The 49814-nt window shown below is 49.5% G+C and carries 45 protein-coding genes; 18 read left to right on the forward strand and 27 right to left on the reverse strand.

Annotated elements, in window-relative coordinates; translation table 11 throughout:
- Positions 1–200 precede the first annotated feature (200 nt).
- From FC49_RS05170 to FC49_RS05180, 3 genes are all read right to left on the reverse strand, one after another.
- Entirely contained in the window at positions 201–659 is a 459-nt protein-coding gene (locus tag FC49_RS05170; protein ID WP_003712414.1) for a hypothetical protein, read from the reverse strand.
- Positions 656–1063, reverse strand: coding sequence for a hypothetical protein (locus tag FC49_RS05175; RefSeq protein WP_003712455.1), 408 nt, complete (start codon positions 1061–1063; stop codon positions 656–658). Before FC49_RS05175 ends, FC49_RS05170 begins: the two co-directional genes overlap by 4 nt.
- A 137-nt stretch (positions 1064–1200) precedes the next feature.
- The gene (locus FC49_RS05180; RefSeq protein WP_056984446.1) at positions 1201–2214 is read right to left on the reverse strand and encodes a lipoate--protein ligase; all 1014 of its coding nucleotides are present in this window, start codon (positions 2212–2214) and stop codon (positions 1201–1203) included.
- Positions 2215–2460: 246 nt separating this feature from the next.
- On the opposite strand from FC49_RS05180, the gene FC49_RS05185 reads away from it, so the two are divergent.
- Positions 2461–2931, forward strand: a complete 471-nt coding sequence (locus FC49_RS05185; RefSeq protein ID WP_003712411.1) for a universal stress protein — start codon at positions 2461–2463, stop codon at positions 2929–2931.
- A 4-nt stretch (positions 2932–2935) separates the two neighbouring features.
- Positions 2936–4876: an elongation factor G gene (locus FC49_RS05190; RefSeq protein WP_056984447.1), complete on the forward strand. Its 1941-nt coding sequence runs from the start codon at positions 2936–2938 to the stop codon at positions 4874–4876.
- 51 nt (positions 4877–4927) lie between these two features.
- Here the strand turns inward: FC49_RS05190 and FC49_RS05195 are convergent, their stop codons facing one another.
- The 3 genes from FC49_RS05195 to FC49_RS05205 form a co-directional block, all read right to left on the reverse strand.
- Positions 4928–5833, reverse strand: coding sequence for an ROK family protein (locus FC49_RS05195; protein ID WP_003712445.1), 906 nt, complete (start codon positions 5831–5833; stop codon positions 4928–4930).
- A gap of 20 nt (positions 5834–5853) precedes the next feature.
- On the reverse strand, positions 5854–7209 hold the full coding sequence (gene brnQ, locus FC49_RS05200) for a branched-chain amino acid transport system II carrier protein (protein ID WP_082603558.1): 1356 nt from the start codon (positions 7207–7209) through the stop codon (positions 5854–5856).
- A gap of 255 nt (positions 7210–7464) precedes the next feature.
- The gene (locus FC49_RS05205; RefSeq protein WP_003715565.1) at positions 7465–9876 is read right to left on the reverse strand and encodes a phosphoketolase family protein; all 2412 of its coding nucleotides are present in this window, start codon (positions 9874–9876) and stop codon (positions 7465–7467) included.
- Positions 9877–10166: 290 nt separating this feature from the next.
- Here FC49_RS05205 and FC49_RS05210 point away from each other — a divergent pair, with 290 nt between their 5' ends.
- Positions 10167–11282 (forward strand): acyltransferase family protein, encoded by a 1116-nt coding sequence (locus FC49_RS05210; RefSeq protein WP_056984449.1) that lies wholly within the window; start codon positions 10167–10169, stop codon positions 11280–11282.
- Between the two features lie 20 nt (positions 11283–11302).
- Here FC49_RS05210 and FC49_RS05215 read toward each other — a convergent pair whose 3' ends face one another.
- Entirely contained in the window at positions 11303–12034 is a 732-nt protein-coding gene (locus tag FC49_RS05215) for a GntR family transcriptional regulator (protein WP_003712470.1), read from the reverse strand.
- A gap of 128 nt (positions 12035–12162) precedes the next feature.
- Between FC49_RS05215 and ybaK the strand changes: the two genes are divergently transcribed.
- On the forward strand, positions 12163–12681 hold the full coding sequence (ybaK, locus tag FC49_RS05220; RefSeq protein ID WP_003712438.1) for a Cys-tRNA(Pro) deacylase: 519 nt from the start codon (positions 12163–12165) through the stop codon (positions 12679–12681).
- 100 nt (positions 12682–12781) lie between these two features.
- A complete protein-coding gene (locus FC49_RS05225) occupies positions 12782–14215 on the forward strand; it encodes a C69 family dipeptidase (protein ID WP_056984450.1) in 1434 nt (477 codons plus the stop codon).
- A gap of 54 nt (positions 14216–14269) precedes the next feature.
- Here the strand turns inward: FC49_RS05225 and FC49_RS05230 are convergent, their stop codons facing one another.
- Entirely contained in the window at positions 14270–15193 is a 924-nt protein-coding gene (locus tag FC49_RS05230) for a hypothetical protein (protein ID WP_056984451.1), read from the reverse strand.
- Positions 15190–16818, reverse strand: coding sequence for a bifunctional aspartate transaminase/aspartate 4-decarboxylase (locus FC49_RS05235; RefSeq protein ID WP_056984452.1), 1629 nt, complete (start codon positions 16816–16818; stop codon positions 15190–15192). The genes FC49_RS05230 and FC49_RS05235 overlap by 4 nt, the downstream gene beginning before the upstream one ends.
- A gap of 139 nt (positions 16819–16957) precedes the next feature.
- On the opposite strand from FC49_RS05235, the gene FC49_RS05240 reads away from it, so the two are divergent.
- A complete protein-coding gene (locus FC49_RS05240; protein WP_056984453.1) occupies positions 16958–17800 on the forward strand; it encodes a TIM barrel protein in 843 nt (280 codons plus the stop codon).
- Entirely contained in the window at positions 17800–18909 is a 1110-nt protein-coding gene (locus tag FC49_RS05245) for an AI-2E family transporter (RefSeq protein WP_056984454.1), read from the forward strand. Before FC49_RS05240 ends, FC49_RS05245 begins: the two co-directional genes overlap by 1 nt.
- A gap of 76 nt (positions 18910–18985) precedes the next feature.
- Here the strand turns inward: FC49_RS05245 and FC49_RS05250 are convergent, their stop codons facing one another.
- From FC49_RS05250 to FC49_RS05260, 3 genes are read right to left on the reverse strand one after another with little or no spacing between them, the layout of a single operon-like run.
- A complete protein-coding gene (locus FC49_RS05250; protein WP_056984455.1) occupies positions 18986–19501 on the reverse strand; it encodes a DUF1836 domain-containing protein in 516 nt (171 codons plus the stop codon).
- A 1-nt stretch (position 19502) separates the two neighbouring features.
- The gene (locus FC49_RS05255) at positions 19503–20039 is read right to left on the reverse strand and encodes an NAD(P)H-binding protein (protein WP_056984456.1); all 537 of its coding nucleotides are present in this window, start codon (positions 20037–20039) and stop codon (positions 19503–19505) included.
- A gap of 15 nt (positions 20040–20054) precedes the next feature.
- A complete protein-coding gene (locus FC49_RS05260; RefSeq protein WP_056984457.1) occupies positions 20055–20918 on the reverse strand; it encodes a hypothetical protein in 864 nt (287 codons plus the stop codon).
- A gap of 207 nt (positions 20919–21125) precedes the next feature.
- Here FC49_RS05260 and nrdI point away from each other — a divergent pair, with 207 nt between their 5' ends.
- Positions 21126–21602 carry a class Ib ribonucleoside-diphosphate reductase assembly flavoprotein NrdI gene (gene nrdI / locus FC49_RS05265; protein ID WP_003714148.1) on the forward strand — a complete coding sequence of 159 codons (477 nt, stop codon included), beginning with the start codon at positions 21126–21128 and terminating at the stop codon, positions 21600–21602.
- 302 nt (positions 21603–21904) lie between these two features.
- Here nrdI and FC49_RS05270 read toward each other — a convergent pair whose 3' ends face one another.
- On the reverse strand, positions 21905–22345 hold the full coding sequence (locus tag FC49_RS05270) for a VOC family protein (RefSeq protein ID WP_056984458.1): 441 nt from the start codon (positions 22343–22345) through the stop codon (positions 21905–21907).
- Positions 22346–22504: 159 nt separating this feature from the next.
- Here FC49_RS05270 and FC49_RS05275 point away from each other — a divergent pair, with 159 nt between their 5' ends.
- The gene (locus FC49_RS05275) at positions 22505–23671 is read left to right on the forward strand and encodes a CynX/NimT family MFS transporter (protein ID WP_003715491.1); all 1167 of its coding nucleotides are present in this window, start codon (positions 22505–22507) and stop codon (positions 23669–23671) included.
- Between the two features lie 52 nt (positions 23672–23723).
- On the opposite strand, the gene FC49_RS05280 is transcribed toward FC49_RS05275, so the two are convergent.
- Both FC49_RS05280 and FC49_RS05285 read right to left on the reverse strand, forming a co-directional pair.
- A complete protein-coding gene (locus FC49_RS05280; RefSeq protein WP_004564460.1) occupies positions 23724–24053 on the reverse strand; it encodes an ArsR/SmtB family transcription factor in 330 nt (109 codons plus the stop codon).
- A gap of 37 nt (positions 24054–24090) precedes the next feature.
- Positions 24091–24654 (reverse strand): cadmium resistance transporter, encoded by a 564-nt coding sequence (locus FC49_RS05285; protein ID WP_003715515.1) that lies wholly within the window; start codon positions 24652–24654, stop codon positions 24091–24093.
- A gap of 296 nt (positions 24655–24950) precedes the next feature.
- Between FC49_RS05285 and zwf the strand changes: the two genes are divergently transcribed.
- From zwf to FC49_RS05300, 3 genes are all read left to right on the forward strand, one after another.
- Positions 24951–26432, forward strand: coding sequence for a glucose-6-phosphate dehydrogenase (gene zwf, locus FC49_RS05290; protein ID WP_004564466.1), 1482 nt, complete (start codon positions 24951–24953; stop codon positions 26430–26432).
- 139 nt (positions 26433–26571) lie between these two features.
- The gene (gndA, locus tag FC49_RS05295) at positions 26572–28008 is read left to right on the forward strand and encodes an NADP-dependent phosphogluconate dehydrogenase (protein WP_004564456.1); all 1437 of its coding nucleotides are present in this window, start codon (positions 26572–26574) and stop codon (positions 28006–28008) included.
- Positions 28009–28426: 418 nt separating this feature from the next.
- The gene (locus FC49_RS05300; protein ID WP_056984459.1) at positions 28427–30382 is read left to right on the forward strand and encodes a sugar MFS transporter; all 1956 of its coding nucleotides are present in this window, start codon (positions 28427–28429) and stop codon (positions 30380–30382) included.
- Positions 30383–30503: 121 nt separating this feature from the next.
- Here FC49_RS05300 and FC49_RS05305 read toward each other — a convergent pair whose 3' ends face one another.
- Complete coding sequence (locus tag FC49_RS05305; protein WP_235804874.1) at positions 30504–31544, reverse strand: serine hydrolase domain-containing protein; 1041 nt, start codon at positions 31542–31544, stop codon at positions 30504–30506.
- Positions 31545–31774: 230 nt separating this feature from the next.
- Positions 31775–32233 (reverse strand): universal stress protein, encoded by a 459-nt coding sequence (locus FC49_RS05310; protein WP_003715540.1) that lies wholly within the window; start codon positions 32231–32233, stop codon positions 31775–31777.
- Positions 32234–32437: 204 nt separating this feature from the next.
- Here FC49_RS05310 and FC49_RS05315 point away from each other — a divergent pair, with 204 nt between their 5' ends.
- Positions 32438–32887, forward strand: coding sequence for an Lrp/AsnC family transcriptional regulator (locus FC49_RS05315; protein WP_056984460.1), 450 nt, complete (start codon positions 32438–32440; stop codon positions 32885–32887).
- Between the two features lie 65 nt (positions 32888–32952).
- Here the strand turns inward: FC49_RS05315 and FC49_RS05320 are convergent, their stop codons facing one another.
- The 4 genes from FC49_RS05320 to FC49_RS05330 form a co-directional block, all read right to left on the reverse strand.
- Positions 32953–34230 carry a dicarboxylate/amino acid:cation symporter gene (locus FC49_RS05320; RefSeq protein ID WP_003715508.1) on the reverse strand — a complete coding sequence of 426 codons (1278 nt, stop codon included), beginning with the start codon at positions 34228–34230 and terminating at the stop codon, positions 32953–32955.
- A gap of 417 nt (positions 34231–34647) precedes the next feature.
- Positions 34648–35067 (reverse strand): hypothetical protein, encoded by a 420-nt coding sequence (locus tag FC49_RS10160; RefSeq protein ID WP_235804875.1) that lies wholly within the window; start codon positions 35065–35067, stop codon positions 34648–34650.
- A 20-nt stretch (positions 35068–35087) separates the two neighbouring features.
- On the reverse strand, positions 35088–36755 hold the full coding sequence (locus FC49_RS05325; RefSeq protein ID WP_235804876.1) for an alpha-galactosidase: 1668 nt from the start codon (positions 36753–36755) through the stop codon (positions 35088–35090).
- A gap of 319 nt (positions 36756–37074) precedes the next feature.
- Positions 37075–38445 (reverse strand): MFS transporter, encoded by a 1371-nt coding sequence (locus FC49_RS05330; RefSeq protein WP_056984461.1) that lies wholly within the window; start codon positions 38443–38445, stop codon positions 37075–37077.
- Positions 38446–38613: 168 nt separating this feature from the next.
- Here FC49_RS05330 and FC49_RS05335 point away from each other — a divergent pair, with 168 nt between their 5' ends.
- Positions 38614–39534, forward strand: coding sequence for an AraC family transcriptional regulator (locus FC49_RS05335; RefSeq protein WP_056984462.1), 921 nt, complete (start codon positions 38614–38616; stop codon positions 39532–39534).
- 74 nt (positions 39535–39608) lie between these two features.
- On the opposite strand, the gene FC49_RS05340 is transcribed toward FC49_RS05335, so the two are convergent.
- The 4 genes from FC49_RS05340 to FC49_RS05355 all read right to left on the reverse strand — a co-directional run bounded on the left by FC49_RS05340 (position 39609) and on the right by FC49_RS05355 (position 44127).
- Entirely contained in the window at positions 39609–40223 is a 615-nt protein-coding gene (locus tag FC49_RS05340) for a helix-turn-helix domain-containing protein (protein WP_003715564.1), read from the reverse strand.
- 228 nt (positions 40224–40451) lie between these two features.
- Positions 40452–41444 (reverse strand): LacI family DNA-binding transcriptional regulator, encoded by a 993-nt coding sequence (locus FC49_RS05345; protein ID WP_056984463.1) that lies wholly within the window; start codon positions 41442–41444, stop codon positions 40452–40454.
- Positions 41445–41470: 26 nt separating this feature from the next.
- On the reverse strand, positions 41471–42919 hold the full coding sequence (locus FC49_RS05350) for a UDP-glucose--hexose-1-phosphate uridylyltransferase (protein ID WP_056984464.1): 1449 nt from the start codon (positions 42917–42919) through the stop codon (positions 41471–41473).
- 29 nt (positions 42920–42948) lie between these two features.
- Positions 42949–44127: a galactokinase gene (locus FC49_RS05355; protein ID WP_004564449.1), complete on the reverse strand. Its 1179-nt coding sequence runs from the start codon at positions 44125–44127 to the stop codon at positions 42949–42951.
- Between the two features lie 185 nt (positions 44128–44312).
- On the opposite strand from FC49_RS05355, the gene FC49_RS05360 reads away from it, so the two are divergent.
- Genes FC49_RS05360 through FC49_RS05375 form a run of 4 tightly spaced genes read left to right on the forward strand, consistent with a single transcriptional unit; the run spans position 44313 to position 46865 of the window.
- Positions 44313–45290 (forward strand): GDSL-type esterase/lipase family protein, encoded by a 978-nt coding sequence (locus FC49_RS05360; protein WP_003715572.1) that lies wholly within the window; start codon positions 44313–44315, stop codon positions 45288–45290.
- A complete protein-coding gene (locus tag FC49_RS05365; protein ID WP_003715499.1) occupies positions 45287–46081 on the forward strand; it encodes a tyrosine-protein phosphatase in 795 nt (264 codons plus the stop codon). The genes FC49_RS05360 and FC49_RS05365 overlap by 4 nt, the downstream gene beginning before the upstream one ends.
- A gap of 37 nt (positions 46082–46118) precedes the next feature.
- Positions 46119–46625, forward strand: coding sequence for a YbhB/YbcL family Raf kinase inhibitor-like protein (locus FC49_RS05370; RefSeq protein ID WP_003715521.1), 507 nt, complete (start codon positions 46119–46121; stop codon positions 46623–46625).
- A gap of 15 nt (positions 46626–46640) precedes the next feature.
- On the forward strand, positions 46641–46865 hold the full coding sequence (locus tag FC49_RS05375) for a hypothetical protein (RefSeq protein WP_003715514.1): 225 nt from the start codon (positions 46641–46643) through the stop codon (positions 46863–46865).
- 102 nt (positions 46866–46967) lie between these two features.
- On the opposite strand, the gene FC49_RS05380 is transcribed toward FC49_RS05375, so the two are convergent.
- Together FC49_RS05380 and ald are read right to left on the reverse strand one after the other, a co-directional pair.
- On the reverse strand, positions 46968–48335 hold the full coding sequence (locus FC49_RS05380) for an APC family permease (protein ID WP_056984465.1): 1368 nt from the start codon (positions 48333–48335) through the stop codon (positions 46968–46970).
- Positions 48328–49440 (reverse strand): alanine dehydrogenase, encoded by a 1113-nt coding sequence (gene ald, locus FC49_RS05385; RefSeq protein ID WP_056984466.1) that lies wholly within the window; start codon positions 49438–49440, stop codon positions 48328–48330. The genes FC49_RS05380 and ald overlap by 8 nt, the downstream gene beginning before the upstream one ends.
- Between the last annotated feature and the right edge of the window lie 374 nt (positions 49441–49814).

Below are 49814 nucleotides of genomic sequence, written 5' to 3' on the forward strand. Positions count from 1 at the left end.
CTCATCAGTACTTCTTGACGAAGAGCCATATTATCTCAGGTCAATTGCGATGTCCACTTCGCCATTAACCAGGCGCCTCACAATCCGGTGAGTTAACGCGCCCCACTGTCAAAATGTCAATGGTAGCCATTTGGGTTGCTACCAGACCTCTCGACTCATCGCAAAGTCCATTATACCAAATCAACCGGAATTAACAAGCACTATGCCCGATTCTCGGCAACGGCTGCCAGGTGCTCCGCCATCCATTCCTGTGCCCGTTCCACTAGGGCTGTAATGCTGCCGCCCTGGTCGGTATCATTTGCCAGCTCATCAATGCGCAGTCCTGATTTATTAACGTCGGCGCTTTCCATGACCATATACAAGTTGACCGGGTATTCCGGCTCCTGATCCAGTAGCTTCCCATCTAAACGCTCTGCTTCCCCCATTGGGACGTTGATGAGGTTCGCCTCTAAGCGGACACTTACTGGATCGCCCTTTTTCATCTTAACGTCGAGATTATACTGGCCGAGATACCCCTTATCAAACTGGTCAAGCATAAACTGGATGGCCGCCTTTAGCGTCGTTTTTTGCTGGGCCTGGGCCGCTGTCTTCGCAACCGTTTCCTTTACGACCCGGTCACCCGTTACCTGTCCTAAATAATCGGCTACCGTCATCTTCATTTTTTCGCTTGCTCCTCCATTTTCTTAATCCGTGCCTGCGTGTATTCCGCCCGCTGCTTAATGCCATAGTAAATTCCCGCACAGCCCAAGAGAATCCCAATAATGCTGAGCCCTTGTACCAGAACCCCCGTTACTGTCATCCGGGAATCAATCGTTTGAAAGGTGGCTAAACTGGCAATCGCAAAGTAGAGGTTCACGAGAATGGTCGCATAGCCGCAAAAGCGCATCTTCAATAGGGCCAGACCGTTAACGATAACTGCCAGGATAATGAATACTAGCAGCCGCCCCCAAACTTCCGGGTCAGCCAAGGATTGCCCGTGTTGGAGAAACATAATGGCATCCAGTACCAGGGCGAACACCGCTGCTACCGACGTCACAACTATCACTTTATCAGAATTCTTCATCTCATTACCAACCTTCATTTAAAAACAAAAAGGAGTGCTTGCTGCACCCCGTTACGCAAATTCCGCGGGGCTGGATGAGTTTCACATAACTCACCCGCTTACACTCCCATTCTACTAAATTAATTGGGAAAGCTCAATTAGGCCAGCAAATCAGCAATCTCTGCCGTTGGAATTCCCGTAATGTACTGGGCAGTCCCGGCCTTTTCTAGCGCCGCCGCGATTGCATCCCGGTCATACTTGACCCCCTTGAGCTGGTCGGCCAGCTGCGTAACGTCCTGCGGGCCGAAGAAGTCACCGAAGAATTTCACGTTCTTGATGACGCCATCCTTAACATCCAGCCGGGCATCAATCGTTCCCATGTCAAAGTGCTTCCGGCGTTTCGTTGTAAATTCAGGATTCTTGCCATAAACCCAGTCCCAGTTGTTGTAGTATTGCTCGTAGATCTTATCAATTTCCTTTTGATCCTCAGGAGTAACTACATACTGCTTATCCTTGATTTCTTCAAGGCTGTCGACATTAAACAGCCCCTTTAGGAGGTCGTCACGGAACGTTGGCACATCAATATCCTGATATTCCTTTGCCAGGTACGGACGAAGGTTCGTTACCCGAGACCGCACCGACTTGATTCCCTTGGAGGCAATCTTATCCTGGGCTACGTGAAGGGCATCCGCAACAACGCTCAGGTCCACGTTCAACATCAGTGTCCCATGCGAGAAGATCTTGCCGTTCTTGGAGTACATTGCGTTACCAGAAAACTTCTTCCCATCAACCAAAATGTCGTTCCGGCCACTCACTTCGGCGGTCGTTGCCCCCATCTTGTGCAAGACATCCACGATTGGCTGGGTAAAGGATTTAAAGTCACCAAACTCTTCACTATCGCTCGGCACCACAAAACTAAAGCAGAGGTTTCCCAAATCCTGGTAAACGGCCCCGCCACCAGATAGCCGCCGGGTCACCCGAATATTGTGCTCCTTAACGTAGTCCTGGTTGATCTCTTCCGCCGTGTTCTGGTTACGGCCGACGATAATGCACGGTTCTTCATAGTAAAAAAGTACCAGTGGTTCCTGACCAAAATCCTTCTCGTTCATCAGATACTGTTCAGTCGCCAAGTTCATCCCGATATTGTGGGAAGTCATTGAAACATAACGCATTGTCCTACTCCTAACTTGTGAAAATCATAACAAAATTAGACTAAAACCTAAAATATGTCTTTTAAGTTTCTATGATTAGTTTATTCCTATCTGCAAGCGTTTTCAAATAATAAGTAAGAATAAGCTGAAAAAAAGCGGCGAAAAACCGTATAATAAGGGTAAAGCAAGAGCATGACGCTGCTTTCGCAACCCGCGGTGCTCTTCATCACGCTAACCACTTCCCACTGCAGTAAAGGAGTTTTTAATATGGCAGACAATTCGCAATACCAGAATATCCTGGTCGCTGTCGACGGTTCGAAGGCAACTGCCGGGGTCCTAGAGGCTGGCATCAAGGCCGCCCTCCGTAATAACGCCCACCTAGATATTTTAACGATCACCCAGGTCGACCAGCTCACTGATGGTTACAGTGATGCTGGTCCTTCTGATGACCAAACTTATAGCGCGGTTCACGCCACCCGCGGGCGGATGGATGACCTCAAGCAGAAGGCGCAAAACGCCGGGGTGACCGACGTCAGCATCCATATCCGGTTCGGCAATCCCAAGCGGGTCATCGCACGGGAATTCCCCGCCGATCACCATTCCGATTTGATTGTAATTGGCGCCTCGGGGCTTTCTGGCGTAGAACGGTTGATGATTGGTTCCGTCACCAATTACGTTAGCCGGACGGCCCACTGCGATGTCCTCGTCGTCCGGGCCACGGAAGGCTTCCAAAAGTAGAACGATGACTAAGCAGATTATTGGGGGCCTGGTTGCCCACGTAGATGCGGGAAAAACTACCCTGACAGAGGCATTACTCTACCAGGCTGGTCAGCTGCGGCAGCTCGGGCGCGTGGACAAGGGAAGTTCCTTCCTCGATCCCGACCAGCTGGAAAAGCAACGCGGGATCACGATTTTTACCCACCAGACCGCCCTCGACTACCAGAAGCTCCACCTAACCCTCCTCGATACCCCGGGCCATATCGACTTTGCGGCCCAGACAGAGCAGGTCCTGCAGGTGCTTGATTATGCAGTCCTCGTTATTTCCGCCACCGACGGACTTCAAGGCTCCACGCGCACCCTCTGGGACCTGTTAGCGCAATACCACGTGCCAACCTTTATTTTTATTAATAAGACCGATAGTGTCGGCGCCGATGTCCCAGCAGTTATCAAACAGCTACAAAGCTCATTGTCAGCAGCCTGTGTTGACTTTACAGGTAAAACACCAACTACCGGCGCTACCGCCGAAGCAATCGCCATGCAAGATGATGCAGTCCTCGAAAGCTACCTGGCTAACGATTGCCTGACGGAGCAGCAGGTGCAAAGCCTGATCCAGCAGCGCAAACTTTTTCCGTGTTATGCCGGCTCCGCGTTAAAACTTACCGGCATCCAAGAACTGCTCGACGGTTTAGCACAGTGGACGGTCGAAACTCCTTCTACTGGTGACCAATTTGCTGCCCGGGTATTCAAAATTTCTCATGATGACCGCGGTAACAGGCTCAGTTGGGTGCGTGTCCTCAGCGGACAGCTGGTTGCCAAAAGGGAAGTCCTCCCCGGTGAGAAAGCCGACCAACTGCGGGTTTACAACGGCAGTAAGTTTTCTATCCAGCAATCGATTCCGGCCGGCGGCGTCTGTGCCATTACCGGCCTAACTTCCTCGTATCCCGGCCAGGGACTGGGTCAGGCCACAACCGCACCTCAGCCCCGGCTGCAACCTGTACTCTCCTACGCGATCAAAATCGACAATGATAATCCGCGGCCATACCTCGCGGCCCTGCGCGAACTAGCCGACGAGGAGCCCCAACTCAAGGTCGAGTGGCTGAGCGAGCTCCAAGAGGCACGTGTTCAGCTGATGGGAACCGTTCAAAAAGAGGTTCTTGAACAGCTGCTAGCCCAACGGTACGGTCTCCAAGTTCAGTTTACTAACGGGCAGATTCTCCATCGCGAAACGATTGATCGCCCTGTGGAAGGAGTCGGACACTTTGAGCCGCTCCGGCACTATGCCGAAGTCCACCTGCGCTTAGAGCCTGCTCCCCGCGGAAGCGGGCTCACCTTCACCAGCCACTGCCGCGAAGAGGTCCTAAGTCACAACTGGCAGCAACAGGTCATGGCCAGCCTGGGCGCCAAGGAACACCGCGGCGTCCTCATTGGGGCTCCCCTCACCGACGTTCAAATCACTCTGGTCGGCGGTAAGGGGAGCATCGTCCACTCCGTCGGCGGCGACTTTCGCGAGGCCACCTGGCGGGCTGTCCGCCAGGGTTTGATGGAGTTACGAGCTCAGAAGTGGTGCGTCCTCTTAGAACCCTGGTACCACTATCGTTTAACCGTCCCCCAGGAGGAAGTTGGGCGCGCAATCAATGACCTGCAGCAGATGGGCGCTGATTTTAAGCTTACGGAGAGTGGTGCCGGTCCGCTGACTACCATCACCGGCAGTGGCCCCGTCGCCACAATGCGTGATTACGCCATTACCGTTCGTAATTATAACCGTGGTCAAGGTCAGCTGGAGTGTGTCGTTGACGGCTACCGTCCGTGCCACAACGCTGCCGAGGTTATTACCGACCACCAATATGATCCGGTAGCGGACCTCCCCAATACACCAGATTCGGTTTTCTGCGCTCACGGTGCCGGCTACCCGGTCAAATGGGATCAGGTTCCTGCCATGGCCCACTTCCCATACCAAAAATAAAGGCGCTTAGTCCAGTGGAAATTGCCACAGGGCTAAGCGCCTTACTCTATTCTACTTTTCCTCAAGTTGGAGGAGCAGGCCATATAGAGCCCCTAACAAGTTGGCCTCGTTGCCAAACTTGGCAGCTTGAATATCGGGCATCGCAATGTCGTCTTGCAAACGACGGTCACTCTCCTGGAGCAGCTTAAACTGGTGACGGATCTCACTGACAACTACCGGCTGAGCACTGATTCCACCACCAATTAAAATCCGCTCAAGGTCAACAACGGCTTGAACATTGATTAGCAGAACTGCCACCCGCCGGCAAAAGGCAGTAAAAATCTCCCAGGCTGCCGGAGTATGCCGGTTAATTTCTACAAATGCCCGGCGGCCATCCCTGGAATCTGGCAAGCCACAAGCTGCCGCCACCGCTGCAATCATTTTGACCGCCGACGTACTGGCCCCAACCGTCGCCTCGTGGGGGTCCAAGTGGTCATGGTTGTTGACAATTGCACTGATTTCCCCTGCCCGAAAATGAGGCCCGGCCAGGAGCTGACCATTAATCATCAGACCCCCGCCAACCGAAGTCCCCAGGGTGACAACCGCTCCGTTAGCCACCGTCGTCAGGTTGCCTAGCCACATCTCCGCTAGGGTGGCGCAGTTGGCATCGTTGCCAACGTAGACCGGCAGTCCGGTTAACCGGCGCACATACTCTGCCAGGTTAAATTCGCCCATAAAACCAAGCGCCCCCGTAAACTCCACCTGCCCCGTAGTCGGGTTGACGATTCCAGGGACACTCACGCACACAGCATGAACATCCTGACTAGCGTGAATAAGCTGGGCAAGCGCCGCTAAAAAATCGTCCGCTCGCTGGGGCGTTGGCAACTGGTCCGTCGCAATAATATTGCCGGAATGATCGATCCGGGCACTTTTGATGGCCGTTCCTCCAATATCGATACTTAAATAGTAACGTTGCACTTGCTCACTCTCCCCTCGCGTTATTTACCTGCATTATACCGCTGGTACTGCCGGACGGCCAAACCAATAGCTGTCCCGACAAGCGCAAAGGGCAGCCAGGCAAAACCCGTAGCAAAAAGTGGCAGGTGCTGCTCTGCCCAACCGGTCAGTAGGCGGCTAACCGTCCATCCCTTCAAGGCTGGCGGTACATTAGCAACCAGGGCAAATAAAGCGGGAATTATCGTCAGTCCCAGTGCCCACCGGTACACCACCGGAGCCCGGCCAAATAATGGCGAAGCAAGGGCTACGCAAATCAAAACGATTGCTAAGGGGTACAGGAACATCAGTACCGGCGTCGACCAGGTTACAATCTGGTCCAAGCCAAGGTTGGCGATTAAAAAGGATAGCAGACAATTCAAGCGCAAAAAAGTCTTATATGAAATCTGGGGGAAGCGCTGGTGGAAGTCCTGGGAGAAAGCAATTACCAGCCCCATCGCCGTCGTCAGACAGGTCACTGTGGCCAGCGTCAGCAGAAGCACGTTGCCGAACGTCCCCAGGTAGTAATGAGCCACCTGGTTAAGGGTCGTCCCCCCGTTGGTCGCTAATGCAAACTGGTTCCTGCTGGTGGTCCCGAGATAAATCAGCCCCAAGTAGAGGACGCCAATCCCCAGAATGCCGATAAAGCCCCCCTTGGCCGTTGCTAGCGAGCGGGCCCGGTTGTCGAAGCCCATTTGCTGGACGGCCGCGACGACGGTTACCCCAAAGATCAGCATCGCCAGAGCGTCCATGGTGTTATAGCCCTGTAAAAAGCCATTCGCAAGGGGTTGCGTTAAATAGTCGCTTGTGGGGTGCGGAGTGGATAGTTTACCCATTGGCCGGGAAAAGGCCAGGAGGAACACCACCAGGAGCATCACCAGAAAGGCCGGGTTCAGGACCTTGCCAATAATCTCCGTCACCCTTCCGGACTTTACCGAAAAAAAGTAGGCCACCAGAAAAAAGGCTCCGGTAAACAAGGCTAAACCCAGCGACTGCATCTTCGCCGGCAGTGCCGGAGCAATACCAATCGCGTAGGGAACGGTAGCCGTCCGGGGGGTGGCACAAAGCGGACCAATGGTGGCGTGAACCATTATCAGGAAGACCAGAGCAAACCAGTCACCGACCGGCCGGGCAAGGTCAAACAAGCCCCGGCTCCGGGTTACACTAAGCGCCAGGAGTGCTAGTAATGGCAGGAGGACCCCGGAACTAATAAAACCGGCCGCTGCCGGCCCCCAGTTGGCTCCCGCCAGTTGGCCCAGGTGAACCGGAAAGACCAGGTTTCCAGCCCCGAACAACATTCCAAAAACGAGTGAGCCAATCACCAGGTAGGTCCGGCCCCGTTGCCAGCGTATGTTCATCATCAATTCTCTCCTCGTCAATAATCCTATAAATTATACCGGGAATGCGAAAAAAGAGAGTGAGACAGAACTAGCTTAACTAGTTCGTCGTCCCACCTCCGTAAGGATGGCTAGGTTGGTCAAATGCTGATAAATCAGCGTTTGAACTGCCAGCCATCTACTGCGCTGTTGCATTTTTAACTTTAAAACAGTAAAGAGACTGAGTTAATTCCCAGTCTCCTTTATTTATTAAGTGTTTAATTAGCAATCAGGAGTTGATTACTTGAGACCCTTCCAAGTCCAGTTAGTAACTTCTGGCAAGTCCTTACCTTCTGAACGAATGTAGTGGTTGTGCTTGTTGATCATGTTGTCCATCTTGGCAACGAAAGCAGCAGCCTTTTGTTCGTAGCCAGGTACGTTTTGGATAGCGTCCTTAGCCAAGTGGAACCGGTCCAGTTCGTTCAATACACGCATGTCGAATGGAGTGGTGATGTCACCATTTTCTTCGTATGAGTGGATGTGAACGTTGCGGTTAGCACGGTCGAAGAACAGGGCTTGGATCATGTCACGGAAACCGTGCCATGCGAAGATTACTGGCTTGTCAGTAGTGAAGTATTGGTTGAATTCTGCATCAGTCAATCCTTCAGGGTTCTTGTCAGTGTTCATCAGCTTCATGATTTCCACGATGTTGATGTAACGAATCTTCAATTCTGGGAAGTTGTCGTGCAGAATGTCGATTGCGGCAAGAGCTTCTTCAGTAGGTTCAGTACCAGCTGAAGCAAAAACAACGTCAGGTTCGCTACCTTGGTCAGTAGAAGCCCAGTCGATGTAGCCAAGACCGTTGTCAACCAATTCAGTAGCTTCGTCAATGGAGAACCATTGTGCACGTGGGTGCTTGGAAGTTACGAAGATGTTGATGCATTCTTGGTCGTTGAATGCCTTGTTGGATACAGCCATCAGGGAGTTAGTATCTGCTGGCAGGTATTCCTTAACAAGGTCTGGACGTTCCTTTTCGAACATGTGAGTCAACAGACCTGGATCTTGGTGAGTGTAACCGTTGTGGTCTTGTTGGAAGACAGTTGAAGTATCAACGAAGTTCAATGCTGGGTATTGCTTACGCCAGTAAAGATCCTTAGCCTTCCGTAACCACTTCATGTGTTGAGTCAGCATGGAGTCAACAACCCGACCGAATGCTTCGTAAGTTGCGAAGAATCCGTGACGACCAGTCAGAGTGTAACCTTCAAGGAAACCTTCTGCTTGGTGTTCGGACAGTTGAGAATCAATCATCCGACCTTGTGGTGCAACGTCTTCATCGTTTGGTTCGTGAACTTCTTCCATCCATTGACGCTTTTGGTTGTCAAGGATAGCGTACAGACGGTTAGACTTAGATTCGTCAGGACCGAAGCCACGGAAAGTATCTGGGTTCAGTTCTGCCATCTTGCTGAGGTACTTACCCCATTCCAGCATGTCCTGCTTAACAACAGTACCGTGGTTTTGAACGTCAACGGCAAAGTCACGGTAGTTAGGCAAGATCAGCGGCTTAGGATCCTTACCACCGTTAGTGATTGGGTTCATTGCCATCCGCTTGTCACCGTCAGGAGTGTTTTGTTCAACTAAGTCAACTGGGTGACCATTTTCGTCGAACAGTTCTTCTGGCTTGTATGACTTCATCCAGTCAACCAGCATGTCCTTGTGTTCCATATCATCTTGTGATACCGGAATAGGAATCTGGTGAGCACGGAATGAGTTTTCGATTGGGTTACCGTCAAGATCCTTCTTCGGACCAGTCCAACCCTTAGGTGCACGGAAGATGATCATTGGCCATTGTGGCAGTGATTCATCGTTGTTTTCACGAGCGTTCTTTTGGATAGCCTTGATGTCTTCGATGGCCTTGTCCATCGTCTTAGCCATTTGTTCGTGAACATCCATGTGGTCCTTGTAACCGTCGAATTCACCTTCACGGTCAGCTTCCTTGTAAGCGGAAACGAAGTATGGCTTCCAGCCCATACCTTCGAAGTACTTAGTCAGTTCTTCGTCGCTCATCCGGGAAAGGATAGTAGGGTTAGAAATCTTGAAACCGTTAACCTGGATGATTGGCAATACCGCACCATCCTTGATTGGGTTGATGAACTTGTCTGAGAACCATGATGCCATCAATGGACCAGTTTCAGCTTCACCATCACCGATTTCAACAGCAGCGATAACGTCTGGGTTATCTAAGATTGCACCAACACCGTGGGAAAGTGAGTAACCAAGTTCCCCACCTTCGTGGATTGAACCTGGAGTTTCAGGTGCGGCGTGTGATGCAGTACCACCTGGGAATGAGAAGTGCTTGAACAGCTTAGCCATTCCCTTAGTGTCCTGAGTAAATTCAGGGTAAATTTCAGTGTATGAACCATCCAAGTATGAGTTGTTAACCATAACTTGGCCACCGTGACCGGAACCTTCGATGTAGAACATGTCAAGGTCGTACTTCTTGATAACCCGGTTCAAGTGGGCGTAAATGAAGTTTTGTGGAACAATCGTACCCCAGTGACCAATTGGCTTTGGCTTAACGTCTTCTGGCTTCAATGGTTGACGTAACAGTGGGTCACCCATTAAGAACAAAGTACCTACTGAAAGGTAGTTTGCAGCACGCCAGTAAGCATCAACACTTTCCAAGTATTGCTTGGAATCGTAATCTACTGCCATTCTAATAAACACTCCTTCTGAATAAATCAAATACGTTCGTGCTTCTAACAACTAACGTAAATCATTCAATTTACATCCTTAATGATAAACGCTTTTTATTTAAAGTCAACCTTTTTGAAAATTGATACGGTCCAATTATCAAATTTTAATCTTTTTTAGCCGTTCTTTAACTTCTGCTTATTGATAACAACCGGCTAAAAGCGCACCATAGCAGTCCCTAAACCCTACACTGCGGTCAGGGGTGTATACTAAAAAATGTAATATTAGCTAAAGATGGGAGCAAGGAGCAATTGGTAGAGTTAAATAGCCTGAACCGCGCGGATATCGGTGATTTTGAAAAACTTATGGCGGTAACGACGGTGATGACCCAGTCCGTCATCACCTTCCTCCTGCCGGCCACTCACGCAATCGGTCAGCAGTTCTTCCTAGGCGGAATCTATGAACTCATTAAGTTCAGCGCCCCCGCTTTCATCTTTGGAATCGTGTACTCAACCGTCCGCACCCATCCGGATACCCACCTCCGCGATTACCCGCGCTTTATGCTCAACCGCTGGCACATCCTATTTATACCGTCAATTTTATGGACGACTGTTTACCTGCTGGTGCTGCCACAGTTGCAGCAGCACCAGCACTACCACAACTGGGCGAGCTTTGCCTGGCAGTTCATTAACGGAAACGCGGCACCCCACCTGTGGTACAACGTGATGATGCTGCAATTTATCATCATCATGCCCCTCTTTTGGTGGCTCGCCCGCCTAGTTCGCCACCGGCCGGCCCGTGGCTGCTTGCTCTTTTTGCTGGCCCTGCTCTTTGAAATCTGCTGGCACCTACTATATGAGCGGGTCGTTTTTCATGGCTATCAGGCCCAGCACTGGTACCTGCTTGACCGGGTCTTCCCAAGCTTCATCATTTTTGCCGTTTGTGGAGTTCTCACGCACGTATTTGCAACAGAGCTACGCCCATTTATGGCTCGGCACTGGCTGGCCCAACTGGTCCTCTGGCTACTCTTCTTATATATCGTTACTGCCAACTTCTTTCGTTACGGCTATCCGGTTCGCTTGACTAACGCCCCCTATTACCTGCCGTCAATGATTTTTTATAATCTCTCCACAATCGGCCTGATTGCCACCCTGCTCGGCCACCTGCAAAAGTTCCGCAACCAGTGGCTGCCCTTCATCCATTGGGTTGCGCTCTATGCCCACCGCGCCTTTCTTGGTCATCTTTTCTGGCTATACTGGCTCTGGCAAGCCAGCCGGCGGTTCTTGCCGTGGCTGCCGCTTGAGTTGACCCTCCCCCTGCTGGTCGTTCTTACCATAACCTGTTCCTTCGCCTTTGCCTACGGTGCCCACCGGACCTGGTCGGAAATCAAGCGCGCCTGTGGACACCGCCAAATCAAAAACGGCTGAGAGCACGCTCCCAACCGCTGTTAGCCTTCCTGGTCCAGGTTGATAAAAGTACTATACCGCATATAACGGTAGTGAATCCGCATACTAGAAACCTCAAATGGGGTTCCGTCGTCAAGGAAAAAGACCCCATCCATTACCGCAACCGGCTCCGTTGGTTTCAACTCCAACAGTTTTTGGTCGTCGGCCGTCGATGGTGACACGCTGATGGTCGTAAAGGACTTGGTAACCCGTTTGCCCTTGGTATCCTCTAAGTAGTTGAAAATCGAACTATTAACCACGGCTGGGGAAAGGGTCGGCACAATCTTAATCGGGATAAAGCCGGTCTCAATCATAAAGGGCTGGTCGTCAATCAAGCGCAGTCGTTTAATCTGGTAAACAAAGTCGGTATTGCTGAGAAAAAGCTCTTCCTGGATGTCCGCGTTGGCCGGGACAACCTGGTAGTCAAGCAGCTGGATGCTCTGCTTCTTACCGTCCAGCTGGAAACTGTCGGTAATCCCGAGATTACTGCCTTCATAGTGGAAGAGGGATTGGTTTTTGAGGTAGAGGGGGTTAATGAAGGTCCCCGACCCCCGTTTTTTGAAGATAATCCCCTGCTGGGCCAGGATGCCGAGCGCGCGTTTGATGGAGCTCCGGCTTACCCCATAGGTTTCACTCAGGCTCCGTTCGTCAGGCAGGCGCATCCCCGCATACTGATTTTTCAAGATTTTTTGTTTTATATCGCGCATTACAGAGCGGTATACTAAATCTGCCATGTTTTTATTAGCTCCTCAGATTTATTTCCTGTGCTGTTATATTCATTACTAGTATAACAGACCTATTTTTAATTGGGACCTTTTTATAAAAGATTGGTCCGTTCCATTATTTTGAAAGGAATCTTATTATGAGTAAAAAGAACAAAAAAAGCAAATTAAAAAAGACCCAGGTCGAACAAATCCTCGATAAAAACAAGATTGCCTACCAGCAAGCTGAGTTCCCTACCCACCAGGATGGGGACGTTCGCACAATGACGGTGGATCACACCGGGATTGATGAACATACCATCTATAAGACCCTGGTCCTGACTGGGAACGCCACCGGCCCGCTCGTCGGAGTCATCCCCGTTGATACCCACCTCGATGAAAAAAAGCTGGCGAAGGTTTCCGGCAACAAAAAGGTCAGCATGGTCCCGTTGAAGAACCTGCTCAAGACCACCGGTTACGTCCACGGGGCCAACACCCCGGTCGGAATTTACGAAAAGTTCCAATACCCGATCTTTATTGACCAGTCAGCCCGGGAGCAGGGGACCATCTACGTTTCATCCGGCAAAATCGGCCGGTCAGTACAGCTCAATGCTGAAGACCTTGCCCAGCTTGTCCACGCAGAATTCGCCGACTTGCAGCAGGCCCATTTCAACGGTTAGTTACGGGGAGTAATGTTTGACCAGCTCATTGGTAAACCTTAAAATAATAGTATAGGAAACGCTTTTGTTCATCAGGTTTGTAGAAAGGTCTGAATACGTAATGAAGAAAAACTTATCTGCTTGTACTACCGTTCTTGTTGGTAAAAATGCCAGCATCGACGGGTCGACGATGGCTGCCCGTAATGACGACACCTTTGGCCCACTGAACCCAATGCGGCTGGTTGTCTACCCGGCCTACCGCAACCACCCTAACCAGGTCAAGGCTTACCTCAACCACTGTGTCGTCGACCGTCCAGCTGATGGCTACAGCTACCAGGGGACGCCGAACGTCGATTACAAGAACCAGGGGATTTTTGACGAAAGCGGCTTTAACTCCCAAAATGTCGGCATGAGCGCAACTGAAAGTGTTTATGCCAACGAGCGGGTCCTTTCGTTTGACCCCCTGAACACCGAATCCGGAATTAACGAAGACCTCATCGTTGCCACCACCCTTCCCTTCATCAACAGTGCTAAAGAAGGGGTTAGCTACCTGGGCGGTCTGATCAAAAAGTACGGTTCTGCTGAGGGAAATGGGGTCATCTTCAGTGACAAAAACGATATTTGGTACATGGAAATCGTCACCGGGCACCACTGGGTTGCCCAGCGGATTCCAGATGATGCCTACGCCGTCACCGGAAACCGGGTTGCCATCCAGCAGGTCGACTTTAGCGACCCTGACAACTTTATGTGGTCGGAGGGAATTCAGGAGTTCGTCGAACAGCACCACCTGAACCCGGACAAGCACGGCTGGAATTTCCGCCATATTTTCGGTACCGCTAACTTCTTCGACCAGCACTACAACACTCCCCGTCAGTGGTACGGGCACAAAATTCTGAACCCGACAGTTGAGATGGACCCACTGGACTTTGACCTGCCGTTCATCATGCGGAGCGACCGGAAGCTGACCCTGGAAGACGTCGAACAGGTATTGAGCAGCCACTACCAAGGCACCCCTTACGACCCACTGGGCAAGGGGACGGACGAAGAAAAGCACCTCTTCCGGCCAATCTCGTTGAACCGGACCCAAAACTCCCACGTCCTGCAAGTTCGCAACGACCTGCCTGAAGCAGCCTCGACCATTATGTGGATGTGCTTCGGAGTACCAACCTTTACCCCATACGTTCCGTTCTTCGGTCAGGCCCAGGACATGGACAAAAGCTACCGGGAAACCCCAATGGAACTGAATATGGACCTCAAGAGCGCCTACTGGATGTACCGCGCCCTGTCGATGATCGTAGAGTCTCACCACGCTGAGTTTGCTCAACAGGATCTCGACTACCTCAAGGACTGCCGGGAATACCTTTATCGGTGGGTCAACACCGTCGCCCCACAAGTTGCTGGTAAGGACAACAGTGAGGTCAGCGCCTTCCTGAGTGCCGAAAGCCACAAGATGGTTGCAGAACTAGCCAAGCGGACCAAGGACCTGATGGCGAAGTTGATTATGCACGGCCTGGAGCTTTCCAAGCTGACCTTCATTATGGATAAGAACCTTTAATTTCATCCATATCCAAAAAAACTCCCCCTCGTTGAACAACGAGAGGGAGTTTTTTCATATCATCAATAGGCAACAACTGACTAATACCACGGCTAATAAAAGTGCACCCAAACACCGGTAACGCAACTGGTGCTTCCTGGCTAACCCGTACTGGTACTGCAGCCGGTACCGCTGCAGGGCGGCTAGTACGCCGGTAGTCAGCTCGGCGACGAGGATGCTAACGGCCACGCAGGCACCAACGGCTCCCGTCGATTCACCATTCCACCGCCAGACCAACAGCGGTACCCCTAAAACCAGGCAAAATAATCCTGCCGCAAGCTGACACCCTAGGATCATCTGGTAGCCAGCACTCAGCCGGGCCGGTACCGGAGCCAGTAAACGGTCGCGGTTACGCCACTGACAGTAAAGCAGGACGCCAAGGGCCACCGCATTTGCCAGCACGACCTGCCGCGCGGCGCTCCCGAACGGCTCCAAGACCGGTGGAAAGATAATTGCCGTCAGCAACAAGGCGGCTGGCATCAGCCATAGCGATAGGCGGTCACGGTTACTGGCGGGCGTTGTCCAGGACCAGCGTTGCCAGAGATAGATCCCCAGCCCCGCCTGACCACAGTTCAGGAGCAGAAAGACGGACTGCCAGCCAGCTAGTTTATCTGGTAGGAGAATCGCGCGCGGCTGGCCCCAGGCAAGAACGGTCGAACAGCTCAGCACCAATGCATAGGCAAGAATCGCCCAATTGTCACGCAGCTGATTAACGGTCGGCCGTTGGTATAAGATTACTAGATTATAAATATTGGCGAGGATCACAACCGCCGACAAGAGCAAGACGGACTCTTGAACATCATCCCCAGTTGCCAGCGGCCGGCCCAGTGCGTGGGCCACACTGACCATGACCAGCCAACTCACCGTCCAGGCTAACGGCAGCTGTGGCGCTAATATCAGCGGTCGCCTTGTACTTTGCTTTTCCAACTGCTTGCTCACTTCTTATTTTTCTTTTTAAATACCTGGTAGTACTCATCTACCAGGTCAAGGATGGCCCGCGCGAGTTTCCGATAGTCAGCCTTCTCAAGGTTCGCCAACGAAACCCGGACGTTTCCCTTTTCCGCGCCAAACGCCGTCGCATCCATTACCACGGCCCCAAATTCAGTTGCCAGCCGGTAAGTAAAGTCCAAGTAGTTGTAGTTGTCCTTGAAGTACTGGCAGAATTTCTTTCCGTGCCGTTGGCGCATGAGGTCAAAGATGTCGACCAGGGTGTAATAGCGGGTGTTTTCTGGTGTCTCATCGGGCTGGATGCCAAGGCCATGCCAAAATTCATGGTAACGGGCCGCGACAACTTCCCGTGACAATTGGACATACGGGCTTAGCCCCGCATTCTTGAGGTTCGAGAGGGCAAACATGTCCATCATTACCTGTTGGGGCGATGAGAGACCCGCAGTGTGGTAAAGGCCGATTGCCCAGCTATCAGCAACCATCCGGTCAATGAATTTCATCTTGTGGGGATCGGGCACCACGATTGAGTACCGGCGCTCATCTAATTCCTTTAGGCGGCAGTTTTGCAGGTTTTCTTGGATGATCCGGTCACAGACATTCTGGTGGTGCATGCAGACCACACCGAGTCGCTGCCCGGTCGCGCCATACAGTTTCGAGAATGAGTACACCAGGATGGTGTGGTGGGGCGCCACTGCGAAAATCGACTGGTAGCTTGGCGAAAAGGTTCCGTACACATCGTCAGTGATGATTACCAAGTCGGGGTTTGCCTTAATAACTTCCTTAAACTTTGCCAGCCGTTCCGGCGTGAATGCCCGGGCCGTCGGGTTGGTCGGGTTGACCGCGAAGAAGGCCTTGACCCGTGGATCCTTGAGCTGTTCAAATTGTTCATCAGTCATCTGCCAGTTATTCTCGCGTTTGGTCGTGACCGTCTTGATCCGCAGGTTGTATTCGCTCAGTTCCGGGATTTGCAGGTACGGGGTAAAGATGGACGAATTAACAACGACCGTATCGCCGGGATACAGTACGTGGGCGTAATGCAGTTCCTGGAAAATATAGACCATCGCTGCCGTGCCGCCCTCCGTTGGGAAAATATCAACATCCTGTGCCATTTGAACATCCTTGAAGCAGACCTTCTGCAGGTACTGTTGCAGGACCTTTTCAGTGTAGGTCAAGCAGCGGGGCGGGTAAGGATAGTGATCGCCAAGGGCACCGTCAACCAGTTCGTAGACGAAGGCATCCTTATCCTTAATTGCCAGCTGGCTGATTGCCGCGTCAATCACCGTCCGTAGGAAAATATCCCGCCGCGAGGATTTCAGAGCAATCATCAGGCGCTGGTAAATGCCCTCCTTTTGAACATCACCAGCCATCCCCCGCGGGTCAAAATAGGTCCGTTCCGCTTCGGTGACCCCAAACTCTAACAGGCGGGAATAGGCCAGCCGGGCTGTCGTGGCAATCCAGTTTGGGTTCCCCCGGCCGCCATTGACGACCTCGTTGCCCCGCAGGTTATGCTGAGCATACTTGTTAAAAATCGCTGCTACTTCAAAGTTAGAAAGCTGGTCGAGGTTGCTGACCTGCGAGTCGTCGACCTGGTTAAAAATATTTATATCTGCCGTCATTGTTCTATCCCTCCGCTCACAAACTATGATTCCCATCTCCAAACGCCTTCATTATAACAAAGCTCCCCGTTTTTTATCACCCCAGTTAAAATCTGCTATGATAGTAGCAGTAATCACAGTATGTAAAGGAGTCTTATCCATGTTTCAGCCCCAACTCGGTTTAAAAGGCAGCAGCAGCCGTGAACAGATTGACGACCGTCTGCGCTACCAGCCACAAGTCTACGAATTTTTCACCGCTGCAAATGACTTTACACCGGCGGGTTACCAGCACCTTCGGGAGGCAATCCAGTACGTCCAATCTCGGGGCGTCCGTCACATCGTCCTCCACCACCCAATGAGCTTTGGCGAGTACCATGCCGATGTCGTGGCGCCCGAAAAGGATTATCCAGAATTGTACCGTTTCATTGAGGAAACGACTACGCAGCTGCTCCGCCTCGCTGATGACTTGGACGTCCAAGTGCTGGTTCACGGTGGCTACGCTGGCCCAACCGTCGAATACATGGTGGCACTGTACCCGTCCGTCCAAGCAGCCCGGGACGCTGTTTACCAGCGGCTGGACCGCTTTGCCCGGGCAGGCGGTGACCACATTATGTTTGAAAACTCGATTGCACCAGTATTTGCGTACGGTGACCCCGCTCAGGAAGACGAAATCCTGGCCCACCATTACCGGCTGGCGTTTGATACTTCCCATTGCTTTATCGAGCTGCATGGGGACAATCAGGGCCTGCAAGCATCACTTAGTCACCTGGCACCCGCCGTTGTTCACTACCACCTCGTCGATTCTCTGGGGCAAACGCACGATAGCTTGACGCTGGGGACCGGCAAAATTGACTGGGCTGGCGTCCTCCCCCGGATGAATCCCCAGGCAAGCAGCATCTATGAAATCAACCTGCATGACCAGGGCGACTGCCAAGAACAGCTTGCCAGCCATGCCTACCTAAGCCGCCTAGCCGCCCAGCTGACCAAGCAGGAGGACTGCTAATGAAAAAGTACGTCAACCGTCAGCACGTTTCCCTAGCGCTGGCGCTCTTCGCCCTCTACCTGGCAATCGTGTTTTGGCCCCACTTTGCTAAATGGTGTACGACGATTTTTGCGGCCATGACACCCCTCCTCATTGGCGCCGTGATTGCCTACATTGTCAACCTGCTTTTACGCAAGTATGAACAGCTTTACCGCCGGCTATTCAAGGGCCCCCGGGCAAAGAAATTCCAGCGTCTCTGGGGAATCGTTCTCTCCTACCTATCGATTTTCTTGATTTTAGCCATCGTCATCCGGCTGGTCATCCCCGAGCTGATCAGCTGCGTTCAGCTACTAATTAACAACCACAGCAAGGTGATTACAAGGTTTATTACGGCCTTCGAACACAACAGCAACCTCCAGGAAGTCTTCAAGCAATTTGACGTCCGGCACCTGAGCTGGTCCAAAGCCGAGAAGGTCCTTTCCTACGGTTTCAGCGGCACCGTGAAAGCCCTTATGTCTACCGCCTCGTCAGTCGTTTCCGTGGCGACCACCTCCATCGTGGCCTTTTTCTTCTCCATTTACCTGCTGATTTATAAGGAAATGCTGGCCCGCCAGTGTACCCGCCTGATTGACGCTTACCTGGGCAAAATCAAACGGCCGCTGATGTACGTCATCAGGACTTTTGACAATTGTTACAGCAACTACATTGCCGGGCAGTGCAAGGACGCTGCTATCTTAGGAATCGCCTGTTTTATCGGTATGTCCATTCTCCAGATGCCATACGCGACAATGATTGGGGTCGTGACCGCCATCGGTGCACTTATTCCAATCATCGGGGCCATTTTAGGCGCCAGTATCGGGGTCGTGCTCATCTTTGCCGTCTCGCCACTGAAAGCCGGTATCTTTCTTATCTTTATCATCGTCCTGCAGCAGCTGGACAACCGGATAACCTATCCGCTGGTGGTCGGCAAGAGCATTGGCTTGCCAAGTGTCTGGGTCTTTGCCGCGGTCATTATCGGTGGCAGTATTTCCGGAATTCTTGGCATGATGCTGACGGTTCCCCTCTTCGCTGCCCTTTACCAAATCATCGCTACCGATGTCGGCAAGCGAGAGCGCCCCGGGCAAGAGTAGGCGATCAACTTTACTGCGTATAACAAACGGCTTCTGTAATGCGGAAAAGCGCATTGCAGAAGCCGTTATTTTATTCCTAATCAACCTGCGTAACGGATTGTTGCTGGTGCAGCTCCCGCAGCAGGTGAGTAGCCTTTAACTGGGTCAGCACTGCATCAATGGCGTAGATCTCCAGTTGCTGGCTCGGCTGGTAGTTAGCGAGCGGCTGCAGAGGCTCGCCAGCCAGCTTGGCGTTGAGGATATCGACAAATTGGTCGTACGCTTTTTGTGGATAGGCAGCGACCGTTACTTCGGCAATTCCCGCCCGAATCTCCTCAATTGAAAAGCTCGTCTTGAACAGCCCAATCAGTAAAAGGTCAACTAGTTGATTCACCGCGTACTTCTTCTTTACCGGTGCCTGAATCACTTTTTTCTTAACGTAATTATTGACCATTGACTTCGTCAGCGGTTCCACACCAATTGCTGACAACTGGTCATTGACAATCGTTACCACCTGATCGATGTACAGGCCAAGCGTCGGTAGTTCCTTCCAGCGGGGAAAACGCGTCTGGGCAAGTTTCCCCGTCCAATCCTGATAGCTTTGCTGAATCATCCTAGTCATCCTCCTTTGCGGAAATTCCAATCGACTGGTTGCGGTAGCGGTCGGTCAGCAGTGCCTGCTCAATCACGCCTGCTAAGGTCTCCTCACTGACGCCCTTACCAGTGACCGCCTGCCCCTCGGACGTGATTACCGCGGGACTAGCCGTAGCCGTCAGCGGCAGGGAGCGAATCACCGTATACGGCAGTTCTAGCTCGTCAATCATCTTAATTGCGTACTGGTGAGCCCAGAGGTATTCCTGCGCTCCCTTGTCATACCACCGCTGCACCTGTTCTGGCGTCGCATCATCTGCCGTGCCGACCATTGACAGCATAACAATCTTTTGGGGAGTAAACACCGCCCGGTCGATTTGCGCAGCCAGCGCTTGCACTTCCTCATCTACTGGAGCATTGATCTCTGGGAGCCAGCATAACTGGTCCCCCTGCTGAAAACTCACTTTGAGACTGCTTACCGCCACCGCATCGTACATCTTTTTCATGATCAGCTGGCTAAGCCGGTCATGCCGGCGACTGACAATTATCGTGCGCCCCATTTGACCACCCCTCTGCTAATAAGCCATTAGTTCATCGTCTACCGTGGCGTCCTCGATCCGGACGTCGGTGATGGTGTTTTGTTCCAGCAGTGGCAACAGGGCCTGGATATTACCGGTATACAGGAACCGGGTTTGGTTTTCTGCCTCGCCGAGCATATGGGCCCCCATCTTCATCGCCACGTCAATTGGCAGCCCCGTCCCCGTTACGGTTACCGTGCAGTCGACTCCATCACTCGGATTAATATCACGAGCAGACGTCAACCGACTGCCGCTGAAATAATAAATCGTCTGGGCAAACCGCATCATGGTCGAAACGTCATTGCTGGAAAAGAGCACTATGGAGTTGGTCTTCTGAGCATAGTCCCTCACCAGGTTGCCAATCGTCTGCCGTGCCGGCGCGGGCAGCTGATCGAGGGCATCACCAAGGAAGACGACCGGGCGCCGCAACGCTAACATAATGATCACCCGCAATTCGACCTGCTGGCTGGCCGTTAACGCCGCCACCTTATCGTCATGCTTGATTCCCAACGGTGATAGCATCGGCAGTGTTTGTTCAACCGGCAGGGCATCTTTCAGGTGGCGACTGGCATGATGGATGGCCCGCTCAACTGTTTTGCCCTTTAGGACCAACCGGGCAAACGAGACCACCGCTTGTTCGGGGTGGCGCTTTAGCTGTGACAGGTCGTTGCCGTTAATTTGGACGGATCCCTCAATCATTTTTCCTTGATTCATCAGCAGTTGTTCTAAGGCCGCTACCGGTGCCGTGCTATTGCTGCACAGCGCCACCATCTGCGGTGACATCAGGCCCAGTGATACTTCTTCCAGTTCGTCTCCCGACTTTGCTTCAAAGGTCAGGTTATTCAACACAACACTGCTCACTATCCATTCCCCCGTTAAAGATCTTATGATTTAGTATTAATTTTAGCATTTTACCCGGAAAGATGGTTTATTATTCAACTTATTTCATCCTAAAAAATAATAACTTCACGGAAAAATTGACATTCGCGCAAAAGAATATTACAAGTTACCGCTTTTTTAGCGTATAATTAAACCTGCGAGAATATCAAAGTAGAAAGAAGAGTTCTAATGGCCAAAATGAATATCCTATACATATCGCTTGAAGGGAATACGCGCTCCTTTGTAAAACGATTGACTGCCTTTGCCAAGCAGCAAAACATGATTAACCAGGCTAATCCTGAAATCAACGCCAAGGAAATCGGGCCTCAGGACGCCCCTGCCAGTGAGAGCAAACCATTTTTCGTCTTTGTTCCTACCTACCTAACCGGGGGCAACGGGATTGATTCCGGCTATACCGAAATCATGACCACGGCACTGGGTGAGTACATTGAGGACGGTAATAACGCTCGTTACTGCATCGGCGTGGTTGGTAGCGGCAATAAGAATTTCAACGAGCAATACTGCTTGACTGCACGTAAGTATGCCAAGATCTTTAACGCACCGTTCCTAGATAATTATGAATTACGGGGAACTGACGCGGACGTGGAACGGATTTACGGCACCCTTACCAAAGAATGGGCAAAAAACGGTATTAGCGAAGAATAGTCGCCACGTAAAGAGAGTGAGAAAAAACGCCCCAAATCGGCTAGCAAGCTGATTTGGGGCGTTTGTCTTCGAACCTCCACAAGGATGGCTATGACGCGCAGCTAGCCTATTTGGGGTTGGTCAAATGCTGATTTATCAGCGTTTGAACTGCCAGCCAGCTACTGCGCTGAGGCATTACTAACTTTAAAATATTAAAGAGGTTGAGTTAATCCCCAGCCTCTTGGCTATTTTAAACAGCAATGACGAAAATGGGACCACGAGCTAGCCAAGCTAGTTCATGGTCCCCTCTCTTTAATTCATAATTATTCCACACCAACCAGCTCATTGCCCGCGCAAATCAGCCAGGTAATCCCGTAGCGGTCCACCACCTGGCCCATCATACCGCCCAGCATCCAGTTGCCAAACGGAACCGTGACCCGTTGTTCGTCAGAATCTGCTAACTGCGTAAAGAGCTGCTGGGCGCCACCCTTATCGTCACCGAAATTCAGCACAATAGAAATCAGTGTCGAAGTCTGCGGGTTGCCCATCGTCGCGTCCGCGCAGATAATCCTTTGCCCCGCAATGGAAAACTCTCCGTAGAGGGTGGTTGCCGTCAAGTCGTCAGTGGTCAGGCCGATGTTTTCAGCCTGCTTTTCGCTCAGTGGCTGGTGGTGCACAATCTGTGCCCCAAAGTTCTGGACGTAATAGTCCATTGCCTCCTTGGCGTTTTCAAAAGTTAAGTACGGGTAGATTTTTGCCGTCATATTTTTCCTCCGTATAAATCTTCGCTATTGATTATATGGTTAGAAGCGGTTGCCGTCAAATTTTGCTCGGGATCACGGCCAAGATTGTCCTAGTTAGTAAAAGGTTTTAGTGTGGTATAATGATATTTAGCTATTTTAAATTACGAAAGGACGAATCTTGTGGAAAAAGTTAAAAAACATAGTCCGCTGCTCATCTTAGGCCTTCTCTTGCTTGGCGTTTGTATGCGGATGCCGATCACTTCTATCCCATCCGTCATCAAAGAAATTGCCCAGACCTTCAACGTGGCGCCAACCAGCCTCGGAATCCTAACAACCATCCCACTGCTCTGCTTTGGCTTGTTGTCATCCGTCGTTTCAGCGACCGCCCAGCGAATTGGGAACGAATTGACCATCGCCATCGCCATGGTCTTGATGTTTATCGGGTCCTATCTCCGGATCATCAGTTTCCCGCTGTTAATGGTTGGGACAATCCTGGTGGGGGTCGCCATTACGTGTATCAACGTTTTGCTGCCAGCAATCATCACGGATAAGTTTCCGGAACGAATCGGCAGTATTACAGGAATGTATAACACTGCGATGACCCTGTTTGCGGCTATCGGGGCTTACGCCATTACGCCAATCACCCACCAGAGCAGCTGGCAGACCGCGGTCATCCTTATTAGTTTGATTGCCTTAATTAGTGCGATTGTTTGGCTGCCAAACCTCAAGTACAACGAACACGCCACGGCTGGCCAGCAAGCCGACAAGGGAACCAACATGTGGAAAGAAGTCAACGCCTGGTGGCTACTGCTGTTCTTCGGCTTTCAGTGCTTCGTCTTTTACAGTGTTGTAGCCTGGCTGCCCACAATCGCGATGAGCGCGGGACTTAGCAGTGATCAGGCCAGTTTGATCGCCGGACTGCTTCAGTTGTTTGCCTTACCATTTGCCTTTGCGGTTCCCGTAATCGCGGCGAAAATGACCAACCGGCAACCAATTATGTTGGCAGCCGGGGTGTCCGCAATGGTCGGCACAGTCATGATGTTCTTCCCGGTCAACTCCTTTGCCTACTTCTGCGTTGTCGCCTTGCTGCTCGGTGCGGGCTCAACGACCACGTTTGTACTAGCAATGACCTTGTTTGGCCTCAAGACGAAGAGCTCTGCCGACACCCGGAACCTTTCCGGGATGGTTCAATCAATCGGCTACTTAATCGCAGCCCTCGGGCCAGTCATCGTCGGCAACCTAAATGCACAGACGCACAACTGGTTTGCTAGCGTCGCGGTCATCTTAGTGGCAGCATTTCTCTTCACCCTTTTTGGAATGCTCGCCGAACGTCACCAGTATATTTAACTGAAAACAGCGCAACGGTAACTTTGTAAACTACCGCTGCGCTGTTTTCAATTTAATAGAGGTTGCGGGGGTGGGGCTCCCCCTTAATCTCGTGCTTGACGTGGTTCAACATATCATCAACCATCTCGACCACGTGGGGGTCATCTAAAAAGTAGTAGACCTTGGTCCCCTCCCGGCGTCGCCCTACTAGCTGGTAACGATACAATATTCCGAGCTGCTTTGACACGACGGGCTGGGACATTGGCAGGCAGTCAACGATTGTTGAAACTGCTAGCTCCTGGTCCTGGTGGCGAAGAAAATACAGGATTTCTATCCGGTTGCTATTGCTCAACACCTTATAAATCTTTGCCGCCTCATCAATCAAATCATGTACGGAAGCCAAACATGCTCCCCTCCTTTTTCTAAAAATGCTAGTTAAATTATAGCAAAGCTACTAAATGGGAAACGAGACCACTATCATAAAAGACATACAGCCCAACACCAATGTAGATGATCTTCATTAGTATTTCGCCGTAATTTGTTAATGTCTTCTCGACTAGCGGCACCGTGCCAATTCCCTTTACTAGCAATACTGCCGCCACCGAGAGCAACACAATAAATAGGGCCGCGAGGGTGAACGCCTGGAGTGACAACTTAGTCAGGACCGGCAAGAAGATTGCCAGGTTGCAACCTGCACATACTGCTAAGTAGGTCATTAGGGTTGCCAAAATCGGCGAATGCTGGCTCTGGTCATGGGCTTCATCATCATTGTCATGAACCGCCATATAAATTGGCAAAATCCCCAAAGTTCCTAATACCCATTCCGGCAAAAACAAGGCTAGGGCCTGGCCAATAAAATAGCTAGCACTCATCAGCAAGACGACGCCAAGCGTATAGCCAACTGCAACATCCCAAACTCGGTAGCGCCGCAACAGGAAAAGCATAATCAGAAAAAAGTCCAGGTTGACTGCAATAAACGTTAGCGATAATAACCAGTAATTCATTACTAACACTCCAATATATCAATTTTTACATATTGTTTATATAACAGTTCTGGCATATTAGCAAGATACCCAACTACCATTTTGTATAGCTCATTTGCAACCCTTTGCAAAAAAACTTTTGCTCTAGACCATTTCCAAGCGTTTGACAACCGAAAGCTCATCTGAAGCCCCCTAACCACAATGGGCCATTTCCGCCCCAGCGCGGAAATAATTCCATTTATAGTGCAGACTTTAGCACGAGAGTATATAATTGGGAATGGTAAAAAATTTCTGTAATTTCAGAAGGAGTGAACATTTTGGCTACAGAAAATAAAGCTGTTATTACACTATTTGGTGCTACCGGTGACCTCGCTAAGCGGAAGCTCTACACTGCGCTTTTCAAGCTCTACCAAAAGGGCTACTTAGCAGACCACTTTGCCCTCCTCGGGACTTCCCGTCACGACTACAGTGATGAAGAATTCCAAGAACTTGTTCGCAACTCAATTAAGGACGTGGAAGAAAGCCGTGACGGTGAAGCCGCTGACTTCTCCAAGCATTTCTTCTACAAGGCCCACGACGTTACGAAGCCAGAACACTACACGATCTTAAAGGAACGGATCGAAGAGCTGGATAAGCAATTCGGTACGGAAGGCAACCGCCTCTTCTACATGTCGATGGCTCCCCAATTCTTTGGTACCATCGCCATGAACCTGAAAAAGCAGGGGCTCCTTTCCGACGACGGCTTCAACCGGCTGGTAATTGAAAAGCCATTCGGTCGCGACTTCGATTCCGCCAAGAAGCTGAACGACGCACTGTCCCAGACCTTTGACGAAAACCAGATTTTCCGGATCGACCACTACCTGGGTAAGGAAATGGTGCAAAACATCCAAGCACTGCGCTTTGGTAACACCATTATTGAATCCCTGTGGAACAACCGTTACATCGACAACATCCAGGTTACCCTGAGTGAAAAGCTGGGTGTCGAAGAGCGGGCCGGTTACTATGACCAATCTGGTGCCCTGCGTGACATGGTACAAAACCACATTATGCAAATCGTTGCCCAGTTGGCAATGGAACAACCAGTTTCCTTTACTGACACCGATGTCCGGGTTGAAAAGATCAAGGCATTGCGGAGTCTCCGTGTCTACACGCCATCTGAAGCTGCGGCCAACTTTGTTCGTGGTCAATACGATGCTGGTGACGGCACTGAAGCATACCGTTCTGCTGACGGGGTTGACCCAGAATCTGGTACTGAAACTTTCGTTGCTGCTAAGCTGTTGTTTGACAACTATCGCTGGTCTGGTGTGCCATTCTACGTTCGGACTGGTAAGAAGCTGGCCGACAAGTTTACCCGGATTGACGTGGTCTTCAAGAAGCCATTAATTGACATCTTCGCTGACCCACGGAACGAAAGCGACCAGTCACTGAACTCCAACGTTTTGACGATCTTTGTTGAACCAAAGTCTGGCTTCGCAATGCAATTAAACGCTAAGCGGGCTGGTCAAGGCTTCACTACCCAGCCGGTCGACCTCAAGTACCTGCAAAGCGACTCCGACAAGAAGGAATCCCCAGAACCATACGAGCGTCTCTTCCACGACGCCCTGGAAGGCAACCACACCAACTTTGCTTCATGGGCTGAAATTGCCTACGCCTGGAAGTTTGTTGACGTTATCCGCAAGCTCTGGGACATCGAGAAGCCACAATTCCCGAACTACACTCCAGGCTCAATGGGTCCGGCAGCTTCCGACGAACTGTTGGCTCGTGATGGCCGCAAGTGGGTTTACCGCCTCAACCACTAATAATAATTTAACCAAGCGTTTTAAGCTTCGGCTTAAAACGCTTTTTTGTTATGTAAATCGGTTGCACAGTTTAATTTTTTTGCTATAATGGACATTGTGAAAATTATTACATGTATTTTCTATGAGGAGAGTGACTTTAATGTCAGAGAATAAAGCACAAATCGGTGTTGTCGGTTTAGCTGTTATGGGTAAGAACCTTGCATTGAACATTGAAAGTCGCGGCTTCACGGTTGGCGTATACAACCGTCACCGCAACCGGACAGATGAAATGATGAAGGACCACAGCGACAAGAAGCTGGTTCCTAGTTACACGATTAAGGACTTCGTTGACTCACTGGAAAAACCACGGCGGATCCTGCTGATGGTTAAGGCTGGGAAGCCAACTGACGCTGTCATTGATGAATTACTCCCTCTGCTTGACAAGGGTGACGTTCTGATCGACGGTGGGAACACTAACTTCCACGACACCATGGAACGGAACGCTAAGCTGGACAAGTCCGGGATTAACTTTATCGGCATGGGTGTTTCCGGTGGTGAACTGGGTGCCCTCCACGGTCCTGCCCTGATGCCAGGTGGTCAAAAGGAAGCATACGACTTAGTTGCTCCTATTTTGACTCAGATTGCTGCCAAGGCTGAAGAAGACGGCAAGCCATGTGTTGCCTACATCGGCCCTAACGGTGCTGGTCATTACGTCAAGATGGTTCACAACGGTATCGAATACGGTGACGAAGAATTAATTGACGAAAGCTACAACATCATGCGGAATGTTTTGAAGATGCCTGTTGACGACATCGCCAAGACCTTTGCTGAATGGAACAAGGGTGAATTATCAAGCTACCTCGTTGACATCACTGCTGACATCCTGACTCGTAAGGATGACCTGGGTGACGACAAGAGCAAGCCAATCGTTGACATGATCCTTGACCGTGGTGCCAACAAGGGTACTGGTAAGTGGTCATCAATGACTGCCCTTGACGGTGGTGCTCCACAATCAGTTATCACCGAAGCCGTTTACGCTCGTTACATTTCCATGATGAAGGACGAACGGGTTGCCGCAAGCAAGGTATTGCCTGAAGTAACCGACTCCATCTCCATCGATGACAAGAAGGAAATGATTGAAAAGGTTCGTCAAGCCCTCTACTTCGGTAAGGTTATGTCATACGCCCAAGGATTCGAACAAATGCGGATCGACTCCGACCGTTACGGCTGGAACCTGAAGATGGGTGAATTGGCACAGATTTGGCGTGCAGGATGCATCATTCGTGCACAGTTCCTGCAAAACATCACTGATGCCTTCGACAAGAACCCTGACCTGAAGAACCTGCTCCTTGACGACTACTTCAAGGACATTGCTAAGAAGTACCAAAAGGCTATCCGGGACGTTGTTGCCCTGGCCGTTAAGGCTGGTATCCCAGTACCATCAATGAGTGCTGCCATCAGCTACTACGACTCCTACCGGGCTGAAGTGCTTCCTGCAAACCTGCTGCAAGCACAACGGGACTACTTCGGTGCTCACACTTATGAACGTGTTGACCGCCCAGGTAACTACCACTACAGCTGGTACGAAGAACAATAATTATTTTAATTAAACCTTTCTTGAGAGCGTGAAGGACAAACGGCCTGCATGCCCTTGAATCATAAAGGCGCCAGCAATCGGCTTTTCCCTGATTGCTGGCGCCTTTTTAGATTCCGCTTTTGAACTTCGGCAATGTCATCTGTGGTTCAGGTCCAATTAGCTGCTTTGCTGAAGTTCCCTCCGGACTCCTACTTCCCGCACGGGTCTGCACTTACTAAAAGTTTACTTACTCGCAGCTGCTGGCAGAACATCCGTAACTGACTTTGTCCAGCGTATTCCATGTTATTAGACTAACGAGGTAAAATAGTGAATAACCATCGTAAAATTTTACTAAAAAATCATTGACAACTTTATTGAAAGCGCTTAACATGATGGTTGTAAGCAATTATTTATTTTTGTTAGAAAAGAGGAGTCAAGAATGGATAAGCAAGAGCCACATATGGTCCGCTCACGTCTCGCATATTCTCTTGGGGCGTTCGGACATGACGCTTTCTTTGCATTACTATCAACGTACTTCATGATGTACGTTACTGGTCACCTGTTTACTTCAAGTGACAAGGGATTTGACAACCGGATGGTCGGTTACGTTACCGCCATCATCATGATTTTACGGATTGTCGAATTGTTAATCGACCCGTTGATTGGGAACGCAATCGACCGGACCAACACTAAATGGGGTAAGTTTAAGCCGTGGGTTGTCGGCGGTGGTGTTATTTCAGCCGTCCTGCTGGCCGCTTTATTCACGCCCCTTGGCGGACTGAACGTCTCCAGTCCTTACCTGTACCTGGTTGTCTTTGCCATTATCTACATCATTATGGATATCTTCTACTCATTCAATGATGTTGGTTTTTGGTCAATGATTCCCGCAATGTCCTTCGATTCACACGAACGGGATAAGATCGCTACCTTTGCCCGGGTTGGTTCAACCATCGGTGGGCAAATCATTGGGTTTGTCATCATGCCAATGGTTCTGTTCTTCTCCATTAACCAAAATGGCGGAACCGGTGATGACCGTGGATGGTTTATCTTTGCCGTAATCGTTGCTGCCATTTCTGCAATCACGGCCATCGGCGTCGGGATGTTTACCCACGAACAAAAGTCGCTGTTGCGGGAAAACAAGGAACAAACGAAGCTCAAGGATATCCTGCACATCCTGGTTAAGAACGACCAACTGCTGGCCATTGCGATGTCCTACCTGTTCTTCACCACTGGTCAGACTTTGCTGAACAGTTTCGAACTGTACTACTTCACTTACGTTCTCGGTAACTCCAAGGCCTTCTCTATCCTGGGTGGTTTGAACACGGTTGTCGGTGTGATTTCCGTCTTCGCCTTCCCACTGTTCTCAGGAAAGATCGGTCGGCACAAGCTCTTCTACGGTGCCGCTACGATCGAAGTTATCGGTGCCTTGATCTTCGCCTTTGCCGGCAAGTCATTAGCACTGGTTCTCCTTGGTGCCGAATTATTCTTCATCCCGCAACCAATTATCTTCCTGGTTGTCCTGATGACGATTACCGACTCTGTTGAATACGGTCAGCTGAAATTAGGGCACCGGGACGAATCCCTGACCCTGTCAATTCGGCCGCTGCTGGATAAGTTCGGTGGTGCCGTTGCCAACGGGGTTGTTGGGATGGCTACCGTTGCCGCTGGGATGACCGGTGGTGCCACTGCCGCTACCATTACTGCTCACGGCGTTAGCGTCTTCAAGATTTACATGTTCTTGATTCCAATTGCCTTAATCATCGTTGGGATTATCATCTTCGCCATCAAGGTTAAACTGGATGAAAGTTCCCACGCCAAGATCGTGGCTGAGTTGGAACAAACCTGGGGCAAGCAATTTAAGGGTGGCGAAGCTGCTGCAGATACTGCAATTGAAGAGCCTGCTCCACAACCACAACCAGGTGAAACTGACATTCCAGCACCAGTTGCCGGTGAAGTTGTCAACCTGAAGGACGTCAGCGATCCTGCCTTTGCTGAAGGCAAGATGGGCGAAGGCTTTGCAATCAAGCCAACCGATGGTAAGGTTTATGCACCATTCGCCGGAACAGTGCGGGCAACCTTCTCTACTCGGCACGCCGTTGGGCTGGTTTCCGACAACGGAATTGCCCTCCTCATCCACATTGGGATCGATACCGTTAAACTCCATGGAACCGGCTTTGTGACCTACTTCAACAAGGGACAACACGTTGAAAAGGGGCAAGAGCTGATGGAATTCTGGGACCCAACCATTAAGAAGGCAGGCCTGGACGACACGGTCATTGTCACAGTTACTAACAGTGAAAGTTTCAACCTCGATATGCTAGTTAAAGCTGGTACGAAGGTAACCACGAAGGATAACGTCCTAAAGGTTACCAAGAAAGATTCCGCTAATAACTAGGCTGTTTAATGGAATAACAGGACTGTAATAGGTCCTCTTACTAAACAAAAAGGGACTCCAGTGCTCGTAAAACCGAACGCTGGAGTCCTTTAGTATTCTCTAAACGTATTGACGCCTCCACTTAATAATTAATCTGCGACTGTTCTTCCCGGTAGTCGCCGAAATAAGCATGGTAGAGCTGGCCGCTTAATGACCGCAATTGGGAATAGGAAAGATTATTGGCAAATAGCATAATTGTCTGCTTAGTGCGGTAATTACAGTACAGTGTACAGGAATAACCGCTGAGGTAGCCATTTGCGTGCAGGTACGGCGGCTCAATATAAGTACCACCAAAGTATGTTTCCTTCCCGGCCGGCCCGTGCTTGGCGATAAAGCGCCGCAACAAGTGCGGCTGTTCTAAGAATGCCCGATGATAAAAGCGCCAGTAATCCTGGGGTGTACAGAAAACATCACCGGCACCAAGTTCCTTTGACATTGCTGTTTGCAGCTGTCCCCAATCATCCCCTGAACGAGTTACCTGCCCGGGACGCACCTGCTGGTATGACTTTACCTGCATCCCGGCAGGGCGTAAAATCTGCTGGTTTAGAAAGCCACGGTAGGACCGCCGGCTAGCTGTCCGTATTATCATTGCAAGAATGCTAAAATCAATATCCGCATAGTTCCAAGTGAAGTGACCGCTGGAACGGTAGTGGCGAAGGAGGTAGTGTTCCTGCTCCTTTTCGCCCCCGAGCGGACGGTTTAAGGGCGGTTCTTGGTTGGTAAGCCCGCTGGTATGCATCATTAGCCGCTGGATACTAATCTGGTGTCCGTGGGGGATTGACGGCCAATAGCGGCTCAGCGGTGTCGCCAGCGAAAGTTTTCCCTGCTCAACTAAGCGTTCAATGGCAATTCCCGTCATTAATTTTTGAAAAGACGCAATGGGAAACAGCCGGTCCGCCTTGACAACCAGTCGCGGATCATCGGACGTCTGGTTGCTAATAACCCGGGGATTGTGCACGTGACCGTCGATTAGTACAATCCCGTTTACCTTATTTTCCCGAAGGACCTGCTGAATATCGGCAACCTGCTGCTGGCCGGCCGCCGCCTTGACCGGCATTGGGGTTATGAGCACACTAGTAACCATGATTAGCATTAAGATTATTCGCCATCGTCCTCGCATCATTCTCCCCTTCTCAGTTTTAAAAAGAAGAACAGGTTGGGTCATAAGCCCTCTCACTTAGATAAAATACGAACGGCGCAGTACGCAAATGGGTTCCAGTGCTCGGCAAAGCCGAACTCTGAAACCCTATTTGCGCTTTCTAAAGACTAGCTGCGCGTCGACGGGGGCTCGAAAACGAAGTCGCTTCCGACTTCTGTCTCGCTCCCTGTTACTGTTTTTCGATTAACTTAACGCTATTGGTCAACGGCAGTCCGAACGACCAGTACGTCCACGGGAGCGTTCCGCTTTACGTACGAGGTTACGGAACCCATCACAGCCCGTTGCATCCGTGATAAACCACTGGCACCAATCATAATCATGTCGTTGTGGTGATCATGAATAAAGTCAAAGGAGATAATCGTCTTCGGATTGCCCAGCCGAATGTGGATGTCCATGTTGTCAAAGTCATTCTTCTCCTTAGCTTCTTTCAAGAGCTTGCTAAGGTATTCCTTGGACTTGTCAACCAGCTGGTATGCAATGCTCCCGTCTGACATCCCTGCAAAGTTATAGGCCATTGCCCGAGTGTCGATGACGTTTAGGACATCAACGTGAGCACCATTGCGCTTAGCAACAAAAATTGCCCGCTCTAAAGCCAATTCAGATTCTTTAGAACCATCAACCGGCACTAAAATGTTTTGGTATTCTTGATCCATATGCTTGAGCCTCCAATGCAGCTTCTTGTATTGTCTATCTTTATTGTACCATTAAATCGTTGTCAGTAGTAAGCATTCATGCGATGTAGCTAAATTTATCACAATTGACATTGACCAGGAAATCGCCTACAATTCAGTCAACACATTAAGCCACTATGAGAAAATATACATTAGGCTCTAATGAGATAAAACGAGGTTTACCAGATGGATAAGATTGATCGTAAAATTATTAATTCATTACAAAAAAATGCCCGTGCTTCCTTAAAGGACTTGTCAAAGGAATGTTTCATTTCATCGCCGGCAATTGCTGCCCGCATTAATAAACTCGAAAAATCAGGAATTATTAATGGCTACCATTCCTCAATCGACATCGAAAAAATCGGCTTTCACGTACGGGCTTTTATTCAGGTCCAGCTGGAACCACGGCAAAAGGATGAATTCTACCCCTATGTACAGAGCATTCCCAATGTGGTGGAGTGCAACTGTGTAACCGGAGACTATTCGGAAATCATGGAGGTCATTTTCCCTTCTACGACTGATTTGGATAACTTTATTAATACTATCCAGCAGCGCTTTGGCAAAACCAGCACCCAAATCGTTTTCAGCACCAGCGTCCAGCACCGTGGGATTACGTTGGATGATGATGAGGCGTAATTTTTACAAACAATAAAAAATCCGGGACCGTCTTCTACAGTCCTGGATTTTTAGTTTGGCTTCAATTATTTCCCGTAATTATCTAAATAGTGGTTATATTGTTCCCGGTTCAATGATTTTTCTGATTCACCAATTACCAGGGTGGCAATTGAGTTCCCCACCACGTTAACTGCCGTCCGGCCCATGTCAACGAAACGATCAATCCCGGCGATAAAGGTTAGACCGGCCATCGGAACCCCGATTGTCGAAACACTGGCAAGCAGGACCACAAAGGACGCGCCGGGCACCCCAGCCATTCCCTTACTGGTAATCATTAATACCACTAAGAGCGTAATTTGATGCGCAAGCGTCAGGTGTAAACCGTATGCTTGTGCGAGGAAGATTGCCGCCAGTGATTGGTAAATCGCAGAGCCATCAAGGTTAAAGGTATACCCAGTAGGGATAACAAAGGAGGTAACCCCCTTTTCAACCCCCATCTCATGGGTCTTTTTCATCAGCCGTGGCAACGTTACTTCAGAACTAGCAGTTGTAAAGGCTAAGATGATTTCGTCCCAGATAACCCGCATCGTCTTCCAATAACGCAGGTGGAAGAGGTGGGCCGTAATCCCTAAAACAACAACGATGAAAATAATCATTGTCACGTAGGCAATTAAAATGAAGTAACCCAGCGGCAGGAGCGCACTGATCCCCATCTCCGCAATGGTCATCCCAATTAGTCCAAAGACACCAATGGGTGCAAACTTCATCACCCAGTTAGTGACCTTGAACATAACCTCAGAAACCCCGTTCAAAACATCAATCAGAATTTTGGCTTTTTCACCGACGGCCGCAATCCCCAGCCCAAAGAGTACTGAGAATAGGATCACCGGCATCATGTCACCATCAGACATCGACTTAAAGATGTTTGTTGGAATAATTGAAAGAATCAAAGGCCAAAAGCCGCTGTCGTGAGCGGCATGCTTAGCAGTCGACATGTACTGCGAAATGTCCGTTGCGTGAAGATCATGAATATTGATAAAAGACCCTGGATGGGTAAGGTTCGCCATCCCGATCCCCAGTAGCAGGGCAATGGTGGTCAAGACTTCAAAATAGATTAACGTCTTGGCACCAATCCGTCCCAGCTTTTTAATGTCACCAATGTTGGCAATCCCGACGGTCAGACAGGAGACCACAATCGGCATGACAATCATTTGAATCAGCCGAATAAAGATGGTCCCCAGGCTTTGCATTACCGTAATGGCACCCTTATTTTGGTAAAAAATTACCCCACAGACAATCCCTAATACTAAACCAATCATTATTTGCCAGCCCATACTCAGCCGGCCAAAGCGATAGCGTTTCACTTTTCATCCTTCTCTCCCTGTTAATGTCACTAACTACTTTAGCACATCCATTCACGGTTTTCACGTGCTGATTTAATAAAAAGTGAACTTTAAAATGATTCTTAGTCATAGTCATTCACTATTTATAAATACGAGATTTTAAAATTTGGCTAGTAAAGTTCTGCTTTCATCAAAAAAGATGGTGCATCCTTTGTTTTAATGTACAGTTTTTATTAGTATGGCAGGGATTAATACTTGCTATTGTTTGTTTAAACATTTAATACCAATGGTCAATATTGCTCTGCAAAAAAGATTTATCTTTTTTATCTGTTAGCGGTTATTCACTATTTAAAAATAACAGTCTTCTAGCCACAAATGGTTTTTAACTAAAAAAGAACCCAGCCAGGGCGCTGAAACTGGGTTCAATCTAATTAATTCTTACTCACCCAATTCAATTTTGTATAACCGGACAACCTTCTCTTGAGGAAAATGAACAGTCAAAAGGTCATTCGCGCACACATACTTAGTTAGCCGGTCATCCTTCGGAAATAGCTGAGTAACCTCGTTTACTTTGCCATAGTGGGATAAATCAATCGTTTTTTCTACTGTTTCCCCCTTACCATGCCAGACGGCTAGGTACATCTCTTTCTTGTTACGTAATCCATAACTAAACCATTCATCATCCAACTGACTAAGCCCCGTTGGCCATACTGGCGTCATCGCAGGGATTTTTTCCCGATACTGCTTATAAGTTGCAATTCCTTCTTTAACCAGTTCTAAGCGATGCCCCTTGACTTCATTCAGAAGGCCACTTTGGTGAATGCGAACTAACAGTGCATTCACCATATTAAAGATCACTTCTTCGTCATCCCCATCTCTTAATGGGTACGACCAAATAGCACACTGCTCGGGGCTACAACAGAAGCGCCTACCGCTGCAATATTACCATTCCGGAGATAGTCTGTCTGATCACTCATCGATTGAATACTATGCCGTTGGAGCATTGCATAGTCATGGCGCATGCCACCACTACCGCAATTTTCAATTACCAAGTCAGGGTAACGTTTAAAGACACTATCCAGCCACTTGAGATAAGCACGATTATGCTTGAGCAGGCCGTCACCGTCACTATCTGAATTCAGGTCAGTCCCAATACCAGTGGTAATATTATAATCCATCTTAATGTAGCCAACTCCATACTGTTTTACCAACCGGTCCACTACCTGATCAGCATATTTACGCACGGCAGGGTTAGTAAAGTCTAAGTGGTAACGGTCCGTATCAATAACCCGTTTACCATGGCGCATAAAGAACCAATCATCGGGCAATCTGTCCGCCAACGGGCACTTTATCCCCATTACTTCAATTTCCAGCCATAATCCAGGGACCATCCCTTTACTCCGGATATAGTCTATAACTTCCTCAATTCCATTGGGGAAGCGTTCAGTCGACGGCTGCCACTCGCCAACACTGTCCCACCAGTAGCCAGAAGCGTACCAACCACAGTCAACCACATAGTATTCACAGCCGGCCTGGGCTGCTGCATCAATCAGCGGCTTTTCCTTTGCTGTCGTGGGATCTCCAGACAAGCCATTCATGTAATCGTTAAAAATAACTGGCAGTTGCTGATCGTCTTGGTTGGGGCGCCGGATTTGTCGGCGGTAGGTCGTCATCGCGGCTAGAGCATCTTCAAAATCCCCTTGTAATTGACCAAACGCAGCTGACACAGTTGTAAATGTTTCACCTGGTGTTAAATTCTTCCACCAGTGATTATCATATTCTTCAGGGCCGGAAAGGCGAATTGCGAGTTGATTACCAGCACCAATATCTGTCAGTTCATAATGCCAGGCACCATTGTTCTCAATTTGCCAGATTGCACTTTGTCCAGTCACACTATTCGTTAAAATTCCGTTTGGTGAATACTCCGAGCAAGACCAGGAAGAGTTGTTGGTGATGCTAATGCGCTTTGACGAAGCCTGCCCTTTTTCACCGTCTACCCAGTAATCAAGGCCAGCATCTTTTAATGAACCTGCTTTCCACTGAGCTTCAGCCGTCCAATCGTTATTGGCAATGTAAATAGTATTATGTTCTGCATAATTACCATCCAAGTCACTGGCTTGGTTAATCCCTGTTAAGGCAAACGAAGACACATATTCAATTCCCAGGTTCCCATTGCCAATATTTTCTAATGTTACCCAGCTCCGGATTATCGGAGTGTTATTAAATAAACGGTAATGGTTCGTCACCAGAAGCGTTTCCGGGATATTCTTTTGAATAACTTCAAGGGTCTTACCGTTCTTGCTCTCAATTACTCGATGAGAAACATAGTGCAAGCTGCTCCCAGGCTCAGTACCAACAAAGCCCACGCCCTTATGGTGAATGTTTTCGCCAGTTACCTGCACCTCCGTTAGGACCATCTGCTGTTTATCATTGAAACTAGCTGTTGTGAGATCATTACTTCCTAGTTGTGTCAATGCAACCTGACCACCAGTCAACACTTCAAAGTTCAATCTGGTAGCTGGCGTATTAATCGAAAATTCAGTCATCTTGTCATCCTCTTTTTTCGTCGTTGTAGTAGAAAAGGTGTGGTTTTACTACCTTCACTTCACCCCAATTGCTTTCGTTGCTATGATAAAGACAATAATTATTAATGGAGGTCAATTGTATGAACAACAAACCCAAACCGGGCAACTTACTATTCTTTCTTGCCCTCATCATTATTGTCGATATTATCTTCATCCTGCTTTCCCGGATGAATTGAGGCTGGAAATTAACTCAGTCTCTTTACTGTTTTAAAGATATAAATGCAGCTACGCATCGACGGAGGTGGGATAGAGCTAGCCAAGCTAGTTCTGTCCCACCCCTTTATTCTCGTGTCTTTGCCAACTCGTCCGTAATGTTCTTTTCCATATTCTCGTATCTCTGATAGATTAAGGCTGGAATAATCGCCAAAGCGTACATCAAGATGGTGACCCAATTAAACGAAATATTAATCCCAAGCAAGGCATGAGCAGTCTGCGTATGATTAGCAACGTAGCCAAAGGCAGACATAATTCCACCATTAAGGGCACCGGCCAGTCCCATCCCCATGGACATACAAAATGCTGAACCCACAGTCGTCAGAATTCCGGCAGCATTTACCCCGTTTTTCCATTCACCATAATCCACAGCTGAGCCCAGCATGGCAAAAGGCATCGAACAGGCAATTCCGGAACCAATGTTAGCAATCACCCAACCGATGATCGCGCCAACAACGCTTAGGTGAGCAAACATGATATTAAATTGGCCAATCACGGCCCCGGCTAATCCCAGCGCCCAAATATGGCTTTTCGACATGTACTTATTAAGCAAGGGAATCGAAATAATCCCAACCACCTGAATAATTGCAATAGAATTAAAGAACGTTACTAACCCCTTGCTGTGGAAGTAGTAGGTAAAGTAATAGACCAGCGACTGTTGCCGTCCCTGCTGGGCAATCCAAAATAGGAAATTACCGATAACAATTAGGAACCACGGCCAATTCTTATTCATCGCATGAATACTCTTCCGCAACGTTACCCGCTGACTGTTAGGAACAACGACCCGTTCGCGGATATGACTAAATGAGAAGAGTGTCCCGCAAACATTCAAAATAGCGAAAATCACGATGAAAATCCGGAACCCTTTAACATCGTTGCCACCGCCAAAAAAAGCAACCAGCGGCAAAGTTAAGGAGTTAACAATGAAGACCCCCAGCTGGGAACCAACCATCCGCCAGGAATTTAGCTTGACCCGCTGGGCAGGTGATGAGGTAATCAGAGTTAGGATCGTGGTAATGGGAGCGTTAATACCCAAATACAGAACCCCATAAATCATATATACTACACCGCAGTAGATCGCCTTAGCGGCTGGACTAAGACTCGGCGCCCAGAATAGTAAAATAGCACTGGCAGCATATGGAAAAGCCAACCACAAAAAGTAGGGCCGGGCTTTCCCATATTTAGAATGGGTCATATCAATCAGTGTTCCCCATACAGGAGCACCAACAGCATCAACCACCCGGGCCAGTAATAAAATTACCCCGGTTGCCGCGGCAGAAACCGCCGCCACATCTGTAAAGAAATACATCAGGTAACTATTAACCACCGTTGCCAATAGCTGTCCTGAAAAATCCAAATTAGCGTAGCTTAGTTTTTCCAGCGCGCCAACCTTTTCCCGCGTGGACCCCCACGGATACTTCACCTTTTTCTTAGCCATTATTCATTCCTCCTATGAGCAGAGCTAATAATTTCAACGTTTAAATTGTAATCGGTTTCAACAGCTTTCAAAAATGGTTAATTAGGCATTATCAGTGTCTATTTACTACTTTGCATTGAACAATTAGTGTGAATTTCTTACTATGAAAGTAAATTAGGAGGGATTCTTATGCAGGTGACCTATTTTGACATTAGCCAGCCGATTGTTGCGGTTAACCAAGGCTTTTTTACCGCAGACGAAAACTGGCAACACAAGCGGATTTACCAAAATGAAGCCTGGGAAATTATTATTCTCGTTACTGGCAAACTTTTTCTCCAGGTTAACCAACAGCGGTTTACCCTGGACGCTAATCAAGTCCTCCTTGTTCCTGCCCATGCTGTCGTCGTAGGCTTTCAAAAGTCACCTGCCCTTACACAGTATTACTGGTTCCACTTTTTCCCAACTCCCCAAGGAATTGAGCAAACGGAGTATCAAGAAGGTCAAGAGACTCTTGGTGGACAAATCCCGCTTCCCGCACAATTCAGTCTTCCAGAAATCAAAAAGTCTTTTGTATTGGCTAATCAGGTCCTTGACATCGCAAGTAATCAACATTATCCACACATCACCGTAGATTACCTTCTTACCAGTCTCCTCATCGAACTGGCTCACGAGTTCATCGAATCTTCGCAGTCCCGCACCGGCGATCAGATGGAAAACATCAAGGGATGGATTCGTTCCAACCTCAATAGTTCGTTAACGGTTAGTCAGGTTGCCCAACATTTTGAATTTAATCCTAACTACCTAGAACGCATCTTCAAAGCCGCAACTGGTCAAACCATTATCCAGTTCATCAACCAGCTTAAAATGGCGCGGGCGCAAGAACTATTGCTCAAAACTAACTTTCCCATTAAGCAAATTGCTAGTGAAGCCCATTTTAATGACGATAAGCACTTCATGAAGCTATTTAAAAAGAAGTTCCAACTCACCCCATCTGAGTTTCGCCGAAGCTATTCCCATAAATTTCAGGATTCTTCTAGTTTTGATCCTCAACAGCTATTGTCCAGAGATACTGATATTAACTACTTGCAGCGCTTTAAAAACGACCACTAAACCAAGCGGCCCCCTAGCAGGAAAACATTCATTCCTGCTAGGGGGCCGCTTATTATTTCAATACTCCAGTTTCTTTACCCCTGCTTCCACATATATTTCTGGAAAATATTCACCAGTCCCATCAGCATTAATCCCGCCGTCAAAAGGTAATCGCTCCAATCATTATTAACAATGACCATGGCTGCAAGCAGCGCGATTACCACCCCGCAGCAGAGCTTATTAAGCCAGGTAGCCTTTTGGTCTGGCCGGTGATTCTTGCGGTTAAACAGCTTCTTATTCATCCCCAGGAAGAACGGCTGAATATACCATCCATAAAAAATAACAATACAGAAAGTAATTACAAATCCCCAGATACAAAACTGCGTGACCGGTGATTCATAATTTAGTTCATCCGTTATTAGGAAAAACAATCCATATAGGATGAAAAACAACCCCTTAAATACACTAAAGGCATTGTATGCTTTTCCCTGCTCCAAATAATTTTTGAGCTGCGCATCCCCCTTGAGTAAGGAATCAAGCGAAACTTGGTACACTTCACTCAGCTTAACTAACATGCTCAAATCCGGATAGCTCTTCCCCTGTTCCCAATTTGAAATTGTCTGCCGGGTCACAAAAAGTTGGCTAGCGACGTCGGCTTGGGTCAACCCCAGCTGTTGTCGCTGTTGCTTAATTTGCGTGCTAAAATCCATCGATAATTCTCCCTTTTGCTTGATAATGTTGAATAGATTATATTAAAGTGCGGCCATTGATGACAAGCAAAGATGCTTTGCATTACTGGTATATCAACATTCAGGAAGTTTTTTAAAACCATTCACATTTATCGGCAAACACCAAAAAGCGCTGAACAGCGGAGCGTTATGCTCTGCTATTCAGCGCTTTCTAATTTAAAATCCGTGTATTTTCCCGGTAGTTTGCCCTCACTTAGTCGTCTGCCGTTTAATTAGGTGGGTGCCGACAACCGTCTTACACGGGTCGGCATCTGGTCGCCGCAAGCGTTTAATCATCATTTCCACGGCTGCGTGGGCCATCTCATCGGTTGCCACGTGGACAGCCGACATGCTTGGGTAAACGTACTTCACTAAAGCAGTATCGTTGAAACTAATTAGGGCCAGCCGTTGGGGAACCGCGATTTTGGCTTCCTGGACGGCTTTCAGTGCCCCCACTGCCATCGGATCATTAGCGATAAAAATCCCGTGGGGTAAGCGGTCGCCAAGGCGGTCAATCGCCTGTTTCATTGCCTGATAGCCAGACATCGAGGTGTAGTCGCCGGCTAACATAAATTCTTCGTGAAACAGGCCCCGTTGGCGGAGGTCACTCTCAAAGTAGAAGCGGCGCAGGTCCGGCACGATTTCGTTATCCGTCGTCGTTTCCGTCCCCGCCAGCATCCCAATGTCTTTGATTCCCTCATTGAGGAATTCGCCAATCACCGAGCGCACGGCATTTTCAAAATCAGGCACTAAGCAGTCATAGCCAGCCGCTAGACTGTCATAGTCGACAAAGACGATGTTCTTCGTAACCAGCCGCAGTTTTTCGACCTGCGAATTGCTAAATTTACCGATGGCGATAATCCCCGTCACGTCCTGGGGAATATCTTCCATGTTGTTCTGGTAAATCGGCACCGTCTGCAGGCCCCGCTGCTGGGCTGACCGCTCAATTTCCATCCGGATTGCCATGTAGTAGAGATCATCGAGTTCCTGGGTTAGCGAATACCACTGGATTACGGCAATCTTTTGGACCTGGTTGCTTTGCGGCCGCTTGTGCTTGGTGTAGTTAAACTGTTCCGCGGTTTCAATCACCCGTTGCCGCGTCTTTTCGTTTACTGAAAGGGTCGTGTCATTATTAAGGATCCGCGATACCGTAGCGATTGATACCCCTGCTTTATTCGCAATGTCTCGTAACGTTACTGCCATCCTTAACTACTCCTTTCAGTTACTCCTTACAGTTGGTTTACAAAGCGTTCCCAACCAGCCTGACCAGCCGCGTCGTCCTTGAAAACCCCGGCGTTTTCCAGAACATTAGCGAAGATATTGGCTAGTTCCTGCTCCAGCACTTCATCAACGTTGTCCCTGGTGATTTCCAGACGGTCCTGTACTTCCTTGGCCCACGGCAGGTGGCTGTCCGCAATCTTATTTTCCTGGCCCAGCCAGAACTTCTTAACTTCCGCCAATTCGTCTTTGAGACGAGCTGGCAGGATGGCCCGCCCCATAACTTCGATCAAGCCGATATTTTCCTTCTTGATGTGCCACAATTTTTCGTGTGGGTGGAAAATGCCCAGTGGGTACTGGTCGTTCGTGTTGTTGTCCCGCAAAACGAGGTCAAGAACATAGCTATCACCGTCGCGGTGCATGATCGGCGTCACGGTGTGGTGGCGGGTGTCACCATCGAAAGCCTTGATGTTCAAACTTTCGTCGCTGTAATGGTCCCAAACGTCAATGATGTGGGTCCCTAGGTCAATCAACTGGGTCGCGTCGGCACTGGTCAGCCGAATATCGCTCATCGGCCAGTTAACAATCCCCGCTTTGACTGCTGGGTAATCTTCAAAGTGCAATTCTTTCTTGATTGTCGCTTTCATCATCGGGAAGACGTGCCGACCACCCTGGTAGTGTTCATGGGCCAGCATGGAACCGCCGACGATTGGCAAGTCCGCGTTGCTGCCGACGAAGTAAGCGGGCAGCGTGTTTTCGATTTCAACCAAGTTAACCAGGGTCTGCCGGTTGATCTTCATCGGTTCGTGCTCGCCGTACAGGAAGATGCAGTGTTCATTGAAGTAGGCGTATGGAGAATACTGGAAGCCCCACTGCTTGCCGCCAATCATCATCCGGATAATCCGGTGGTTACTCCGGGCCGCTTGACCTAGCCGGCCTTTGTAACCCTCATTTTCCATGCAGAGCGCACACTGCGGGTACTTCTTCTTGGTGTCATGGGCCGCCGCCGCAATCGCCTTGGGGTCCTTTTCCGGCTTGGACAGGTTAATCGTAATCTCTAAGTTACCATACTTAGTAGGCTTATCAAAGACCACGTTTTTCTTGATAGCCGCAACCTTAACGTAGTCGTTGCTGGTACACAGCTTGTAGAACCAGTCCGTCGCCGTTTCCGGTGACTGCTGGTACTTTTCCCAAAAAGTACTGTTGACAACTGACGGCCGCGGGGTCATTAAGTCATAAAGCTGGTCATTGAGAATTTCGCGGGCGGTTTGGCCGTCTTCAATTTGCCCGTGTTTAACGGCCAGGTCAACTAGTTGTGCCACTAATGGCTGGTCATCCTGGGCTTCACCATCTTCGTCGCCGACCAGGGCCCGAATCTTGTTCAGTACGTAAATCCGGTCCAGCGGTTCGTAGGCTCCGCTGGCAATTACCTTATCAGCATACTCTTCCATTAACTTCATTTTCTCATTCTCCTTGCAAATGGCATTAATTACAGCTTGTGCGGGCCGTCAACAACTTCGGCATCATAGAAGCTAGCATCGTAGCCGATCTTGTCCCGGTAAATTTTGCCGACGTTCTTCTTAAAGTCTTCGGCTGCGGACTTCTTCACGATGGCAATCGCACTGCCGGCGAACCCACCGCCGACCATCCGGGCACCCAGGCAGCCAGGTTGTTCCCAAGCACTTTCGGCCAGAGTATCCAGTTCCTTCCCAGTGACTTCGTAGTCGTACTTCAGGGAAACGTGAGAAGCGTTGATCAGGCGGCCAAGCTCTTCCAGGTCGCCCTTTTCCATCGCGTCGATGGCCCGCTTAGTCCGTTCGTTTTCACTGACCGCGTGCCGGGCCCGGCGAATTAAGGTGTCATCGTTAATCAAGTAGGTGTATTGATCGAAGGTTTCCGGATCAATTTCACCAAGTTTGCTAATATCCAGTTTCTTGCTGAGACGCTTGACTGCTTCCTGACATTCTTCCACCCGCTCGTTGTACTTGGAGCCAGCCAGGGAGTGGGTCTTATTGGTGCTCATAATCAGGATTTCGTAGTCGCCCAGTTCTAGGGGCAGGTACTTGTATTCCAAGGTGTTGCAGTCCAGGAAGATGGCGTTATCCTTCTTCCCCATCCCGACGGCAAACTGGTCCATGATTCCGGAGTTCAGGCCGACAAAGTCATTTTCGGTCTTCTGGCCCAGCTTAACCAGTTCGACCTCATCAATGTCCAGGTTGAATTCATCTTTCAAAATGTTTCCCATCAGCATTTCAATAGAAGCCGATGATGACAGGCCAGAACCGTATGGCAGGTAGCCGTGGATGTACAGGTTGAAGCCGTGGTCAATGTTGTAGTTGCGCTCCTTGAGGTACACCAGCATCCCCTTGAAGTAGTTGACCCACTTTTCATCAGCAGCTGCCTGTGGCTGGTCATCGTTAATGTCAAAGGTAATAATCTTGCTGTTTTCTTCCTTGGCGGAGTTAGCAGAGTAAACCGCCACCGTACTGTCTTCCCGCGGTCCGTAAACACCATAGGTCCCAATACTGATGGCACACGGAAAGACGTGTCCGCCGTTATAGTCAGTATGCTCACCGATCACATTGATCCGACCAGGTGAGAAGAAAACATCCTTGCCGTTTTCGTTAAATACCGCCTTGTATTCGTCAAGAAACTGTTGCTTATCCATCACGATAACCTCCATTGTCCAAATAAACTACATAGTAAATTTTTACTAAATATATTTTAGTATCATTTACCCGGTTCGTCAATAAGCGCTTTCATTTTCGCTAAATAAATATAGTAAGCGCTTTCTAAAATATGACACAGCAAACAATGTTAAAATGGAAAAAAACGAGCAAAGAGGGGTCCCGTATGACGCAGTATTCGCCAAAACAATTACTCCCGCTAGCCCAGCGAACCGGCCGGTGGGTGGTTAAAACTATCAAGGGCCAGGCAACACTATACACCACTAACTTGGGCAGCACTATCCGCTTCAATATTACCGGAGCGCTTTCCTTTGACCTGCAAACAGTCAACAACGGGCACCCCGGTTTCCCCCACCAGGTCTATGCGTGGCGCTATGACCAGCAGCCCTGGCAACGTTTCCAGGTACAAGGTCCCTCAATCAGCTTACAGCTGCCGGACCGCCACCGCCACCTGGTTGAAATCATGACAGCGGGGAACAGCGACTTTGATGAGGTTTGGACGGGCCAGGAGGGTTTTGCCATTAACGGCATTGCTGTTAACGGCGGGCAGCTAACACCAGCCACAAAACGACCCCTGGTTGATTTTATCGGTGATTCGATTACCGCTGGCTGCTGGGTAATGGGTAAGCACGCCGCAGTCGATTACCGGCCGGAAAGCAACTATGTCGGCATTGCCAGTGACCAGTTAGCAATTGACGGCGTCCGCATCGCCTACTCCGCCGCTGGCGTTCTCCGGCCCGGTACCGGCGGCGTCCCAACCGCGAAGGACTTCCTGGGGGCAATTGACAACGTCACCCCTTGGAAAGCTAACCAGCCCCGGGTGGTAGTAGTGAACTTAGGGGTTAATGACCGCCGCTTTGCCAGCGACCAGTTCACCCGCGCTTACGACCAGTTTCTAGGGCAAGTTGCAACCACTTTTCCGGGTAGCAAAGTCCTGGTCCTAACGCCATTTAGTCAGACGTTTCAAAACCAAATCAGCCAGCTGGCCGCGCACCACCAATTCCAACTGGTGAATACCACCGGCTGGTGTCAGGACTTCACTGATGGGCTCCACCCCAACCAGAACGGCTCTTCGACCGCAGCTTACCACCTTGTCCCGGTACTAAAAGCAGCACTAGCTGAATCAAGGAGGATACACCCATGACACAACAACGATTACTTCCGATTAAGCATGGTTATAACTTTCGCGACCTTGGCGGCTACCAAACCAGCGATGGGCATACCGTTAAGTGGCACCGTCTGATTCGCTCCGGCGCCCTTAACAACCTTGACGAACAAGATCAGGAAGCCCTCGCGGCAATCCCAGTTACCGTTGACATTGATTTGCGGTCGAAGCCAGAAATCACCGCCGCCCCTGACCGGGTGCCCCGAACCGCCAAGTACTACCACCTCCCTGTCTTCAGTATCGACGTTACCAATGCCTCTCGCAGTGACGAGGAAGTCGCCCGAGAAATGCAGGAAGTAGGTAATGGCTACCGGCATATGCAGTTGGAATACCGTAACATGGTACAGTTAGCCAGCGCCCAGCAAGCCTACCAAGAGCTGTTTCAGCTAGTATTAAGCAATCAATCCGGGGCAACCCTCTTCCACTGCACGGCAGGGAAGGACCGGACCGGTTTTGGCGCCTACCTGCTTTTGACCGCCCTTGGTGTTCCACGTGAAACCATCCTCCAAGATTACCTGCTGACAAACGATGTCACCGCCGCTTTTCGGCGCCGGTGGGTTGCCCAGCTGCGGGCCAGTACCGCTGAGCTGGGTAATCGGGACGCCGTTATCAAGAACCGCAGTGATATGATGGCAGTCTTTCCTGGTTACCTGACCGCAGCCATTGAAACTGTTAACCGCTTGGCTGGCAGCCCGACACAGTACCTGACCGACTGCCTGGAGCTGACCCGCGGTGACTTAGCAGACTTGCGGCGTTTATATTTAGACTAGGAAAGGTTATAATGATGAACATAAGGAGGATGTGCGTATGCAAGTTTCAGTTCCATTGGAAAACGGCTTACTAGCGGATGAATACGGCAAATATGCTCCGGCCAGCGCAATACTAGCGGACCATCCCATCAAGTCGTTCCCCATCAGTATTAGCGATGCCCCCGCGGCTACCAAGTCATTTGCCCTTGTCTTTGTCGACTTTGACTCCACACCGGTCTGCGGTTTTACCTGGATTCACTGGCTAGCAGCTAACATTCCAGCAACAATGACAACTATTCCGGCCAATGCCAGCCGCAAGTTAGCCGACCAGTTTGTTCAAGGAAAAAACAGTAACGCCGGTCGCCTTGTCAACGGTGATCCCCGGATCAGCAGCGGCTACGTAGGGCCCCAGCCGCCTGACAAGGTCCATGACTACACCCTGACCGTGTACGCCCTCGATACGGACCTGCCCCTCGCTGATGGATACTGGCTAAACGACTTTATTCATCAAAGTGCAGGCCACGTACTGGCAAAAGCTAAAGCAACCTTACCGAGCCGCGCCTAAAGGAAGTGATAACAGATGGAAACAAGAATCTTTTTTAATCCTGGCGACTCAATCGCCAACATCCATGACTACAACGAAGCCGTCCGTAAAGGACAGATTTTTAAGCGGGAACGCCAGAGCGATGATTTAGTTATCGCCAAGGGCCCCGACGATGAAGAATACGCCATTTTCTACGCTAAGGACGCCTTACCGGCTGACCACCAAAAGTCGCAGCCATATGACGTCAAGGATAAGCTGTAATAATATAAGAAACGCTCCCCAATTAACTGAAAATTGGAGAGCGTTTCTTTTAATGTTTGAACTAGCAAAGAATTACTTTGCTCATCGGATTGAACGGCATCACTAAGCAATCACGTGGTGTCGTGAGTAGGCAATGTAAATGACCCCACCGAAAACCAACCAAGCAATGTAGGCCAACCAGGCTTCTTTCGAAATTGTTATTAGCAGGGCTATACAAATCGTCATTGCCAACAGCGGAACTACCTTCCCACCCGGCACAACAAACGGCCTTGCTAAGTGCGGATACTGTTTCCTTAGCAAAATCACCATCAGGGAAACCAGAAAAAACACTATCAGCGAACCAACATTCGCTATTAATGCCAAGTAATGAAGGTCAAATTCTCCGGCAAGGGTAGCCGCTAAGCAGCCGTTTAACAGGATGGCCCGGTTAGGACTACCACTGCGCTCATTGAGTTTCGACCAAGAAGCTGGTAGGAACCCGCCCCGGCTCATTGCCTTCATAATATTTGAGCCCGCATAGATAAAGGCGTAAACAACCGCAATGATTCCTAAAATAGCTCCTGCTGAAACAACTTGAGCAACCAGCTTATGCCCACGAGTAATCAAAACATAGGACATCGCCTCTGAGACGGCCAGCTTGGGATATTTAACTACGCCCGTCATTATCAACCCCACGATTATATACAGTGTGGTCGAGATTACTAGCGAGTAAACGATTGCTCGCGGGATAGAGTGTTGGACATCCTGGGCGTCTTCTGCCGATGTTGCTAGCGCGTCAAAGCCGAGGAAGGAGAAAAAGACTGCTCCTGCACCAGTCATTACTCCTTGGGCACCGTATGGGAAATATGGCCGCCAATTAACTGGATTCACATCCCGGATACTAACCACAATGAAGAGTAATATCACAATTAATTTGACACAGACCAGGCAGTCGTTAACAAACTTGCTCTGCCCAGTTCCCTGCATTAAGAGCAACGTAATCAGCAGCACCATTATCACTGCTGGTAAGTTGACCAGCCCACCGTTGCCCGCTGGTACGAGGAGGCTACTTGGCAGGTGAACATTCAGTTCATATAGGAAGGACTTAACATAGCCCGTCCACCCGTTAGCCACGGTCGCGGTTGTCGCGACATAGACCCCCAGCAAGGTCCAGCCAGTAAAGAAGGCAGGCAGCCGGCCAATTGAAACCCAAGTATAGATATACGCCCCACCAGAATTCGGGATACTCGTTGTTAATTCCGCGTAGCACAAGCCAATCAAACAACTGGCCGTCGCGGCAATCAAGAAGGAGAGGGTCACGGCCGGGCCAGCATCCTGGGCAGCCACAATCCCTGTTAATACTAGGATTCCTGTCCCAATAATCGCCCCGACACCTAAAATCGTTAGATCAAACAGGCCGAGGGTTCGATCTTTTTCAGCCTTTGCTGCATTTTGCAGAACCAGGCTTGGCTCAATTCGGTGGCTACCCAATTAAATCATCCAGGGGAGTATATGTTAACTTCAGGCTATCGGCCACCGCCCTAGAAGTTAGGTTCCCATCATAAGTGTTGACGCCAGTTGCGATTTCGTGGTCACTTTTAGCAGCCGCCGCGATTCCCAGGTTGGCAATTTTCAGTGCTGGGCCGGTCGTCGCGCTGGTCAGTGCTTCTGTCGCAGTCTTTGGTACTGCTCCCGGAATGTTAGCAACCGTATAGTGAATTACCCCGTGCGAGACGTAAACCGGGTCGTCGTGGGTGGTAGCATGAGTAGTTGTTTCAAAGATCCCGCCCTGGTCGATTGGCACATCGACGATCACTGAACCATCTTCCATCTTGTCAATCGTTTCCGTCGTCACCAGGGTTGGCGCCTTCGCACCAGGAATCAAAACGGCACCGATTGCCAGGTCAGCTTTTTCAACCGCCGCTGCGATATTATGTGGTGTCGACATCAAGGTCTGAACTTTACCGTCAAAAAGATTATCAATGTATTCTAGCCGGGATGCATTGATGTCTAAAATGGTTACCTGGGCCCCCAGCCCCACTGCAATCTTCGCAGCATTGAAGCCAACGGTCCCCGCACCAATCACGGTTACTTTTCCCCGGGCTACTCCGGTCGTTCCAGCCAGCAAACGTCCCTTCCCGCCATGGGGTTCTTCTAAGAAGTGAATTCCGACCTGGACCGACATCCGGCCAGCGATTTCACTCATTGGTGCTAACAGCGGCAGACCACCGTTGCGCCCGACCATCGTTTCATAGGCAACCCCCACTACGCCTTTTTCTAGCATTGCCGCCGTTAACTGCGGGTCAGCAGCTAAATGAAGGTAAGTATAGATAATCATTCCGGGACGGAAGTAGTGATATTCTGCTTCTAGCGGTTCCTTGACCTTGATTACCATCTCGGCCTGCCATGCTTCATCAGCTGAGCCAATTTGGGCTCCTACCGCGGTGTAATCTGCATCAGTAAAGCCGCTGCCAGTCCCAGCTTTATGCTCCACAATTACTTCGTGGCCAGCAGAAATCAGACTGGCGACCATGCTTGGTGTAGCACCGACACGTTCTTCTTGGTTCTTGATTTCCTTTGGAATACCGATTAACATAACTAAGATGCTCCTTTCATTTGGCGCCTCCCTTATGCTCATATTTAAAATAATATAATTATCGTAATTTCACAAGCCCCGTTTTTGTGAAGAACTAATATAAAAGCATTTCCCTACCTATTTAAATGTGTGACAGCACTTATTTCACAAACTAATGTCTTGTGAATTTTCAGGCGGTTACTGCGAGCTATTTTGCGCTTGTCATTCATTCACTAACAGGACAATTAACCACACTTCGTCTTAAAATATAACAGTTCTACCAAACTAATTCTTTATCAACAACCAGAGCGCAGACCAGCTACCGCACCCTGTTACACTTTTACCTTTAAAATAGCAAAGAGAGGCTGTGAAGTGAACCCCCATAGTTGGACGAA

The organism is Limosilactobacillus oris DSM 4864, assembly GCF_001434465.1.
GTDB lineage: Bacteria > Bacillota > Bacilli > Lactobacillales > Lactobacillaceae > Limosilactobacillus > Limosilactobacillus oris.

Bases quoted from the DNA above. Each gene is read 5' to 3' on its own strand.
- FC49_RS05170 (WP_003712414.1), bottom strand. From the start codon at position 659: ATGAAGATGACGGTAGCCGATTATTTAGGACAGGTAACGGGTGACCGG.
- FC49_RS05175 (WP_003712455.1), bottom strand. From the start codon at position 1,063: ATGAAGAATTCTGATAAAGTGATAGTTGTGACGTCGGTAGCAGCGGTG.
- FC49_RS05180 (WP_056984446.1), bottom strand. From the start codon at position 2,214: ATGCGTTATGTTTCAATGACTTCCCACAATATCGGGATGAACTTGGCG.
- FC49_RS05185 (WP_003712411.1), top strand. From the start codon at position 2,461: ATGGCAGACAATTCGCAATACCAGAATATCCTGGTCGCTGTCGACGGT.
- FC49_RS05190 (WP_056984447.1), top strand. From the start codon at position 2,936: ATGACTAAGCAGATTATTGGGGGCCTGGTTGCCCACGTAGATGCGGGA.
- brnQ (WP_082603558.1), bottom strand. From the start codon at position 7,209: ATGATGAACATACGCTGGCAACGGGGCCGGACCTACCTGGTGATTGGC.
- FC49_RS05205 (WP_003715565.1), bottom strand. From the start codon at position 9,876: ATGGCAGTAGATTACGATTCCAAGCAATACTTGGAAAGTGTTGATGCT.
- FC49_RS05215 (WP_003712470.1), bottom strand. From the start codon at position 12,034: ATGGCAGATTTAGTATACCGCTCTGTAATGCGCGATATAAAACAAAAA.
- ybaK (WP_003712438.1), top strand. From the start codon at position 12,163: ATGAGTAAAAAGAACAAAAAAAGCAAATTAAAAAAGACCCAGGTCGAA.
- FC49_RS05225 (WP_056984450.1), top strand. From the start codon at position 12,782: ATGAAGAAAAACTTATCTGCTTGTACTACCGTTCTTGTTGGTAAAAAT.
- FC49_RS05235 (WP_056984452.1), bottom strand. From the start codon at position 16,818: ATGACGGCAGATATAAATATTTTTAACCAGGTCGACGACTCGCAGGTC.
- FC49_RS05240 (WP_056984453.1), top strand. From the start codon at position 16,958: ATGTTTCAGCCCCAACTCGGTTTAAAAGGCAGCAGCAGCCGTGAACAG.
- FC49_RS05245 (WP_056984454.1), top strand. From the start codon at position 17,800: ATGAAAAAGTACGTCAACCGTCAGCACGTTTCCCTAGCGCTGGCGCTC.
- FC49_RS05250 (WP_056984455.1), bottom strand. From the start codon at position 19,501: ATGATTCAGCAAAGCTATCAGGATTGGACGGGGAAACTTGCCCAGACG.
- FC49_RS05255 (WP_056984456.1), bottom strand. From the start codon at position 20,039: ATGGGGCGCACGATAATTGTCAGTCGCCGGCATGACCGGCTTAGCCAG.
- nrdI (WP_003714148.1), top strand. From the start codon at position 21,126: ATGGCCAAAATGAATATCCTATACATATCGCTTGAAGGGAATACGCGC.
- FC49_RS05270 (WP_056984458.1), bottom strand. From the start codon at position 22,345: ATGACGGCAAAAATCTACCCGTACTTAACTTTTGAAAACGCCAAGGAG.
- FC49_RS05285 (WP_003715515.1), bottom strand. From the start codon at position 24,654: ATGAATTACTGGTTATTATCGCTAACGTTTATTGCAGTCAACCTGGAC.
- gndA (WP_004564456.1), top strand. From the start codon at position 26,572: ATGTCAGAGAATAAAGCACAAATCGGTGTTGTCGGTTTAGCTGTTATG.
- FC49_RS05300 (WP_056984459.1), top strand. From the start codon at position 28,427: ATGGATAAGCAAGAGCCACATATGGTCCGCTCACGTCTCGCATATTCT.
- FC49_RS05305 (WP_235804874.1), bottom strand. From the start codon at position 31,544: ATGATGCGAGGACGATGGCGAATAATCTTAATGCTAATCATGGTTACT.
- FC49_RS05310 (WP_003715540.1), bottom strand. From the start codon at position 32,233: ATGGATCAAGAATACCAAAACATTTTAGTGCCGGTTGATGGTTCTAAA.
- FC49_RS05315 (WP_056984460.1), top strand. From the start codon at position 32,438: ATGGATAAGATTGATCGTAAAATTATTAATTCATTACAAAAAAATGCC.
- FC49_RS05325 (WP_235804876.1), bottom strand. From the start codon at position 36,755: ATGACTGAATTTTCGATTAATACGCCAGCTACCAGATTGAACTTTGAA.
- FC49_RS05330 (WP_056984461.1), bottom strand. From the start codon at position 38,445: ATGGCTAAGAAAAAGGTGAAGTATCCGTGGGGGTCCACGCGGGAAAAG.
- FC49_RS05335 (WP_056984462.1), top strand. From the start codon at position 38,614: ATGCAGGTGACCTATTTTGACATTAGCCAGCCGATTGTTGCGGTTAAC.
- FC49_RS05340 (WP_003715564.1), bottom strand. From the start codon at position 40,223: ATGGATTTTAGCACGCAAATTAAGCAACAGCGACAACAGCTGGGGTTG.
- FC49_RS05345 (WP_056984463.1), bottom strand. From the start codon at position 41,444: ATGGCAGTAACGTTACGAGACATTGCGAATAAAGCAGGGGTATCAATC.
- FC49_RS05350 (WP_056984464.1), bottom strand. From the start codon at position 42,919: ATGAAGTTAATGGAAGAGTATGCTGATAAGGTAATTGCCAGCGGAGCC.
- FC49_RS05355 (WP_004564449.1), bottom strand. From the start codon at position 44,127: ATGGATAAGCAACAGTTTCTTGACGAATACAAGGCGGTATTTAACGAA.
- FC49_RS05360 (WP_003715572.1), top strand. From the start codon at position 44,313: ATGACGCAGTATTCGCCAAAACAATTACTCCCGCTAGCCCAGCGAACC.
- FC49_RS05365 (WP_003715499.1), top strand. From the start codon at position 45,287: ATGACACAACAACGATTACTTCCGATTAAGCATGGTTATAACTTTCGC.
- FC49_RS05370 (WP_003715521.1), top strand. From the start codon at position 46,119: ATGCAAGTTTCAGTTCCATTGGAAAACGGCTTACTAGCGGATGAATAC.
- FC49_RS05375 (WP_003715514.1), top strand. From the start codon at position 46,641: ATGGAAACAAGAATCTTTTTTAATCCTGGCGACTCAATCGCCAACATC.
- ald (WP_056984466.1), bottom strand. From the start codon at position 49,440: ATGTTAATCGGTATTCCAAAGGAAATCAAGAACCAAGAAGAACGTGTC.